This is a genomic window from Pseudomonas sp. GV071, from assembly GCF_003050835.1.
Lineage (GTDB): Bacteria > Pseudomonadota > Gammaproteobacteria > Pseudomonadales > Pseudomonadaceae > Aquipseudomonas.
This window is the reverse complement of the sequence record NZ_QAOJ01000020.1, coordinates 1-51702: the sequence shown is the minus strand read 5'-3', so window position 1 is coordinate 51702 and position 51702 is coordinate 1. Positions and strand designations below refer to the sequence as shown.

The following is a 51702-nucleotide window of genomic DNA, read 5'->3' as shown; positions in this document are numbered from 1 at the left end:
TCAAGATGAAGCTAGGCGGACTCAGCCCTGTCGCATACAGAGCCAAGTCCGCCATGGCTTAATCAATAGCCGTCCAACTTTTGGGGCGCACTTCAGTCCCCTGTGGGAGGGGCTTTAGCCGCGAGCTTTTGATCTGTAAGTCTCCCCGCAACAAATCCAGCACAGCGATACAAGTCATTCGCAACGCCGTCTTCCACTATCAGGTCCTACGCACCTGAGAGTGATTTGCCGATGGCCACTCCTATATCTCGCACCGCCTTCACGCCCAGTGACTGGGGCCTGCTGTGGCTGCGCCTGGCCGGCTCGCTGTTGCTGCTGCAGGTCCATGGCCTTCCCAAGCTGCTGCATTTCAGCGAACAACTCACGCTCATCGAAGACCCCTGGCACCTCGGCGCCATGCCGACCTTGTGCCTGGCGATCTTCGCCGAGGTGTTGTGCCCGCTGCCGATCATCCTCGGCCTGTTCACCCGCCTGGCCTGCCTGCCGATTCTCGCCGTGTTGCTGGTGGCTCTGGTTTTTGTCCATCCCGAATGGAGCATTGCCGAGGGCCAATTCGCCTGGCTGTTGGTGATTGTCTTCGGTGCCATTTTCATTTCCGGCCCCGGTGCCATCGCCGTGGCGCGGCGGCTTCCGGGCAAGGCGGCGGGGCTGGTCTATCTTCAGTGACGGCCTTGGTCGCTCATTTATTCAGTAAGGAAACAGCACGCCATGAGTAGTGTGGAATTGTTCGATGAAGTGGTGACCCTGCTGGTTCGCCACCGGGTGAAGGCGGGGCAGGACGCCGCTTACGAAGAATGGCTGCGGCGGATCATCGGCACCGCCCGCAGTTATGCCGGGCACCTGGGCATCGATGTGATGCGCGGCCATAGCCAGGGCCTGACCCTATTCACCTGCGTGCTGCGCTTTACCTCCACCGACCTGCTGCAAGCCTGGCTCGACTCCGATGATCGTCACCGTCTGGTGGCCGAGGTCGAGCCGCTGCTGGCCGACGGCGACCAGACGGAGATCAACGCCGACCGCGAGTTCTGGTTCACCCCCACGCCGCTGGAGAACGGCAGCGCCAAACCGCCCGCACGCTGGAAGCAGGCGTGCGTCACCTTCCTGGTGATTCTGCCGCTGAGCATGGGCGTGCCGCTGCTGTGGAAACCACTGTTCGCACAACTGCCATTTTTGTCGGGTTACCTGGCCAGTAGCGTGCTGATCACCCTGAGCATCGTGCTGCTGGTGGTGTACGTCTTTATGCCGCGGGTAACGCGTTTGTTCGCCCCCTGGCTCAACAAAGCATGAGGTCTGCCCATGACCGATAAAACTGATCCCAAGCGCCGCCAGTTTCTCGCCGCCAGTTCGGTGCTTGGCGCCGCTGGCGCGCTGTGGTCCGCCTTGCCTTTTTCCGCTTACGCCACCTCATCTGGAGCCCCGATGAACGCCGATCTGATCCTCTTCAATGGCCGTCTGCACACCGTCGACCGGGAAAAACCGACCGCCACCGCGGTGGCCATCAAGGACGGCAAATTTATTGCCGTCGGTAGCGATGCCGAAGCCATGGCCCTGCGCGGCAGCGCCACGCAAGTGGTCGACCTGCAAAAACGCACGGTGATTCCCGGCCTCAACGACTCGCACCTGCACCTGATCCGCGGCGGCCTGAACTACAACCTGGAACTGCGCTGGGAAGGCGTGCCGTCCCTGGTCGACGCCCTGCGCATGCTCAAGGACCAGGCTGACCGCACCCCAGCGCCGCAATGGGTGCGCGTGGTCGGTGGCTGGAACGAATTCCAGTTCGCGGAAAAACGCCTGCCGACCATCGAAGAACTTAACAAAGCCGCGCCCGACACCCCGGTGTTCGTGCTGCACCTGTACGACCGCGCTTTGCTTAACCGCGCCGCACTCAAGGTGGTCGGTTACACCCGCGACACACCAAACCCACCGGGCGGCGAGATCGTTAAAGACGCCAACGGCGAGCCCACCGGCATGCTGGTGGCGCGCCCCAACGCGATGATTCTGTACTCCACCCTGGCCAAAGGGCCGAAGTTGCCGCTGGAATACCAGGTCAACTCCACCCGCCAGTTCATGCGCGAGCTGAACCGCCTGGGGGTGACCAGTGCCATCGACGCCGGCGGCGGTTACCAGAACTACCCGGACGACTACCAGGTGATCCGCGAGCTGGCCGCCAACAACCAGCTCACCGTGCGCATCGCCTACAACCTGTTCACCCAGAAGCCCAAAGAAGAACTGGTGGACTTCAAGAACTGGACCCAGATCGTCAAACCGGGCGATGGCAACGACTTCTTCCGCCATAACGGTGCCGGCGAAATGTTGGTGTTCTCGGCGGCCGACTTCGAAGACTTCCTCGAACCGCGCCCCGACTTGCCGCAAACCATGGAGCAGGAGCTGGAGCCGGTGGTTCGCCACCTGGTGGAGCAGCGCTGGCCGTTCCGTCTGCACGCTACTTACGATGAATCGATCTCGCGCATGCTCGACGTGTTCGAGAAGGTCAACCGCGACATCCCGTTCAATGGCCTGCACTGGTTCTTCGACCACTGCGAAACCATCACACCGAAAAACATCGAGCGCGTGCGGGCGTTGGGCGGCGGTATTGCCGTGCAAGACCGCATGGCGTTCCAAGGCGAATACTTTGTCGACCGCTACGGCAAGAAGGCCGCCGAGGCCACACCGCCGATCAAACGCATGCTCAGCGAAGGCGTACCAGTAGGCGGCGGCACCGATGCCACGCGGGTGTCCAGCTACAACCCATGGACCTCGCTGTACTGGATGGTCAGCGGCAAAACCGTCGGCGGTATGGAGCTGTACCCCGAAGGCCTGCCACGGGAAACCGCGCTGCAACTGTTTACCCACGGCAGCGCCTGGTTCTCCACCGAACAGGGCAAAAAGGGCCAGATCAAGGTCGGCCAACTGGCGGACCTGGTGGCGCTGTCGGCGGACTTCTTCAGCGTCGAGGAAGAAGCGATCAAGTGGATTGAATCCGTGCTCACTGTGGTGGACGGCAAGATCGTCTACGGCACCGGTGACTTCGACAAGCTGGCCCCACCAGCCTTGCCGGTCACCCCGGACTGGTCGCCAGTGGTGAAAGTGCCTGGCCACTGGCGTCAGCAAACGGCATTGGCGGCTGCCGTGCATCAATGTTCCGGGCCGTGCGGTGTGCATTCCCATAGCCACGAAAAGGCGCGTCTGTCGTCGGCGCCGGTCAGCGATCACCAGGGCTTCTGGGGTGCGTTCGGCTGTTCCTGCTTCGCCTTCTGAATCCGGTTTTTAACCTTCGGGCCCGATCGCGGGCCCGGCATTTCAAGGAGTCATCATGAGCAAGAAATACAACCGCTTGGACAAAGACAACGCCGTGGTTCTGCTGGTCGACCACCAGGCCGGCCTGATCTCGCTGGTGCGTGATTTCACTCCGGACGAGTTCAAGAACAACGTGCTGGCGCTGGCCGATATCGCTGCGTTCTTCAAGCTGCCAACCATCCTCACCACCAGCTTCGAAAACGGTCCCAACGGGCCGATGGTGCCTGAGCTGAAAGCCAAGTTTCCGGATGCGCCGTACATCGCCCGCCCAGGGCAGATCAATGCCTGGGACAACCCCGATTTCGTCGCGGCGGTAAAGGCGACTGGCCGCAAGCAGATCATCATTGCCGGTGTGGTGACTGACGTGTGCGTGGCGTTCCCGACGCTGGCGGCGCTGGAGGAGGGCTTTGATGTGTTTGTGGTGACCGATGCGTCGGGCACCTTCAACCCGCTGGTGCGTGAGTCGGCCTTGAGCCGCATGGTGGAGGCCGGCGCGCAATTGATGAACTGGTTTGCGGTGGGCTGTGAGTTGCAGCGCGATTGGCGCAATGACATTGAAGGGTTTGGCGCGATTCTGGGCGGGCATCTGCCGGCGTATGCCAACTTGATGCAGAGCTATTCGCAGAAGAGCTGAGGGTTATCAGTGATCGGTAGTAGCGGACCGCCCTTCGGGGCGGTTCGCTTTTGTGGGCTGTGCTGCCAGCGACGTTGCGCATCGGCGGACCACTGATTTGCCCAGCGTCGGTCCGCCGCCTGTTCAAGTGCTACGCCCCCGATCAAGCCCAGGGCGCTGGCGCCCCAATCAAACGTCCCATGGCGCCCTTGATGCCCAGCTCCCTGAGCGCCAACAACTCGCCCTCGGTCTCCACCATCTCCGCGATCAATGGCAGATCAATGCTGTTGGTTGCCCGGAACATCGCCTCGATAAATATGCGCTTGTCGCTTTCCTGATCGATGGCGCGGATGTAGGTGCCATCCACCTTTAAGTACGCCAAGCCCAGGTGCGTCAGGTTGCCAATCAAACTGAAACGCCCACCAAAGTGCTGCAGCCCCAGGTTGAAACCGGCGGCATGTACGGCCTGACTCAGGCGCTCCAGTTCGGCCGGTGGCGGCAGGTGGCGCTCGTCCACTTCCAGGGTCATCAGCGCCGCTTGCGCCGGGTTTTCCCTGAGCAGGGCGATCAATTGCGCCTGCGCTTCGCTTTCGCGCAAGGTGGCCGCCGACAAGCTGAGGGCGATCGGTTGCTGATGCGCGGCCAGGTGGGCGAGGGCGTGTTTGAGCATCGCCAGGTCAAAGCGCGCGGCCCAACCCAGGCGTTCGATCCAGGGCAGGAAGCGGCCGGCGGCAATCGCTTCGCCTTGTGGGTCGATCAAGCGCGCCAGCACTTTGTGGTGCAGCACGGCACGGCTGTCGGCGCAGTCCACCACCGGTTGGAAATACAGCTCCAATTTGCCTTTGTTGAGGGCTTCGTCGATCCAGCTGCGCCAGTCGTTGAGGCTTTGGCTGGGGCCTGCGTTGAAGTCGTCGAGGCGCTCCCAGAACTTGGCGCTGTTGCTTTGCGCCTGGGCCAGGGCCTGGTCGCCACGGCTGATCACCGCCGGCACTTCTTCGCCGGGGCGGAATGCGGCAATGCCCAGGTGGGCGACCGGCGTGCAATCGCTGGCGCCGGTCTGGCGCAGGCTTTCCAGGCTGTCCATCAGTTGCAGGGCAAGGCGGTCTGCATCTTCACCAGACAAGCCGGGCGCCAGCAGGGTGAACTCACCGCCGCGGCTGCGCGAGGCCAGCCAGTCGCTGCGGTCAGGGTGATCAAGCAGACGTTTGAGCAGCTCGCCAATCGCACCAATCAGGGCATCGGTGCGTTGGCCGCCGAGGCGTTGGTTGAGGCCGCCGAGGTCGTTGACCCGCAGCATGATCAGGTAACCCTCGGTGTTCTGTTCCTGAGTGGTGAGCTGGTTGGCCAGGTTGATGTCGAACAGGCGGCGGTTGGCCAGGCCGGTGAGGGTGTCCTGGTAGGCTTCTTCGCGCAGTTTTTCGCTGCGTGCGGCTTCTTCGGCGAACAGGGTTTTGAGTTTTTCCACCATCTGATTCATCGCCAGCACCACCCGTTTCAATTCCGGGGTGCGTGGCACGCGAGGCAGGGTGAAGAACTCGCGGCGGCTGATGGCGTGGGCCTGCTGGACCATATTGTCGAGGGGTTTCAGTTGGGTGCGTAGCAACCAGCCACCGAGGATCGAACTGACCAGCCCGCAAAGCAGCAGCCAGGCCGCGCTGCCGACAGCGCTGTCCCACAGTTTGGCCAGGGCGAATTGTGGATGGCTGAGCACTTCCACGCGTGCGGCCTGGTCCCAGCCGCGCATGATCATGGCGTCGCCGCCTTCGGGCTGCAGGTTGATCAGCTTGACGAACCAGGCCGGCACGTTGTCGGTGGTGGTGGTTGTGCGTCGCTCCACCATCGTCTCGCCGTTGTCCACGCGCACGACACGGATGGTGGCGTAATAGCCGCTGTCGAACACCGAACTGACCATCAGCTCGATCATTGCCGGGTCGTCGATATGCGGGGTCATTGACAGCGCCAGCGCGGTGGCAGCGTCCTGGGCGTGGGAGCGCAACTGGCTGAGCAACTGCTCGCGCGAGCTCTCCACGCTGGCGATGAAACTGCCGGTAAAGGCCACCACCAGAAACAGGCAGATGGCGAGAAACAGCTGTTTGAGTAACGACATAAGGTTCTCCTAACCCTCACCAACGGCAAAGCCTTCGGCATTCATTTTTTTCAACAAGTCCTGCCAGCGCGAAAGCTTTTTGGTGTCACTACGTTTGCCAGTGGAACCCGGCAGGTACAGACCTTCGGCATTGAAGGAATACACCGGTAATAGATCTTTGCGTTGCGAGGCGGGGCGAATATCGCCGATCAGATTGTCCAGCACCAGCGGCTGCGCCGTGGGGCTGGAGTAGTAGGTCAGGACCATGTGCGCCTGGTTGTAGTTCAGCGCCTTAACGTACGTGATGCGCAGCTTTTCGCTGGGAATACCCAGGCGGCGCAGGGTGAAATATTTGGCGATGGAATAGTCCTCACAATCGCCGGCGCCTTTGACCAGCGCCTCCAGCGGCGTGGCCCAGTAGTCTTCCTGGCGCCAGTTGCGTGCATCGTCGACAAAGCGCAGTTCACGGTTGAAGAACTTGTTCACCACAGCGAGTTTTTCGTTTTCCGGCAGCTCGCCGCTGGCGTTGATCAAGTCGCTCCAGGCGACGATACGCTCCTTCGCGTCACCCAACTTGCCGTAGCGGCTCTCGGCCGTTTTGAGGATGACGGCGAAGTCCCAATTGGCATAGACACTGGCTACCCCCACCAACAGCGCCAGCAGCAACGACAGGCCGACGCGTGCCAGAGGCAGGCGCCCGAGTCGTCCTTGATTGCGCTGCCGAAGCTGCATGTCGCGTCTCCGCCGAAGATGGAGTGATTCTAGGCAGTTGACGGGGAATTTGCTGTAGCTGCGCTGGGAAAATTTCAGCGGCTTGCGGGGTTTTTTGTAGGGGCGGCTTCTGCCTTGATTCCTCCGTGCTCAGAAGCCCAAGCATCGCGGCTGAAGCCGCTCCTAAAAGGGGGGGGGGGAGCGCCTGATTCGCTGCGATGACCGTGCATCCCATTTGACTACCCGCTTCGGCAGACCACCGGCAATCTGCCGCCTTTACTTCGGGTTGGCTTCCTGGTGGTTGACCGCGACTCAGGAGTGGCCAATACTAAATTAACGCTTAACGTTAAGGATTAAAGCGTGATCCTGAACTTTGCTTGTAAGGACACTGAGCTGCTGTTTGCGACAGGCCGCTCCAGGCGCTGGGGCAATATCCTCAACGCCGCCACTCGCAAGCTCGTTATGTTGCATGCGGCTGTTGAGCTTCGCGACTTGAAGGCGCCGCCCGGCAATATGCTGGAGGCGCTGCAGGGCAATAGAGCGGGTCAACACAGCATCAGGATCAATGGTCAATTCCGCATCTGCTTTGTCTGGACGCAGGCGGGTTCCGAAAATGTTGAAATCGTCGATTATCACTGAGGAGGTCGACCATGCCTGTTAACGGGATGCGCGCTATTCACCCGGGCGAGGTTCTGCGCGAAGAGTTTCTCCAGCCGCTGGGTATCACCCCGACTGCGCTTGCGCGTGCCTTGCACGTCTCGACACCGACGATCAACGACATTGTCCGTGAGCGCCGTGGCGTGACGGCGGATGTAGCGATTCGACTGGGTCGCTACTTCGATACCACCGCGCAGTTCTGGATGAATCTGCAGAGTGAGTACGCGCTGTGCGTCGCCTTGGCGGCCAATGGTGAAGAGATCGAGCAAAACGTTGAGCCGTTGTTGGCGCAAGCGTAGTCCGCAGGGCGGCTGAGGATCAGCGCTGCAGGGTCTTCTGCCGCACGATATAAATCGTCACGCACACCGCGCTGGTAAGCATGAAGGTGCGAGCCCAGAACATCGGCACCAGGTAGCAGGAAAAACTGATGCTCAGCCACATCAGGCCAATGGCGTAGACCTTGCCCCTGAGTGGAATACCGTTGCCGTCGAGGTAGTCGCGAATCCACGGGCCGAGCTTGGGATGGTCGACCAGCCAGCGGTAGAACCGTTCGGAGCTGCGGGCAAAACAGGCAGCCGCCAGCAACAGGAACGGCGTGGTCGGCAGTACCGGCAGAAAAATTCCGACCACACCCAACACCACGCTCAGCCAACCAAGGGTCAGCAGGGCGTAGCGTACGGCGGGGTTGCGGTTTTCGTGGACTTGGCGCGTCACACTCGGCCCAGAATCAGTGGTGGCGAGGTTTGAGCAGCGCGGGTTTTTCGTCGGGGGCTTGGCAGAGCAGGAAGAGGGCGGTGAGGGCTTCGGGGATCTGCTCGACCATGTCGTCCATCAGGTCGGCGTCTTTGGCGATGTCGGCGAACTCGGCTTCTTCGTCGAACAGGCCGGAACCGACCATGATCGGCAGCAGCAGCTCGCTGACTTCTTCTTCGGCGGTTTCGAACCAGGCGGCTTCGCGCATGAACACGCCTTCCATGAAACCGATGCACCAGCCGCGGATATCCGAGTCGTCCGGCTCTTCGCCCAGATCCAGTTCGCACGGCAGCTCAAGGTCGTCGTCGGCGGCGAGCATGCGGCCGATGTGGGCTTTGAGTTGAATCAGGGTGGCTTCGATTTCGTCGCGCTCGGCGTCGTCACGGTAGTGCGGGGCTTCAGAGAACAGCGCGTCGATCCACTCGCGTTCGGGAACGTCCACGGTGCAGATCGACAACGCCGTCAGAAAACCGTGGGCAGCCACGTAGTCCAGGGCTTCCTCATGCAGCTCATCGGCGTCGAGAAAGGCTTGCAGGCGGGTCAATTGCGCGGCGAAGGACATTACGGCACTACCTAATAGGACTGAATGCGCAGGATTTTAGCCTGTATAGCCTGCTGGCGCGGCGCTCTTGGCAGATTTTTTTCGCGCGCTCTGCGGCTTTGCAAGATTTTTCCGCGGGCAATCACCGATGGGCGTCGTCCATTGCGGAGGGGCGCTGACGTATACTGCGGCGCTTTTCCGCCTGCACTTCTGCAACAGCTTGGGGTTTATATGCTCGAACCGGCTCTGCGCATCCTTAAAGACGTCTTTGGCTACGACAGCTTTCGTGGGCGTCAGGGTGCGATCATCGAGCGCGTAGCCAGCGGTGGCGACGCCCTGGTCCTGATGCCCACCGGTGGCGGCAAGTCGCTGTGCTTCCAGGTGCCGGCGCTGCTGCGTCCTGGTCTGGCGGTGGTGGTGTCGCCGCTGATTGCGCTGATGGAAGATCAGGTCGCCACCCTTGACGAGCTCGGTGTGGCGGCCGTGGCACTGAACTCAACCCTGAGCGCTGCCGAGCAACGGCAGATCGCCGACCGCATTCGCCGCAACGAAATCAAGCTGCTCTACGTGGCCCCGGAGCGCCTGGTGCAGCCACGCATGCTGGAGTTCCTGCAGGACCTGGACATCGCCCTGTTTGCCATCGACGAAGCGCACTGCGTGTCGCAATGGGGCCATGACTTCCGCCCCGAATACCTGCAACTGGGTCAGCTCGCCGCGCTGTTCCCCAATGTGCCGCGCATTGCCCTGACCGCTACGGCGGACATGCGTACCCGCGAAGAAATCGTCACCCGTTTGCACCTGCAAAACGCCGAGCGGTTTCTGTCGAGCTTTGACCGACCGAATATTTTCTACCGCATCGTGCCCAAGGAGCAGCCGCGCAAGCAGTTGCTGGCCTTCCTCAAGGAGCGCAAGGGCGATGCCGGTATCGTCTACTGCCTGTCGCGCAAGAAGGTCGAAGAAGTTGCCGCCTTCCTCAGCGCCGAAGGTTTCCCCGCGTTGCCTTACCACGCCGGGCTGCCCCACGAATTGCGCGCCTACCACCAGAAACGCTTCCTCAACGAGGAAGGCCTGATCATGGTGGCGACCATCGCTTTTGGCATGGGCATCGACAAACCCAACGTGCGGTTTGTCGCCCACCTCGACCTGCCGAAATCCCTTGAGGCCTATTACCAGGAAACCGGTCGCGCCGGCCGCGATGGGTTGCCGGCGGATGCCTGGATGGCCTACGGCCTGCAGGACGTGATCACCCTCAAGCAGATGCTGCAAAGCTCCGAGGGCGACGAGCGCCACAAGCGTCTGGAACAGCACAAGCTCGACGCCATGCTGGCGCTGTGTGAGCAGATTCGTTGCCGTCGTCAGGCGCTGCTGAAGTATTTCGATGAAGAGTTGCCGAACCCGTGCGGGCATTGCGACAACTGCATCGACAACGTGCAGACCTGGGACGCCACCGAGCCTGCGCGTCAGGCGCTGTCGGCGGTGTTCCGCAGTGGCCAGCGGTATGGCGTCGGCCACCTGGTGGACGTGCTGCTGGGCCGTGACAACGACAAAGTACGCAGCAGCGGCCACCAGCACCTGTCGGTGTTCGGCATGGGTAAAGCGCTGAGCGAAGGTGAGTGGCGTTCGCTGTTCCGCCAACTGGTGGCGCGCGGTCTGGCTGATGTCGACCTTGAGGGCTATGGCGGCCTGCGCCTGAGCGAAACCTGCCGGCCGTTGCTGCGCGGTGAAGTGAGCCTGGAGCTGCGCCGCGACCTGAAACCGCAACTGGCGGCCAAAGGCTCGTCGTCGGGCGGCAGCTCGGCCAGCCAACTGGTACGCGCGGACGAGCGCGAGCAGTGGGAAGCCTTGCGCGCCCTGCGGCGCAAGCTGGCCGAGGAACATGCGGTGCCACCGTATGTGATCTTCCCCGACTCGACGCTGCTGGAAATGCTCCGCAGCCAACCCGGCTCGCTGGCAGAAATGGCCGAGGTCAGTGGTGTGGGTGCGCGCAAGTTGGAGCGTTATGGCGCTGCCTTCCTCGAAGTGCTCAGCGGCGCAGCGGAAACGGCGCCGGTGGTGGTCGATATCCGTCACGAACTGGTCAGCCTGGCCCGCGCTGGTATGACCCCGCAGCAGATCGCCAGCCAGCTCAAGTGCACCGAGAAGAACGTCTACAGCCTGCTTGCCGAAGCCATCGGCCGCCAGCAGCTGTCACTTGAACAGGCGCTGGATCTGCCAACGGAGTTGCTCGGTGAAATTCAGGATGCGTTCCTCGATGCCGACGGCGAATTGCCTGCCGTAACGGCGATTGCCGAACAGTTCGCCGGGCGGGTGTCGGAAGGCGTGTTGTATTGCGTGCGCGCGGCGTTGCAGGCTGAGTTCGAGGTTTAAAAACATCGCTCTTCAGGCTGACAAAGTTATGGCGCCAACAAATCGCCAAGCTTGTTCCCTGAACTGACTGCGGCTATGGTGTCAAAAAGCCTCCCTACGAAGAGAAGAGGTAACGGGTGACGCTCCATCACGCCTGGCTGGACGATGTCCGCCCCAATCCTTATGCCGACCAGTTGTCCCTGGGCTTTCGCCTGTTGCGCTTCGTGCGTCCGCTGGAACTTGAATACCGCCAATACATGAGCGAAGACAGCTTCGACCTCAAGCGCATTGCCTTGAGTGTCGGCATGGTGCTGTGGCTGGCGTTCGCTGTTCTCGATTTTTCCCTGATCCAGGGCCCGCAACTGTGGTGGATGCAGGGCGTGCGTTTCAGTGTGCTGGCGATGCTGATTGTCTGTGGCTTTCTGGTGCTGCAACGCAAGCATGTGCACCTGTTGGTGCCGCTTAGCCTGACCTGTATCGGCGGCCTGGGCCTCGGTGCCGCGGCGGTGGTGGCGATTGCTCACACGGTCGACACCACTTACCCCTATGAAGGGTTGTTGCTGGTCTGTATGGCCGCTTACTTTCTGGTGGGCTTGCGGCTCTCCGAGGCGATTGCCACCTCGATGCTGGTGCTGCTGGCCTATGTGTTTCTCGAGTTGCTGGCCGGCTTGCCGATTCCGCGGCTGATCAACAACGCGCTGTTTCTGCTGTTCGGCAACCTGATGGGGGCGGTGGGCTGTTACCTGCTGGAGTTCAAATCCCGCGAGCACTTCCTGGTCAGCCGCCTGATGCGCGTGCTGGCCGATCACGACAGCCTCACCGGTTTGCACAACCGCCGCAGTTTCAACCGTCAGTTGGAACGCCTATGGCGCCAGGCGCAGCGTGAAAGCCAGTCGCTGGCGTTGCTGCTGTGCGACATCGACCACTTCAAAGCCTACAACGACTGCTACGGCCACCAGGCCGGCGACAACGTACTGCAGCGGGTCGGCGGGGTGCTCGCTGACGCGGCGCGGCGGCCGCTCGATATGTCGGTGCGTTTGGGCGGCGAGGAGTTCGCCGTGTTGCTTTACGACATCACCGACGCGCAGGCGCGCGAACGTGCTGAGGCCTTGCGGGCGGCGCTGGAAAAACTCGGCATTCGCCACGAGCGCTCGACCACCGCGCAGAGCGTGACCATGTCGGTGGGGGTGGCGTGTTTACTGCCGGCCGAGGAGGGCGATTTCAGTGTGCTGTACGAGCGCGCGGACCGGGCGCTGTATGAAGCCAAGGCGTTTGGGCGCAATCAAGTCGTTGCGTAGAGCTCTTGTAGGAGCGGCTTCAGCCGCGATTCCTGCATTCGCGGTCTCAAGAGCATCGCGGCTGAAGCCGCTCCTACGGGTCGCTGCCATCAATCCCCGCGGTATTCACATCCGCTGGTGCAGGTCTCGTGAATCCGTACCCGCGACAGCTCCGGCAGCAAGGGCTTGAGCTGTTGCCAGATCCATTTGCTGAGCACTTCGCTGGTGGGGTTTTCCAGGCCGGGAATGTCGTTCAGGTAGTTGTGGTCGAGCTGTTCGTACAGCGGCTTGAAGATCGCCTTGATCTCGGAAAAGTCGCGAATCCAGCCGGTGTACGGGTCCACGTCACCCTCGATATAGATCGCCACCCGGAACGAGTGACCATGCAGGCGCCCGCATTTGTGCCCGGCAGGCACGTGGGGCAGACGGTGTGCGGCTTCGAAGATGAATTCTTTAAACAGTTCCACGACGTAACGCTCTGAAAAGTGACTGGCCGAAAAATGACGGGCGAGTCTACCAGCTCAGGCCGGGCATTACCCGTGGCGCGCTTGTCTTCGCGGTCAGGAAGCGCCGAGCGGCATCAGGCTCTGAGGTTCAAGCGCTTGGCCAGGCGGCTGAGGTTGGCGCGGTCCAGGCCCAGTTCGCGGGCGGCGCTGGCCCAACTGCCTTGATGACGCTCCAGGCAGGCGCTGATCAGCAGGCGTTGGTAGTCATCCAGGTGTTGGCGAAGATCGCCAATGGCGCCTTCGACCTCGGGCAGGACGGGTGCGATTGGGCTGCTCTGGGTAGCGCTGTTCGGCAGAGCCAGGTCGGCGGCCTGCAGGCTGAGAATCCGCGGCCGTTCGCTGCAGGCGGCCAGGGCTTTGAGCGAGGCACGGCCGATCAGGTGTTCCAGTTCGCGCACATTGCCCGGCCAGTCGTAAGCCAGTAGCGCGGCCTGGGCATCGGCGGCCAGCCTCAGGCTGCGCAGGCCCAGGCGTGGGCGGTTGTCTTCAAGAAAATAGCCGGCCAGCAACAACACATCGCGGCCGCGTTCGCGCAGCGGAGGCACCCGCAGTGGGTACACGCTCAGGCGGTGGTAGAGGTCGGCTCGGAAGCGCCCGGCGCGCACTTCTTCGGCCAGATCGCGGTTGGTGGCAGCCAGCACACGCACGTTGACGTGGTGCTCCTTGTCCGAGCCCACCCGTTGCAACTGGCCGCTTTGCAGTACGCGCAGCAACTTGGCTTGCACCGGCAGCGGCAGCTCGCCCAATTCATCGAGAAACAGGGTGCCACCGTCGGCCAGTTCGAACTTGCCGCGGCGCTCGTTCACCGCCCCGGAAAACGCCCCGCGCACATGGCCGAACAGCTCGCTCTCCACCAGGGTTTCTGGCAGAGCGGCGCAGTTGAGGCTGATCATCGGCGCCTTGGCGCGCGGCGATTGCGCATGGATGGCCTGCGCCACCAGCTCTTTGCCGACCCCGGTTTCACCGCTGATCAACACGCTCAGTTCGCTGTTGCCGACCACCGCAATTTCTTCCACCAGGCGTTTGTGCGCAGGGCTCTGGCCGATCATTTCCTTGGCTTGTGCTTGCCCGGCCGCCTGTTTGTAGACCTCGGCCAGCTGGTGCTGGTCATGGGCATCGCGGGCCAGGCTGCTGATGCGCTCGCCAGCTTTGACGGTGGCCGCGGCCAGGCTGGAAAACGCCGCCAGGGTGCTGAGGTCAGCGGGGCTGAAACATTCAGCGTCCAGCGCATCGAGGGTCAGCACGCCCCAGGGGCGCTCGTCGAGGTACAGCGAGCAGCCCATGCAGTCGTGCACTTCCAGGTGGCCGTGAACGCCGTCGACCAGGCCGTCATAGGGGTCGGGCAGGTCGCTGTCGGCAGCGAAATGGGTGGGTAAACGATTTTCCAGTAAAGCCTTGAGTCGCGGGTGCTCAGCCACTTTGAAGCGGCGGCCGAGGGTGTCGACGCTCAGGCCGTGAACGGCCAGCGGCACCAGTTGATCGCCTTCCAGGCGCAGCAGCGCGGTGGCATCGCAGGGCAGCAGTTCGCGCAGGGCATCCAGCAGGCGTCGATAACGTTCGCCTTCGGGCAACTCGCGGGACAGGTCGGCGACCAGGGGAAGAAAGGCGCTGAGCAAGGAATTTGCAGTCATTTCGACCCTCTGTGAGTCATGGTGACTCGTGTCTATATGACTTATAAAAAACATAAGTCATTGAAAATAAAAGATTAAAAACTTGGCATGAATACTGGAATAAGCACTGGCAGAAACCCTACCACGATCCAGGAGAGAACACATGCTCAGTGCCCCGCAGACCGCGTTGATCAAAGCCACCGTGCCCTTGTTGGAGTCCGGCGGTGAAGCGCTGACCTCGCACTTTTACTCCACCATGCTGCGCGACTACCCCGAGGTACGCCCGCTGTTCAACCAGACCCACCAAGCCAGCGGCGCCCAAGCCCGCGCCCTGGCCAATGCGGTGCTGATGTACGCCAAGTTCATCGACCGGCTGGACGCACTCGGCCCCCTGGTAGGGCAGATCGTCAACAAACACGTGGCGTTGCAAATTCTGCCCGAGCACTACCCGATCGTTGGCAGCTGCCTGCTGCAGGCCATTCGCGAAGTGCTCGGCGCCGAGGTGGCTACCAATGAGGTGATAGACGCCTGGGGCGCCGCGTACCAGCAATTGGCCAACCTGCTGATGGGCATCGAAGAAACGATGTATAGCGAACGCGAGCAGGCCGACGGTGGCTGGCGCGGTGGTCGTCAGTTCCGCCTGGCGAGCAAGGTAGTGGAGAGCGAGGAAATCACCTCGTTCTACTTCGTGCCAGCCGATGGTGGCGCGCTGATGGATTTCGAGCCGGGTCAGTACATCGGTTTGCGCATCGAGATCGATGGCGACGATTTGCGCCGCAACTATTCCCTGTCGGCGGCGCCGAACCAACGTGAGTACCGCATCAGCGTCAAACGCGAAAAGGGTGGGCGGGTGTCGGGTTACCTGCATGAGCAGTTGCAGGTTGGCGACAGCCTGGAACTGTTCCCACCGGCGGGGGCCTTCACCTTACGTGCGTCCGAAAAACCATTGGCACTAATTACTGCGGGTGTCGGCATCACTCCGGCGCTGGCGATGTTGGAGCAGGCACTGGATACCGGTCGCGATATCCACTTTATCCACTGCGCCCGCCACGGCGGCGTACATGCTTTTCAGGAGTGGCTGGCGAGCAAGGCTGAGGCGCATCCGCAGCTCAAGCGCTTCTACTGCTACAGCGAACCGCGCGATGAAGACCTGCATGTGGACAGCGGTTTTCTCACCGAAGAACGGCTGGCGCGCTGGCTGCCGCAGGAGCTGGACCTGGATGCGTATTTCCTCGGGCCACAACCGTTTATGGCGCACGTGAACCGCAGTTTGCGCGGCCTGGGCGTGCCGGCGGAGCAGTGCTATTACGAGTTCTTTGGCCCGGCGGGGACGCTTGAGTAACGCGATACCTGCAACCCTCTCCCAGCCCTCTGCCGGCTTGCGGGAGAGGGCTGGGGAGAGGGTTTTGATTCAGGGCTGACGAATCCGTTGCAATTCCCCATTCAACCAATCCGCTGACGGTTGCTGCTGGCCATTGCAGTCCACGCTGTACGGCTTGCCACTGATGCTGCTGCCGGTGGCGGCGCGTTTGATGAAGTCTTCGCTGCTATCCACCAGGCCTTTGTTTTCCAGGTAGTCGAGCTTCTGTTGCAGGTGCATGCGCGCTTCCTTGCCGTCGTAGGCGCTGCCATTGCGGATAAAACTGCAGCCGCTGCTTTCCACGAAAACCAGCAGTTTGCCGACTTCTTCCTGGCTCTGCGGGTTGAGTGCAGCCTGGCTTTCAGTCGCTGCAAACAGGCAGCAGCTGATGCAGATAATCCGCCACATAGGTGTGAAAACCACCATCGTTCCAATACTCCATATGACTCAAGGGCGTGTGCCGTTTGTACCAGGGGCCGACGGCCATGGCGCGGTCCTCGCTAACCACCGCAGCATAGTTGGGCAGCGGCCGCAGCGGGTAACCGAGGGCGTCGGCCGGTGCGTAGAGGTTAAGCCAGCGTGCTTGCTCGCGCACGGTTGCGCTCAGGCAGTGGCCGGGAAAACGGATGGGCAGTACCGGGTTGTAGGCGAAGGTGAACAGCGGAATATTGCAGCCGAAGGTCACCAGCCCGGCCAGGGTTTCCAGGCCCAGAAAGGGGTCCAGCGCGCAGCTTGGTGTGCTGTTGAGCTGCTGCTGATCCCAGGCGTAGTTGGAAAAGATATGCCCGCCCAGCGAATGCGCTAATACCACCAGCGGCGTCTGCGCGCCGACCTTGGCGCGCAGCGCCTGCAGGCCCTGGCGCACGGTCTGATGCACTTCCTGGTAGGTGGTGTCGTAGGCCTCGCTGACCTTGCGGTAGCCGCTGGCATCGCCAAGAAACAGGGTGACGGCGCGGCGCAACCAGCGCCAGGTCACGGGCTCCTCCTTGAGTTTTTCCAGGTAGGCGAACTCGCGGTCATCGAGCACGTTGGCCCAGTACAGACTTTGAAACGCCACCTGATCCGCCTCGGCGCCCAGGCGCAGGCGCAGGGCGGCGATCAGTGGCTGGGCAAACAGGTGATGCCCTTCGGCATCGAGTTGCGCGGGTTGGGTGCCAATGCCATGGATGATGGCAACTGCAAGCTTCATGACCGTCCTTGGTGTAGTGCGTTTTTAAAGGGCTTGCAGGCGCTCGCCGAGTTTGTTGCTGTCGACCAGCTCAAGGAACTCGTCGCCCAGGCGCCGACTGGCGTCCATGGCGGCGCGCCAGTAGCGTTCGCGGCCGCTGTCATCGCCCAGGTAACGGCTGAAGTCCTTACGGTCGGGCAGCTTGCCGTGGGGCAACTTGGCCAGGTATTCCCGCGACGGCGCCAGCAGCAATACGTTCTGCAGGCGCCCGCTGTCGCCTTTGCGCCACGGCAGGCCCTTGTCGAACCAGCCGGGAATCACTTTGTCGGTGAAGTGTGGGTAGAGCACCAGGTCATCGCCGCTGTAGGGCAGGTCGAGGTGGTAATCGAGCAGGCCGCCATCGCGGTAAGTACCGGCGCCGGCGCCGGGAATATCACGCACGCCTTCCATCACCATCGGAATCGAACCGGAGGCCAGCAGCGCATGGCGCAGGTTGCCGGCATCCAGGTGCAGCAGGCGCGAGGGGAAGTCGCTCAAGGCATTGAGCGGCGGCAGGCTGCGGGCGTCATGCAGAATCACCCGCTCGAAATGCTTCGATAAGCGCGGGCGGCCAAGCAGGTTGTTGCCGATCACCGAGGACAAGCCCAGGCCCAGTGCGCCACGCCGATCATGGGCGAGCAGGCCGAGGCTTTTCACCACCATGATGTTCAGGCTGTAGTGCGGGTTGCTCAGCACGTGGGCGTCCTGGCCGTCGAGCAGGTCGTCGAGCATGCGCACGCAGCTTTGCGACACCTCGGCCATGGTCACGCCCTTGGCAAATCGCTGCTGGGTATACAGCTCGCCCAGGCGCTGGATGCCGGCAGCGGCATCGGGCAGGCAGGCACTGGCGAAACGCCAGGAGCCGATGGAGGCGCCGATCAACGAGCGTTGGCGCGGCGCACGCGGCAGCCAATCGCCGAACAACGCCAGGTCCAGGCCTTGAATACCGAGGGCTTTCGGGCCGCCTGCAGCGCCGGGCAGGATGCCGACATCAGCAGGCTGCAAACCGCGCTCGCGAATACGCGCCAGGGCTTTGCTGCCGGCTTTGAGGGTAAGGGCGGGGGACTTGATTTGGATCGCGCTCATGTAGGCCTCCATCACGCAAGGGGGCGATTATAGAGCGGCGGGCTGTAAGGCCAAGCGTCTTTTGTGGTGTGAATATGGGGCCAAAACTCAGCCCAAAAAAAACTCGCCCCCGTAGGAGGGCGAGTTCGGTCTACGAAAAACGAGTTAGAAGCGGTACGAAACCTGAGTACCGAAACCGTGTGCACTGTTTTCGTAGGTGGCGCTGTAGCTGCCTTTACCGGACTGTGCGTCGTCGATCTTGGTGTCTTCTTCCCACAGGTAGGAGTAGGCCAAATCAACGGTCAGGTCTTCAGTCGGGTTCCAGCCCACACCGAAGCTGACAGCGGTACGGTCGCCAGTCGGGATACGTGGCGAGCGGTTGGCGTTGTTGGTCGGGCTTTGGTCGAACGCCAGGCCAGCACGCAACGTCCACTGTTGGCTCAGTTTGTAGGCCGTACCCAGTGCGTAACCCCAGGTGTCATGCCAGTTCTGTTCTTCAGTGATGGTGGAGAAGGTGGTCGCGGTTGGGCCTTTGACGCCGTCGTTTTCAACGGTGATTTCTTTCAGGCGACTCCAACGGGTCCATGTGCTACCGGCGTAGACGGTCCAGGCATCGTCGATGTCATGGGTGATCGAGGCATCAACCGATTCCGGGGTGGTCAGGTCCAGCGACGCATCGTATTTACCGTAGGCGCCCAGCGATGTGTAGATGGGGTCATTACCGGAGATGGTGGTGTCACCCTCCAGTTTGTACTTGACCTTGGAGTGGTAGGTCACGCCAGCGCGGGTATGCGGGGTGAATTCGTACAGAGCGCCGATGTTGTAGCCGACGGCAGTGTCGTCGCCTTTGATTTTCACACGGCTGTCGCCCAGCGTCGGGTTCAGACTACCCAGAGCGCTTTCCAGCTTGCCGTCGATACGGTTGATGGTTGGACCACCACCAATGGACAGCTGATCGTTGACGCGAAAGCTCACAGTCGGCTGCACGGTAACCACTTTCACTTCGCTGTAGTCGCCGAATTTGCGGCCCTGGAAGCCCCCTTCATAGTCGGTGATCAGGCCAAACGGGGCGTACACGCCGACGCCGAAGGTCCACTGATCGTTAACTGGGTTGACGTAGTAGCCCATCGGCACGGCAGTGAAGGGAACCATGTCGCCATCGTTGCTGCCGGAGGTGGAGCCACTGGTGTGGCTGATATCGGTTTTCGCCATGATGGCGGCGGCGCCAACGCTGACTTCCTGACGCTTCAGGCGCGACATGCCAGCCGGGTTGCCAAACAGGGTGGTGGCATCGTCGGCCGAGGACGAACGCCCAGCGAAGGAAGAGCCCATGCCGCTGATGCTTTGTTCGTTGAGGGCAAAACCGCCAGCGAGGGAGTAGCTGGAGGCGGCAGAAATGGTCAGGGCTAGGGTGGTCTTGAACCAGGCGTGTTTCATCGGAAAGTCCTGTTGTATTTTTGTACGGGGGGCGGAAATTATCAGGATTTGAATTACCTGGCCAGTTGCTCAAGAACGCCACTTTGCGGCCAATTGTCGGACAATTTGAGGCAAAGTGATGGCAACGTCGGCAATCTTGTACGAGCGTACTTTTGCCGGATGGTTCCAGGAAGATTTCAGGCGGCTTGTTGCGCTTTTGCTACGTAGTGATGCCATGCCCGACTGAAATCGCGCAGCCGCCCCTGGGGCTGGAACACTTGTTGCCACACCTGGGCCATGCCCATTATGTCGTCAACCTCAGGCAGATTGGGGCTTTGCGCCTCGACCATGAGCCAGGCAATCGCCGTGGCGTAGCGCAGGTTGACCGTCAGTTCGAGGTGCGGTGCCGCCAGAAATGCATGTTGACTGGCCAGGCCGCGAACCCGGCTGGCCAGTTCCGGATCGAGCGCCAAGTGCTGATCCCAGAACATTTGGTGACGCAAATCGGCGATTCGGTACAGGCCGTGACCAGCTTGGTCATCCAGCGCCGAGCCAAGCGCGGACTGACAAGCGGCAGCGCAGAGCAGAAAGGATTCGGCGCACGGGCTGTGGCGATCCAGGTAGAGGAGGGTAGGGCGGATAACGTGTTGGCATAACTCACTGGCGGCGATGCCCATAGATACCTCTGAAAAGAAGTGACCGGTGGGACCTTGGCGCCTGGCAGCGGTGTTGAAACGAATTTTCGAAAAGGCCCCACCGGGAGCGGGGTTAGCCGCTCCTGTTGAAGCATAGTCAGACCATTGTGCTGTAAAGGGCTGTTTTTAAATCATTTGCGGCTTTGTTTATGGCTGTATATGCCTCGCCGTACTTAAAACGAGGTTTTAGAGCGATTTGCTGGTCTGTGTAGGAGCGGCAGGGTGGCATTCCGATTAGCCGCGATGCATTTGATTTTTCAAGAGCATCGCGGCTGAAGCCGCTCCCACGGGCCGTGCTCACTCGCCCGTAGCGATTGGACGATCGGGATCGGTGATCCACTCGCTCCACGAGCCGGCATACAGCGGCGCCAAGGGGTAGCCAGCCAGGCTCAGGGCGAACAGGTTGTGGCAGGCCGTCACGCCAGAGCCGCAGTAGGCCACCAGGCCGTCGACCGAGCGCTCACCCAGCAACGCGGCGAAGCGGGCGTGCAATTGCTCGGCGGGCAGAAAACGCCCATCGCTGCCCAGGTTGTCGGTGAATACGGCGCACTGCGCGCCGGGAATATGGCCGGCCACCGGGTCGATGGGTTCGATTTCACCTTTGAAACGCGGCAGGGCGCGGGCATCGATCAGGGTCAGTTCCGGGTCGCCGAGGAGGATTTCCAGCTGCTCGGCGCGGATCACCAGGCGGTCATCGGCTTGGCCGGCAAAGTCGCCAGCAGCGCGCTCGGGCAACGCTTGGTTCAGCGGCAGGCCGGCTTCTTTCCAGGCTTTCAAACCGCCATCCAGCAGGTAGACGTTGTCGCGCTTGCCCAACCACGCCAGCAACCACCAGGCGTGGGCGGCGAAGGCACCGGGGCCGTCGTCATACAGGATTACTTCGCTGGCGGTGTTCAGGCCCCAGGCACGAAGCTGTTGGCTGAGTGTTTGTGGGTTGGGCAGCGGGTGGCGGCCGGTGCGGCCTTTGACGATGGTGCCGGACAGGTGCTGTTCAAGGTCGGCGAATACGGCGCCGGGAATATGCCCCTCGGCATAACTGCGTTGGCCGTAGGCCAGGTCGTCGAGGGCAAAGCGGCAGTCGAGAATCAGGCGATCAGGGCCGGCCGGGCGGCTGGCCAGTTCGCTAGGGGTAATCAGTTGCGCGAGGGGCATGGTGGGCACCTGAGATAAATCGGGGCGCCCATCATAAACGCAGAAGTTGGCGCCTGACTCAGTCGATCTTCAGCTTGCCAATGCGGTCGTTGTCCAGGCTGCCGAAGTACAGGTAGCCGCCCACCGGTTTGACCGAGGTGACCATGCGCAAGTTGCTGCCGCTGGTGTCGTGCAGGCTACGGGTGATCTTGCCTTGTTCGTCGATGGCAATCGCCAGGCCGTATTTGGCCGGTTTCGGCCACAGGCTGCGCGGCAGTTTGGCCATTTGCGCTTTTAGCCAGGGCTGGCCCTGGAGGAAGTCGGCGTCGGCTTTACGTGGAGTGGGTAGGGCCACCCAGAAGGTGCCGGCACGGTCGCCTTGGAGGTTGTCGGGCATGCCCGGCAGGTTGTCGATAAAGATGTCATGGGTGCCGGTTTTCGGGCCTTTGAGCCACAGGCGGCTGATGCGGTAGCGGTAGGTTTCGTTGACCAGAACGAAATCTTCCTTGGCCGACAGGGCCACGCCGTTGGCGAAATACAGGTCCTTGAGCAGCACGTCGGTGGTCTTGCTCACCGGGTCGTAGCGCAGCAGGCGGCCATAGGGGCGGCCTTCGAGCAGGTCGAGCAGGTAGTCCGGCTGTTCGAATTTGCTCGACGCATCAGAGAAGTAGATGCGCCCGTCGCTGGCGATATCCAGGTCGTCGGTGAAGCGGAACGGCACGCCGCCGGCTTCGGTGCTGAGCACGCTGATCTGGCCTTGGGGGTCGATGCTCAGCAAGCCTTTATAGGAGTCGGCGACGATCAGGTTGCCCTTGGCGTCGAAGTCCATGCCCAGCGGGCGGCCTTTGGTGTCGGCGAAGGTTTCCACCGTGCCGTCGGTTTTCACTCGAATGATTTTGCCGTCATGGGTGCCGCCATAGACGCGACCCTCGGCGTCGACGGCGGTGTCTTCAGGGCCGTGTACCTGCCCTTTGGCCAGTAGCTCGGCCTTCATCAGCGCGTCGTTGGGCTCCAGCACACCGGTCATTGCCGGTTCGTGGGGCGGGGTCCAGGCCAGTGGGTCGATCGGGCTGGGTTTGGCCAGCACATAGACCACAGCAATGACCAATAGCAGGGCCACCAGGCCCAGAAGCTTTTTCATGACATATCCTTGTTCTGATTATTGTCGGACAAAACGACGGCAGCATAGGAGCGCCGATAACGCAGGGCAAGCCGTGAATCACCGGCCGAATCACCGGTCATAGCCAGGCTCGATATATACTGCGCGGCAACTTTAAGGAGAGGCATGTGGCCATCGACATCAATTGGATCCGCGATGACGCCAGCTTGGCGCACCTGTGCGCTGAATGGCGGCGTCTGCCGTACGTGGCCCTCGACACCGAATTCATGCGGGTCGACACCTTCTACCCCATCGCGGGCCTGCTGCAGGTGTGTGACGGCAGCCAGGTTTATCTGATCGATCCGCTGCTGATTCAGAGCTGGGACGCCTTCGCCGAGCTGCTGGCGGACCCGGCTGTGCTCAAGGTCCTGCATGCGTGCAGCGAAGACCTCGAAGTGTTTTCACGCCTCACCGGCACCTTGCCGTTACCGTTGTTCGATACCCAGATCGCCGCGGCCTACCTCAATATCGGTTTTTCCATGGGCTACTCGCGCCTGGTGCAGAGCGTGCTGGACATCGACCTGCCCAAGGGCGAAACCCGCTCCGACTGGCTGCAGCGGCCGCTGTCGGAAACCCAGGTCAGCTATGCCGCCGAAGACGTGCTGCATCTGGCCGAGGTCTATCAGGCCCTGCGCGCGCGCCTGGCGCCGGACAAGTTCAACTGGGTGCTGGAGGATGGCGAAGAAATGGTCGCCAACCTGCGCCGCGAGATCGACCCCAATGAGGTCTACCGCGACGCCAAGCTCGGTTGGAAACTGGCCCCGGCCAAACTCGCCGTGCTACGCGAACTCTATGCCTGGCGCGAGCAGCAGGCGCGCCTGCGCAACCAGCCGCGCAACCGGGTGATCCGCGAAAACTCGCTGTGGCCGATGGCCCGCACCCAACCGGACAACCTGGTCGCCCTGGCGCGCATCGAAGACATGCACCCGAAAACCGTGCGTCAGGACGGCGAGTTCCTCCTTGGCCTGATCAAGCAGGCGGCCGCCAAACCGGCCGAGGAGTGGCCCGAGCCCATCCCCGAGCCGCTACCGGTGGAAGCCGCAGCCTTGCTCAAGGTGCTGCGCGCCATTGGCCAGGCGGAGGCCGAGCGCCTGGATATCGCCCCGGAAATCATGCTGCGCAAGAAAGTGCTCGAAGCCCTGCTGAAAAGCGGCTACCCCAATGGTCCGTACCAACTGCCCGATTCCCTGCGCGGTTGGCGCCGTGAATTGATGGGCCAGGAGCTGCTCGACAGCCTGGCCGCGTACACCCAGGAACAACAGGCATGAAAAAGATTTGCTCGATTTACAGCAGCCCGAAAAAAAACGAGATGTACCTCTACGTGCTCAAGGCCGATGCCTTGAAAAAAGTGCCGGAGTCGTTGCTGGTGGCCTTCGGTGCGCCCCGGCATACGTTTGATCTGGTGCTGAGCCCGGAGCGTGCGTTGGCCAGGGAAGACATCACGGTCGTCCTCGCCAATCTGGAAAAGCAGGGCTATCACCTGCAGATGCCGCCGGCCGAAGACGAGTACATCCAGCATCTTCCCGAAGAGCTTCTGCGCCGCAACGATCCGGTGTAAAGCGACTTCCTGGGCCCTAGCCCAGTAAGTTGGAAGACGCGTTAAAGCAAAAAGAAAAGCCGGGCGGAGTCCCGGCAATCCCACCGTATTTTTCTGTCTTAAGGAGCTGCTACTCAGAGTGGCAGCGCCGTGTTTGAAGGTTTTCCTGCCCCATGCGCGTTTTACTTGCTGAACATGACCACGCTCTGTATGCCGACCTGCTGCGTGCCGCTCAACCCGATCTGGACCTGGTGATCAGCGACGATCCCAGTACATTGGCGCAGCTGGCGCCGGGCTGTGAGGTGTGGCTGGGTGAGCCGGGCCTGCTCGCCACTGTGTTGCGCAAGGGCCACCAACCGCAGTGGTTCCAGTCGACCTGGGCGGGTATCACGCCGTTGCTGCAAAAAGACCTGCCCACCGACTACCGCCTGACCCGCGCGGTAGGGATTTTTGGCCAGGTGATGTCCGAGTACCTGCTCACCTATATGCTCGCCCACGAGCGCGAAGTGCTGGCGCGCCTGGCCGCTCAGGTGGAGCGTCGCTGGGATAACCACGCCCCGCATAGCCTGGCCGGGCGGCGGGTGCTGATTGTCGGTACCGGTGAGATCGGCCTGAGCGTGGCGCAGTTTCTCGCCGCGTTTGGCGTGGAGCTGTACGGCGTGGCCAGCTCGGCCCGTGATCTGCCGCCGTTCAAGGAAGTCGCGGCGATGGACGAGTTGCCGCGTCTGGTGGGCCATGCTGACTACGTAATCAACCTGCTGCCGGATACGCCGAGCACCCACGATATCTACGATGCCGCGCTGTTTGCCCGTTTCCTGCCGACTGCGCTGTTCATCAACGCCGGGCGCGGTGTGGCGGTGGTCGATGCAGATCTGGTCGCGGCCTTGCGCGAAGGTCACTTGGCCGGCGCGATCATTGACGTCTGCCGTCAGGAGCCGTTGCCGGCGCGGCATCCGTTCTGGACCGCGTTTGGCCTGCTGCTCACCGGCCACAGCTCGGCGCCGACCTTGCCGCCTTTGATGGCACAGCTGTTTCTGGACAATCTGCAGCGCTATCAAAACGGCGAACCGTTGCGCGGCGAAGTGGACTTTTCCAAAGGCTATTGAGAGCAGAGAGGCAAGACTGGTTCGCAGGCCCGTCAAAGGGCCTGCAACCGTTTGGCAATGCGGCCTTGGCCGGTGCCCGGGCAGGCGCTAGACTGCCGCGCTTCAGCTCAGCCCATTTACGAATCCGTACCTTGCCATGGCCGCCATCGTCCAACCTTTCTGGAAACGCAAAACCCTCGACCAGCTCGATCAGGACGAGTGGGAATCGCTGTGCGACGGCTGCGGCCTGTGCTGCCTGCAAAAGCTCGAAGATGAAGACGACGGCAGCGTGTACTACACACGCATCGCCTGCAAACTGCTGGACCTGAAAACCTGCCAGTGCAGCAACTACGCCAACCGTCGCCAGTTCGTACCTGACTGCATCCAGCTCACTCCGGGGCAGGCCAGCGAATTCCAATGGCTGCCACCCACCTGCGGTTACCGCCTGGTGGCCGAAGGCAAAGACCTGGAAAGCTGGCACCCGCTGGTGTGCGGTGACCCGCAAATGGTCCACAACGCCGGCATTTCCCAGGTCGGCACTATGCTCAGTGAGACCGCCGTCGCTGAAGACGACTGGGAAGACTATATGATCTTCCGCTCCGGCTGAGGCTGTGCAGCGTTGGGCTTCGCTGCGCTCAACGGGCGAGAGCTCGGTGAATCAAACGAAATCAGGCCGGTCATAGGGAATTACCGCGCCGCGTTACAAGGACTTGTTTTTGATGCCCATCCGACTCCGTCTGCTCCTTTCTGTCGCACTGCTGGCCTGCAGCTCCCCGCTATTGGCGGTGGAAAAGGTCGACCTCGATTACACCGTGCGTTTCCTCCCCGACAGCGACCAGGCCGAAGTGCGCCTGACCCTGGAAGAGGGCGCCGCGGTGCGCAGCTTGAGCTTCAACCTGGGGAAAAAAGGCTACTACAGCGACTTCAAAACCGACGGCACCTGGCAGCTTGGCAACGCGCAAACCGGCGAAACGCAGCAGGGCGTGTGGCAGCCGGGCAAGGGCAAGACCAGCCTCACCTACCGCGTGCGCATCAGCCACCCAAGGCCGTCAGCCGACGGTAAAACCACCAGCTACGACGCGCGGATGACCGCCGACTGGGCGCTGTTGCGTGGCGATGACCTGGTGCCCAGCGCCAAGCTCGATCAGCACGACGGCACCGAGTTGGTGTCGCGCCTGCAATTCGAATTGCCCAAGGGCTGGAAGAGTGTCGAAACTGGCTGGCCGCGCATCGGCAAGAACCGCTTTCGCATCGACAACCCGTCGCGCCTGTTGGACCGTCCAACTGGTTGGATTCTCGCCGGCAAAATTGGCACCCGCCGCGCCAAGCTGGGCGAAACCGAAGTCACCGTGGCCGCGCCAGTGGGTGCTGGCATGCGCCGCATGGACGTGCTGACCATGCTCACCTTCGTCTGGCCGCAGGTGCAGAGCGTATTCCCCCGCGACCCGGCCAAGCTGCTGGTGGTCGGCGCCGGCAACCCGATGTGGCGCGGCGGCCTGTCGGCCTCCAACTCGTTGTTCATGCACGCCGACCGCCCATTGGTCAGCGAGAACGGCACCAGTTCCTTGGTGCACGAACTGGTGCATGTGTTCAGCCGTATCCGCGACACCGATAAAAGCGACTGGATCAGCGAAGGCCTGGCCGAGTACTACGCCATCGAGTTGGTGCACCGCGCAGGTGGCATGAGCGAGGAACGCTACAAGGCGGTGAACGCCAACCTCAAACAGTGGAGCCGCAAGGTCGACACGCTGCGCGGCAACAGCGTCAGCGGCCGCACCACGGCGCGGGCGGTGCTGTTGCTGCAAGACCTCGACCGCGAAATCCGCAAAGGCACCGACAACAAACGTTCGCTGGACGACGTCAGCCGCGGCTTGATGCGCATGGATGCGGTCAGCACCAAAGACTTCATCAGCTTGAGTGAAGAGGTGCTGGGCGGCAGCTCGAGTGTGCTGGATACGCCGTTGCTCAAAGCGTCTGAATAGCGGCGAACCTGTGAAGATGTCGGCTTGGCTATTTCAGGACTGAAACGACTTACCAAACAACGGCCCGGACTTGGTATTCAGGCCTTTCGCCAGGCGGTCGTACAGCACCACGTTAACGGTCGCCGCCAGGTTCATGCAGCCATTGGTGGGGATGTAGATCACCTCTTCACACCAGGCCAACACCTCTTTGCCCAGTGAGCCATCTTCGGGGCCGAAGATGTAGATGGCGCGGTCCGGGTGGGTGTATTCGGTCAGCGGCTTGGCGCCTTCCACCAGTTCCACTGCCACCGGCGTGCAGCCCAGGGGAATGATGCTTTGCAGGTCTTCGATGCCGATCAGCGGGATGTCCTGGTGGACCATCTTCGTGTCGGTGGCGAACTCCTGGGCGCGAGCGTAACGCTTGCCGGTGTAGAACACCGAGTTGACGCCGTAGCAGCCGGCGGCGCGCATCACGGCGCCGACGTTATCTGGGGACTTGGGGTTGAACAGGCCGATGCAACTGTAACGACGATTAGCCACGTATATCTCCAGGCCCCATGAAAACTACTGCGCTCGGTTAGGCTGCGTTGAAAACATTCTCAAAATGCTCATTGGCTACAGCCAACTCCGCTTTTTCACCTGTTTTCGCCTTGCCTACCCATCGCTCGCTACGTTTCAAGCGGCCTTATTCATGTAAGAGGGGCGGCTATTTACTCTTTGCTTTTCAGCAGCGCGGCCAGGTCGGCGAACGCCTTGTGCGTCACTTTCGGCCCGGTCGGGCTGGCCGTGGAGCCTTCGCTGAAGTACTGCTGGTCGGTGTAGCGCGAGTGTTCGTTGTCGTGACAGAACAGGCACAGCAGCTCCCAGTTGGAGCCGTCCTGCGGGTTGTTGTCGTGGTTGTGGTCGCGGTGGTGCACGGTCAGTTCGCTCAGGCGTTTGCCTTCGAACTCGCGCTGGCAGCGGCCACAGATGTGCGGGTACATCTTCAGTGCTTTGGCGCGGTAGCCTTCTTCGCGGCTACGTTGGGCTTCGGCGATCAGGCGGTCGGTCTTGAGGGTGGCCGCCGATTTTTCAGTGCTCATGGGAATACCTGTTCAGTCCAGGGTGTCGATATTGCCGCTATGGTGAGCCCGGCGCGCGGGCTTCTCAAGCGCCTGTCACGGTTAAGCGCGTTTTTCCGCGATCCAGATGGTGTGGCGGGTGCCTTTGTTGCCGTGGGCGTACACCTGCACCTCTTCAACCTTGAAGCCGGCCTTGGCCACCCGCTCGGAAAACTTGCGGTCGGCGCTGGCCGACCATACCGCCAGAATGCCTTTGGCGCGCAACGCGCGGTGGCAGTTCTGTAAACCGGCGGCGGAGTACAAACCGCTGTTACTTCTCTGCGTCAGGCCTTCGGGGCCGTTGTCGACGTCGAGCATGATGGCGTCAAAGCCCTGCGGTTCGCTTTGCAGCACGTTGGCCACGTCGGCGCAGCGGATTTCGCTGCGTGGGTCATCAATCGGCATACCAGCCTTGGCGCCCAGCGGGCCGCGGTTCCATTCGATAACTCCGGGTACCAGTTCGGCGACCACTACCTGGGCATTTTTACCCAGGTGTTTGAGCGCCGAGGCCAGGGTAAAGCCCATGCCCAGGCCGCCGATCAGCACGCGCGGGGCGGGGCGGTGGGTCACGCGCTTGCAGGGGATTTCCGCCAGGGCATCTTCGGAGCCGTGCATGCGTGTGTTCATCAGTTGGCCGCCGTCGCCGCCCTGAATCTTGATGACAAAATCCTCGCCATACTCGAATAGGCACAGGGCGCCACCGTTCTCGGGGATCGGGGCGGTGTCGAGCAGCACGAAACGTTTCATTGAGAGTGAGCCTAATACGGGGCGCGTAGTCTAACGTTCACGCCAGGGTAGAGGAGGTGCGTTATGCATATGTCCAGATCGATGGTGCTGTGGGCCGGCCTGTTGGGCTCGGCCATGGCAGTGGCGGCCACGCCCGGTTCACCGGGTACGGCCACGCCCAACCCGTACCAGACCATTCAACCGCGCAACGTGCCGATGCCGGCGCCGGCGGCGCGGCCGACCACGCCGGGCAGCTACGACTCGCGCAGCCTGCCGCCGGCCAATACGGTGAACCCTCGGGATAACGGCCTGCCGCAGATGCAGCAGACGCCGAGTACGCCGAAGGTGAAGCCGGCAGAGCCGGTGAAACCGAAGGTCGAGTAGGGGGGCTTTTTTGTGGGAGCGGCCGGTCCGGCGCTCCGGTCAGCCGCGATGCTTTTAAGGTAAAGAGCATCGCGGCTGAAGCCGCTCCTACGTAACGTCAGGGCAATAACCTCAACACCTTCAGCAGAAACGCATATTCCAACGCCACATCCTTGATGCCCTGGTAACGCCCACTCATCCCGCCATGCCCAGCACCGAGGTCGGTTTTCAGTAGCAGCAAATTGCCGTCGGTCTTGTGCGCGCGCAGCTTGGCCACCCATTTCGCTGCTTCCCAGTACTGCACGCGGCTGTCGTTGTAGCCGGCCACGGCGAGCAGCGCCGGGTAGGTCTGGGCGCTGACGTTTTCGTAAGGCGCGTATGCCTTGATGCGCGCGTACACCTCAGGGTCGTGCGGGTCGCCCCATTCGTCGTACTCGGTGACGGTCAGCGGCAGATCGGGGTTCTGCATGGTGTTGAGCACATCGACAAAGGGCACTTCGGCGATGGCAGCGGCAAACAGGTCGGGGCGCTGATTGAGCACTGCGCCGATCAGCAAACCGCCGGCACTGCCGCCGCTGATGGCCAGCTGTTGCGTGCTGGTATAGCCCTCGGCAATCACGTGTTCGGCACAGGCGATAAAGTCGCTGAAGGTGTTGGCCTTGTGTTCCAGCTTGCCGCCGCGGTACCAGGCTTCGCCCAGTTCACCGCCGCCACGCACATGGGCGATGGCAAACACAAAACCACGGTCCAACAGGCTCAAGCGGCCATGGGAAAACCAGGGGTCGAGGCTGGCGCCATAGGCCCCGTACCCATACAGGTAAAAGGGCGCCGGCTTGCCGAGGGTTTCGCGACGGGCCACCAGGCTGATGGGGATCTGTGTGCCATCGGCGGCGGTCGCCCACAGGCGCTGGCTGACATAGGCGTCGGCATCGAACACGCCTTCCACCGGGGTTTCTTTCAGTACCACTTGTTCGCCGCTGACCAAGTGCAGCTGGCGTACTTGCGCCGGCCGATTGAGCGCTTCGTAGCGCAGGCGGATCACCTCGCTGTCGAATTCCAGGCTGTCCTGCACATGCAGGCTGTAGGCAGCATCGGGCAGTTGCACCCGCGCTGGTGCCAGGCCCAGGCCGTGCACTTCGAGAATCGGCAAGCCGCCTTCACGCAGGCTGAGGATGATCGCGCCGGCATTCAGGGTGGTGTCTTCCAGCATCACCTCGGGGTTGTGGGCGATCAGCTCCTGCCAGTCGGCACGGCTTGGAACACCCGCTGTGGCGGCGTGGTAGAGGGCGAAGTTGATGCCGGTCTGGTTGCTGCGAATGATCCAGCCCCAACTGCCGGCAGCATCGCCATGCACCAGGCGGCCGTGGTCGACGAAGTACTCGTGGCCTTCGACCCGTGGCGCCAGGCAGGTGAACTCGCCGTTGGGCGTATCGGCGTCCAGAGCCCAGGTTTCGCAGGTGGTCTTGCTGTTGAGCAGGACAAACAGCTGGCGCTCGGAGCTTGCGCGGTAGCAGTTGAGAAAGAAGCGGCCATCGGGCTCTTCGAAGACCAACGCGGCGCCATTGCCGCCCAGGGTGTGGCGATAGAGTTTGTGCGGGCGGTGGGTGTCGTCCAGCTCGCCGAAGAACAGGGTCTGGCTGTCGTTGGCCCAGGTCATGCTGCCGTCGCAGTCGTCGAAGGGCAGGGCACTGATGGCATCCGTTGCCAGCTCTTTGACGAACAGCTGATAGATCTCGTCGCCGCTGGTGTCGAGGCTGTAGGCCAGGCGCGCGTGGTCGGGGCTGATGCTGAAGGCGCCGAGGGACAGAAAGCCGCCATTGGCCAGCTCGTTCGGGTCGAGCAGCAACTGCTCGCTGGCGGCGTCCACTGCATGGCTGCCGTCGGCCGGGCGTTGGCAGCGGTAGTGGCGCGGGTATTCGTCGCCGGCGGTGGTGCGGGTGTAGTACAGGTACGGGCCCCAGGGCGAGGGCAGCGACAGATCAGTCTCGCGGATCCGCCCTTTGATCTCCTCAAACAGCTGCTTGCGCAGCGTCGCTTGCTCGGCCAGTTGCTCGTCGAGGTAGGCGTTTTCGGCCTTGAGGTAATCGAGCACCTCCTCGCTGTCGCGGTTTTCCAGCCAGTGGTACGGGTCGTTGCCGTGTTCCAGGCGGGCGATGGGGGCGTTCGGCATACAGAAACTCCAGAGCGAAGGCGGCCGACGTCGAACGCGCCGGGCAGGAGAAAAGCCGCTATCATAAGCGCCCCTTCGCCAGCATCGCCACGAACCGCATGAACGAACACGATTACGTCCTCGTCTGGGGCCTGTATGCCATTGCCGCCCTGGGCTGTCTGCTGGTGAGCTTCCGTCTGACCGGCTGGATGTGGCGCTACCTGCGCGAGCCGCTGCGTCTGGTGGTGGCGGTGCTGCTGTTTACCCCAACCATCGTCGACCCAGGCAAAGACCTGTACGCTCCCGCCGTGGCAGTGACCGCGCTGGATTTGCTGTTCAAGGTCGGCAGCAATATGTGGACGGCGATTTCCGATCTGGCCATGTACGGCATGATCGCGGTTGTCGTGTACCTGGTGCTGGTGCTGATCCGTTGGCCCATCGAGCGCGCCTGGAACAAGCGCAAGGCCGCGAAGGCCGCGCCGGCGCCGATAGCCGAAGACGAACCCACCTTGCGCGAGTTGATGGAGCGCGAGCCACAGAGCCAGCCCTATATCAAGCCGCGTGCCGACCGTTCCGACAGCCACACCCAGCCCGCCAGTGGCAGCGGTGGTCGTCGTGAACGTATTGAACCCCGTCTTTAACCCGCTGCCGCCATTTCGCTGTTCGTCAGAGTGTTGAGCCATGTGTGAATTACTGGGCATGAGTGCCAATGTGCCGACCGACATCGTGTTCAGCTTCACCGGGCTGATGCAACGCGGTGGCGGCACCGGTCCGCACCGCGATGGCTGGGGCATTGCCTTCTACGAAGGGCGCGGCCTGCGCCTGTTCCAGGACCCGCAGGCGAGCGTCGACTCGGAAGTGGCCAAGCTGGTGCAGCGCTACCCGATCAAAAGCGAAACCGTGATTGGCCATATCCGTCAGGCCAACGTCGGCAAGGTCTGCCTGGCCAACACCCACCCCTTTGTTCGTGAGCTGTGGGGCCGCAACTGGTGTTTCGCCCACAACGGCCAACTGGCGGATTTCAACCCGGCGCCGAGCTTCTACTGGCCAGTGGGCGATACCGACAGCGAAGCAGCCTTCTGCGACCTGCTGAATCAGATTCGCAGCGCTTTTCCGCAGCCAGTGTCAGTGGAAATGCTCTTGCCGACCCTGGTGCGCGCCTGTGCGGCTTACCGCAGCAAGGGCGTGTTCAATTGTCTGTTGAGCGACGGCGACTGGTTGTTTGCCTACTGCTCCAGCAAGCTGGCGCAGATCACCCGGCGTTCGCCGTTCGGCCCGGCACGCCTGAAGGATGTCGACGTGATCGTCGACTTCCAGGCTGAAACCACGCCCAACGACGTGGTCACCGTGCTGGCCACCGAACCCTTGACCGAAAACGAAAGCTGGACCTTGTACCAACCCGGCGAATGGAGCCTGTGGCGGCGCGGCGAGTGCATCGCCAAGGGCCGCAGCTAAGCCGGGCAAAGCAGATAAGGAGTGGGCATGTTCCGAAGTTATCTACGTTTGGTGATGTTTGCCGTGGGGCTGTTGGTGGGGGTGCAAGTTCCCGGTTTCATCAATGACTACAGCCAGCGTATCGAAGCGCACTGGAAAGAATCCGAGCAGAGCCTGAGCGGCTTTCGCCAGACCGCCAACCAATTTTTCGCGGGCGACCTCGACAAACTCGTTGCCCACTACCGCGCCAGCAGCGACCCGGTATTTGCCAGCGACGCCAACAGCCTGACCACCTTGCTGGTGCGCTCGCGCCTGCTCGACGCCGAGTGGCAAGCCATGACCGGGCCCTGGTATATCCGCGTCTGGCACGTGGCGTTCAACGCCAATCCGGAACTGTGGCAGGAAACCTACGACGGTTACCGCTACCAGGTGCTCCTGGCGCCGGAAGCGATTGCCTGGGGCATTGCTTGCGCGCTGTTGCTGGCATTCGTGATTGAACTGCTTGTGCTGGGGGCAGGGTGGACGTTGGGGTTCAATCGCACGCACAAGGTGACCCAGCACGAGCAGCGGCCCTGGCGCTAAGCGTTCGGCCTAACGACATCCAGCGAAATAAACACGGGCCCCGCAGGGCCCGTGTTTATTTGGACAAAAACTTCATCCCATCTTCCAAGCCACGCAAGCTCAGTGGGTACATCTGGTCTTCCAGCAGGTCGCGAACGATGTTGGTCGAGGCCGTGTAGTTCCAGGTGTCCTTGGGGTAGGGGTTGATCCAGATAAGCTTTTTGTACTTCTCGCGAAAGCGCTGCATCCATACATAACCTGGCTCTTCATTCCAGTGCTCGACGCTGCCGCCGGCCTGGGTGATTTCGTAGGGGGCCATGGCGGCGTCGCCCACGAACACCACTTTGTAGTCAGCGCCGTATTTGTGCAGCAGGTCCTGGGTAGAGAAGCGCTCGGAGGTGCGGCGCAGGTTGTTCTTCCACACCGACTCGTAGACGAAGTTGTGGAAGTAGAAATACTCCAGGTGCTTGAACTCGGTTTTGCACGCCGAGAACAGCTCTTCGCAGACCTTCACGTGGGCGTCCATCGAGCCGCCGATGTCGAACAGAATCAGCAGCTTCACCGCATTGCGGCGTTCCGGGCGCATCTGGATATTCAACAGGCCGCCGTCACGGGCGGTGAAGTCGATAGTGCCGTCCAGATCCAGCTCGTCTTGTGCGCCCTGGCGGGCGAACTTGCGCAGGCGGCGCAGGGCCACCTTGATGTTGCGTGTGCCGAGTTCCACCTGGTCGTCGAGGTTCTTGTATTCACGCTGGTCCCAGACTTTTACTGCCTTACCCTGACGCTTGCCAGCGTCACCGACGCGAATACCTTCCGGGTTGAAACCGCCCGAGCCGAACGGACTGGTACCGCCGGTGCCAATCCACTTGTTGCCGCCTTCGTGGCGTTCCTTCTGCTCTTCGAGGCGTTTCTTGAACTCCTCGATCAGCTTGTCCAGGCCGCCGAGTGACTCGATCTTGGCCCGCTCCTCGTCGGTCAGCGAACGCTCGAATTCCTTGCGCAGCCACTCATCGGGGATCAATGCCTCAATGTGCTGGTTGAGGTTTTCCAGGCCCTTGAAATAGGCGCCGAAGGCACGGTCGAACTTGTCGAAATGGCGCTCGTCCTTGACCAGAATCGCCCGCGACAAGTAATAAAACTCGTCCATGTCGGCGAAAGTCACGTTGTGCTTCAACGCGTTGATCAGGTCCAGCAGCTCGCGAACCGAGACCGGAACCTTGGCGGCGCGCATTTCGTTGAATAGGTTGAGCAGCATGGCTGCGTCTCCATCGGAATTTCATTCCCTCTCGAATACAGCCGCAGAGGGGCGACCCAACATAAATCAGTCCCCTCGCCCCCTTGGGGGAGAGGGTTAGGGAGAGGGGGTAGGCAGGCGACTCGCAGGTGCCTGTTAGAACCCTCTCCCCCGGCCCCTCTCCCGCAAGCGGGCAGGGGAGGCGTATCAGCGACTGGCGCGGCGGCTCATAAAGGCCAGGCGCTCCAGCAACTGGACGTCTTGTTCGTTCTTCACCAAAGCGCCTGCCAACGGCGGAATCGCCTTGGTCGGATCACGCTCACGCAGCACCGCTTCGCCGATGTTGTCGGCCATCAGCAGCTTCAGCCAGTCGACCAGTTCGGAGGTGGAAGGCTTTTTCTTCAGGCCTGGCACTTTGCGCACGTCGAAGAACACGTCGAGGGCTTCGGCCACCAGGTCTTTCTTGATGTTGGGGTAGTGCACATCGACGATCTGCTGCAGCGTGGCGCGGTCCGGGAAGGCGATGTAGTGGAAGAAGCAGCGGCGCAGGAAGGCGTCCGGCAGCTCTTTTTCGTTGTTCGAGGTAATGATGATGATCGGGCGTTTTTTTGCCTTGATGGTCTCGTTGGTCTCGTAAACGTAGAACTCCATCTTGTCGAGTTCTTGCAGCAGGTCGTTGGGGAACTCGATGTCGGCCTTGTCGATTTCGTCGATCAGCAGAATCACGCGCTCATCGCTCTCGAAGGCTTCCCAGAGCTTGCCCTTCTTGATGTAGTTGCGCACGTCGTGGACTTTGTCGCTGTCCAGCTGCGAGTCGCGCAGGCGGCTGACCGCATCGTACTCGTACAGGCCCTGGTGGGCCTTGGTGGTGGATTTCACGTGCCAGGTAATCAGCTTGGCGCCGAAGGACTCGGCCAGTTGCTCGGCCAGCATGGTTTTGCCGGTGCCCGGCTCACCCTTGACCAGCAGCGGGCGCTCCAGGGTGATGGCAGCGTTGACTGCCAGTTTGAGGTCGTCGGTGGCGACGTAAGCCTGGGTGCCTTCGAACTTCATCGGAAAATCCTCGAACGGATAGCAGCAGGTTCGTATTGAACCCGGCGGTTTTTGTAAATGTAGGCGGCGACTATAACGCGCGTGTCGCCCGACTGTGAACGCAGACGCGCCATTCAGTCACTGAATGGGCAGTCAGCAAACGACAAGTTGCCGGAAACCGCCCATTGGTTGGGGCAGGGCTTAGTCTTCCGTGGGCTTGGCCCGTTCATAACGCGCGTTGAACGCCTGGATAAAGCCATTGCGCAGAATCGCCAGAAACGCCTGGAAGGCGCTGATGTTCTGCTGATGCACGTTGCCACTGAGTTCGACGCGGGTGGCGAATTGGTCTTTTTGCTGGTTCTTCAGCACCGTTTCGCTACCGCCCACCAAGGCTTCCCAAATCGAGCGGAAAATCCCTTTGTCTTTTTCCTCAACGTCTTGCTGCCAATTGAACACGTCGACGTCGCGCAGCAGCGGCTTGATATAGCCGCTGAGCTGGGCTTTTTTCGCGTCAGCCTCGATCACCAGGTCGCCATGGCCGGCGTTGAAATCGAACTTGGCGTAGGCGGCGGAAAAGTCGTTGAGCGTGCGCAGTTCGATATCCCGGGCGCGCAGGCGGAATTTGAAGTCTTCGAAGTTCTCGTAGGGGTCGAACACGATGGTGCATTCCAGCGGCGCATGGCCGAGCAGCAGCGCCTTGCCCTCGAAGTGCGCCAACCGCTCGCCGTTCTTGTCGGCGACATTGGTCAGGTTGTACAGGCTGGCATTCACCTCGGTGGCCTGCATGTTTACCTGGGGGGTGGAGGTGTAGTTGTGGAAGCCCAGCTTGCCGTCGACCACCCGCACTTCGTCGAGGGTGATGGGCAGCAGCTTGTTCAACTGCTCGCGCCAGTCAACGCCCTTACCGGTCTGAGAAGCGTCTTTATCTTTGCCGCCATCGACGAAGTTGAGCGTGGGTTGGCTGAACAGTACCTTGGCCACTACGGCGTGGTCGTACCAGAGCGAATGCCAGCTGACGGCGATATCAATGTGCGGGGCATCCAGCAGCGGCACTGGCACCTTGCCGTCCTCCTTGCGGATGTTCAGGCCGTTGATCTGGTAGGCGCCGCGCCACCAGGCGAGGTCGACGTCGGTGATTTCGCCTTTGTACTCGCCCATGTCGGCGAGTTTGCCGTTGAGGTAGTCGCGCACCACGTAGGGCAGGGTGATATGCAGAACCAGGACCAGGACGATGAGTCCAACTAACGTCCAGAGTGGCCAACTGTAGCGTCGTTTCATCGCAGCGGTACCTGGGCAGTTCGCCTATTAAGTAGAAGCTAGACCGCTTGCGAGCCGCTACGGTTCGAGTTTTTTCAGGCTGGACGCTGCCCCTTGGCGGGCATAGGCTGTCGGCCTTTGCGAATAGACCAAGGGACACCGGATATGAGCCGCATCTACGCAGACAACGCCCAATCCATCGGCAATACGCCGCTGGTATTCATCAATCGCCTGGGCCCCAAGGGCGTGACCATCCTGGCCAAGATCGAAGGGCGTAATCCGGCCTATTCGGTGAAGTGCCGGATCGGCGCCAATATGGTCTGGGATGCCGAGGACCGTGGTGTGCTCAAACCGGGCATGACCATCGTCGAGCCTACCTCCGGCAACACTGGTATCGGCCTGGCCTTCGTGGCCGCCGCCCGTGGCTACAAACTGCTGCTGACCATGCCGGCCTCCATGAGCCTGGAGCGCCGCAAAGTGCTCAAGGCCCTGGGCGCCGAGCTGGTGCTCACCGAGCCGGCCAAGGGCATGAAAGGCGCCATCGAAAAGGCCGCCGAAATCGCCGCCTCCGACAGCAGCAAGTACTTCCTGCCGCAGCAGTTCGAGAATCCGGCCAACCCGGCCATTCACGAAAAAACCACCGGCCCGGAAATCTGGAACGACACCGAAGGCGCCATCGATGTGCTGGTGGCCGGCGTCGGCACCGGCGGCACCATCACTGGCGTGTCGCGCTATATCAAGAACACCTGTGGCAAACCGATCATCTCCGTAGCCGTTGAGCCCAGCGGTTCGCCGGTGATCAGCCAGGCGCTGGCCGGTGACGAGATCAAGCCCAGCCCGCACAAGATTCAAGGCATCGGTGCCGGCTTTGTGCCGAAGAATCTCGATTTGAGCATCGTCGACCGCGTAGAACTGGTGGACGATGAAGAAGCCAAAGCCATGGCCCTGCGTTTGATGCGTGAAGAGGGGATTCTCTGTGGTATCTCCTGCGGCGCTGCGATGGCCGTTGCCGTGCGCCTGGCCGAACGCCCCGAAATGCAGAACAAGACCATCGTGGTGATCCTCCCCGACTCCGGCGAGCGTTACCTCACCAGCATGTTGTTCAGCGATATGTTCAGTGAGCAGGAGCTGGTTCAGTAAGCCGGTTAAAACATTGAGGCTGAAGCTTCCCACAGGTGGTCCCGTTTCCATGTGGGAGAGGCTTCAGCCTCGATAATTTTCCCCGCCAACCCATTTCTCCAATGAGTGCCACAGACCTACACTGACCGGGGCTTACCCCGTACAAGGTGTTGCCCATGTTGCAGTCCGTCTCGCCCAAGAACGACCTGTCCCCTGAAGCCGGCGCCACGCCGGAGTCGCCCAAGCCCAACCCGCCGGGCATCTTCTCGCCCTTCGCGGTGCGCGCCTTTCGCATCATCTGGATCGCCAATCTGTTCGCCAACCTCGGTACCTGGGCGCAGTCGGTAGCGGCTGCCTGGGTGGTCACCGAGGCCCATGCCAGCGCGCCGATGATCGCCATGATTCAGGTGGCCTCGGCCTTGCCGCTGGTGGTGTTGTCGATCGTCTCCGGGGTGCTGGCGGACAACCATGATCGGCGCAAGATCATGCTCATCGGCCTGACCTTCGAACTCAGCGGCGCGACCTTTCTCACCGTGATTGCCTTTGCCGGACTGCTCGATCCGCTGCTGTTGATCGTCTCGATCCTGTGGATCAGCCTCGGTGGCGCCATCACCATTCCGGCCTGGCAGGCGGCAGTGAACGAGCAGGTACCGCCCGCGATGGTCGGCAATGCGGTGCTGCTCAACAGCGTCAATTACAACGTTGCCCGTGCAGTGGGCCCGGCGCTTGGCGGTTTGCTGCTGAGCGTCACCGGCTCGGCCTGGGTGTTTCTGTTTAACTGCCTGTGCTACCTGGGTCTGATCGCGGCGATCTGGCAGTGGCGGCGCGAACTGCCGGTGCGGCAGTTTCCACCGGAGCACATCGGTGAAGGGGTGATCGCCGCGCTGCGCTTCACCCAGCATTCCAGCGTGACCCGGTTAGTCATGCTGCGCTCGTTCAGCTTCGGCGTGTCGGCCAGTTCGATTTGGGCCTTGCTGCCCATCCTGGCGCACCGCAACCCCGAGGGCGACGCCTCGGTGTACGGCTATATGCTTGGCGCCCTGGGGATCGGCGCCATCGTGGGCAGCACCCTGGTGAACCGCGCGAGGCAGTTTGTCGGCAGCAGCCGGCTGATCAGCTTTGCGGGTTTGCTGCTGGCGGTGATCGTGCTGCTGTTGGGCAGCGTCGACAGCCTGTGGGTGCTTTACCCGGCGCTGCTGGTGGGCGGCGCCTGCTGGATTGCGGCGGTGGCCACCTACAATTCGGCGGTGCAGATTCTGGTGCCCGATTGGGTCAAGGCGCGCGCTCTGGCGCTGTACCAGACGGCGCTGTATGGCGGCCTGGCACTGGGTTCGTTTCTGTGGGGGCACCTGGCTGAAACCATGGGCGTGCAGGGCGCCTTGCTGGCGGCGGGTTCATTGATGTTTGTTTGTGCGCTGTTGCTGTACCAGTCGCGGCTGCCGGAGCTGGACGCCACCAACATCGCACACGCGCCAGCTACCTTGCCGGGGCAGCCGACCTTCGTGTTCAACCCGGAGCGCGGCTCGGTGCTGGTGACCATCGAATACCGCATAACCAGCGAGCGTACCCGCGAGTTCGTCAAAGCGGTGCAGGGCCTGCGCCGTCTGCGCTTGCGCAATGGTGCCGAGCGCTGGGCGATGTACCGCGACGTCAGTGATCAAGAGTTGTGGCAGGAAGTGCTGGTGGTCGATAACTGGCTGCAGCACTTGCGCATGCTCGACCGCCTGACCCTGTTCGATAAGACTCTGATCGACAACGTCGTGTTGCTGCATAGCGGCGATGATCCGCCGCGGGTGCGCCACGGCGTGAGTTTTGAGTCGGGCAACTATGAGGCTGAGGGCAGCGGGTTATGAGGCTTGCACTGCCTTCGCCGGCGCTGTCGGCTTGACCACCAGCCACAGCGCCAGGCCGATCAGCACGCCGCCGTACAGGTAGGCCCAGGAAAGCGGTTCGCCGAGCAGCAGGACGCCCCAGAGCACGCCGAAGGGCGGCACGGCGAAGGTCACGGTGGAGGCTTTGATCGGGCCGATATCGGTGATCAGGCGGAAGTACAGGACATAGGCAAACGCCGTGCATACCAGGCCCAGCCCGGCCAGCGACAGCCACACGGTCATCCCGCCCCAACTGGCCGGGGGCTGTTCCACCAGGGCATAGCCGAACAGCGGCAACAGAAACAGGGTGGCGCCAAACATGCTGCCGCAGGCGGTCACCCGGTTGTCCAGCGGTACACCGCCCAGCCACTTGCGGGTTAGGAAACCGGCAAAGCCATAGCAGGTGGTCGCCACCAGGCAGGCGAGGGCGCCCCACAGCAATTGAGCATCGAAAGCCACCGGCCCGGTGCGGGTCAGTAGGCCAACGCCAAACAGGCCCAGCACCACGCCCAGGGTTTTGCTCGGGGTGGGTGGCTCGGCAAAAAACAGCATGCCTATCAGCACGCCCATCAGCGGCGTGGTGGCATTGAAAATCGAGGAATAACCCGCGGGCAACACCATGGCCGCCAGGCAGTACATGGTCGCTGGCAGGCCGGAGTTGATCACCCCCAGCGCCAGACAGTGGCGCAACTTGCCGTGGAAATTCCACTGCACGCGCATGACCCAGAGAATCACGATCAGGCCGACTGCGGCCAGGGCTACGCGAAAAAATGCGCTGGGCAGAGGGCCCAGAACCGGCACGATCACTCGCATGAACAGAAAGCTGGCGCCCCAGATGGCAGCCAGGCTCAGCAGGCGAACGTAGTCGGCAAGTCTCACGGCAATCTCCAGCCCTGGATAAAGAGGCGAGAGTGTTGCCGCTGTGGACAGGATTGGCAATCCGGATGTTGCGGTTGAATTGGATGGAAGTTATGCGCAGGACAATGCCTACGGCTCACCCATGAAGGTTGCCGCTCGAACGTGAGAGACGGTTTTCAGCCGTGTAGGGGGCGGCCGAATTCAGTCGACGAATAGATCTTCAGCTGCGTCGGACGGCAGCATGAGCATCAGTTGATGCATGTCCACCATCACATAGCGGCCAATCTGCCTGGCAGGGAGAACCCCCTGATCCATAAGGGTTTTAATGTGGTCCTGACGGTCTTCCAAGCCAGCGGCATGGCAAAAACTTTCGGCGGATAAGTAGCGCGGACATTGGCCAAACCACGCTGGGGTGAGTTCTATTCGTTTCATTTTGCTTGCTGCACCATCGCGGCCTGTCACGGCAATGACAGGTTGGAACTCCCTAATATCATTACCGTAGCTTCCTTACTAATTGTTAGTTGATCAACTAAAATCTACTAACTGGTAGTAAAAATCGGAAATACGGTTAGCGCTACAAAAGGATGTGCAGATGAACAATCAACGTTTTCTCTACACCGCTGGCCAGCGCCTCAGAGGCTTGCGTGAACTCATGGGGATCAAGCGCCCAGCGTTCGCAGAATTGACCGGGATCGACAAGAAGCGCCTGGAAAATATCGAAAACGGCCTGCAACGCATGCACGACATGGATTTCGAAAAAGTCTGCAGCCTGTACCCGGAGTTCGCTCGTTGGATTACCTACGGCGGTCCGGTGGATGGCGACCTGATGAACCTCAAGGTGGCCGACTCGGCGCAGATGCACGCGGTGTATCTGGTGCATTGCAACCCGATGCTGCTTGACCACATAGGCCTGTCACCGCAGGACTGGCGGGCGCGCCATCAGCCGCAGTTGCAGCTGCTGGCAGAAAGCGAAGCCTTGCATCAACGCCAGCTGGAGTTTGAGGTCGAGCAGGATTTCATTGAGGGCGAAGCGCAGGTGCTTGAGGGGGACGAGGAGGAGCCGGCCTGAGGCTCAGGACTTGATAGTGGTCGCCAGTTGGCACAGGTAAGCCACAACGTCCGGCGCTCCTGCCAGACGCAGCCCTTCACCAAGGGCGGTGGCTTCGGGCGAATGTTTGGGCAGTAACAGAAACTCCGGCGCACCAGGGGTTCTTAACATGGCCAGGCGTGCATAGGGCAGGCCTTTATCCAGGAGCAGACCCATGAATTGAGGGTCGCTCCAGGCTTGCACCGGCATCGCCAGCATGTGATAGCTGCTCTGCAAGGCTTGCAGGCCGGCTACGTTCAGGCGATAGCGGGTGAGTTCGGCAGGCAGGCTGACATCCAGGCCGCGCAGGCGCGCATAGGCAATGGCGCTGGCAAAGGCTTCGTGGTGATGTTCACCGGCCCAGTACACGCGGTTGCCCACCCAATCGGCTTGTCGCAGCACAATCCGCTCACCGGCGAGAAAGCGCGGTAGGGCGGTGCTGATAACTTTGACGAAATCCTTGTAGCTGATGATGCGAATGGAGCGGCAGGCTTCGCTGCTGGCGTATTCCTCGAAACTGGCGAAGGGCTTGGCGCGCAGGTCGCTGCCGCAGAGGCCGTCTATCAGGCGCAGGTCGAAGGAGTTGAGCTGCTGGGTGTCGTGCTCGACCACCTTGATCAACATCGAGTGGGCTTCGGCTTTGTCTTCTTGCACCGGGCCGGAGAGGGCATTGCGTGGCAGGTCTACCAGGCGCTGCAGTGGCGCGCCGTTTTGCCACCAGATCTGCTCGCTTGGCTGCGGCAAAACCTGGAACGGCAGGCGCAGGCTGCTAGCACGCTGCAGGATTTGCCGTGGCCCACGGCTACTCAGGCCCAGACGCTGCGCCAGCGCTGAGATACGTTCGGTGAGGGTGTGAGGGTGTTCGCTCGAACTCATGGCCAAATGCTACATCCCGGGTCATCCCAGCCAGTGTGGCAGACGATCTGCAATGTTGCCGTCGCAATTGTCAAACAGCTAAGCACCGCCCACCGGCAGCCTTGCGCCTGCGACCGAGCGGCCGTGTGTGGCAGTATTGCGGGAATCATTTGCGAGGTAGCCTCCATGCCAAGCCTGGAGTTGGATATTGCCCTATCTGCCGAACGTTTGCGCGCGGTCTATCAAGGGCAGGCCAACCGAATCCTGTTACGCAGCCGCGACGGTCGGCGGGTCAGCCTGCCGGCCCATCACCTGCGGCCTTTTCTGACCCACGATGGCGTCTACGGTTCCTTCGAGCTGGAGTTTAACAGCGCCGGCGAACTTCTGACCCTGCGGCGTCTCGGATCGCGTTAAGCGCCTCGCCGTCAGGGGGCCAGCGCGGCTATAATCGCCGACCTCTTTTTCTCGAGCAAAGCCTGCCCATGTATACCCTGGCCCGCGAGCTGCTTTTCAAACTCTCCGCAGAAACCTCCCACGAGCTGTCGATCGACCTGATCGGCGCTGGCGGCCGCCTCGGCGTGAATGGCCTGCTGTGCAAGCAGCCAGCGCGTTTGCCGGTGCGGGTGATGGGCCTGGACTTCCCTAACCCGGTGGGTCTGGCAGCCGGCCTGGACAAGAATGGCGATGCCATCGACGGCTTTGCGCAGCTGGGTTTCGGCTTTGTCGAAATCGGCACCGTCACCCCGCGTCCACAGCCGGGTAACCCCAAGCCACGCTTGTTCCGCCTGCCGCAGGCCGAGGCGATCATCAACCGTATGGGTTTCAATAACCACGGCGTCGATCACCTGTTGGCGCGGGTACACGCGGCTAAATACAAGGGCGTGCTGGGCATCAATATCGGCAAGAACTTCGACACCCCGGTGGAGCGCGCGGTCGATGACTACCTGCTGTGCCTGGACAAGGTCTACGCCCATGCCAGCTACGTGACCGTCAACGTCAGCTCGCCGAACACCCCGGGCCTGCGCAGCCTGCAGTTTGGTGATTCACTCAAGCAGTTGCTCGAAGCCCTGCGCCAACGTCAGGAAGATCTGGCGCAACAATATGGCAAACGTGTGCCGCTGGCGATCAAGATTGCTCCGGACATGAGCGACGAAGAAATCATCGAAGTGGCCCGCGCGCTCGTCGAGGCCGGTATGGATGCGGTGATCGCCACCAACACTACCCTCGGCCGTGACGGCGTGCAGGGCCTCGTGCATGGTGACGAGGCGGGCGGTTTGTCCGGTGCGCCGGTGCGCGATAAGAGCACCCACACGGTGCGTGCGCTGGCCGCTGAGCTGGGCGGGCGGTTGCCAATCATTGCTGCGGGTGGCATTACCGAAGGCAAGCACGCGGCTGAGAAGATCGCCGCCGGTGCTAGCCTGGTGCAGATCTATTCCGGCTTCATTTATAAGGGCCCGGCGCTGATCCGTGAGGCGGTGGATGCGATTGGGGCGATGCCTAAGGCCTGATGACCCCGACGTAAATCGCGGGCAATAAAAAGGGCTCCTTAAAAGGAGCCCCTGGGCTCTCGCCCGCCGTCCGGATGGGACGTGCATGGTAAAGCGGGAGTAAGTAGTCGGAGTTTCCCTGTTTAACCGACTGCGTTCAGTTCGTTAAGCCTATGGATACCGGCGGTGCCGATCATTCCGTCCCAGTTGTCACCACGACCCTCTCGCCAGCCGTTGATCCAGGCTTGGCGTACGGAAGGAAGGGTAAATGGACACAGTTCACGAGATTTGCCATGGACGCCAAATTGATAGCCGCGCAAAAAAGCTCTTTCTAAAGGATCACGCTTAAGTCTTCTCATAGGGTGTTGCCCTCACTTGTTGACTGTTATGTCCTATTTGCCTCTTTCGAGGCCTGGCAGAAATCCTCTACCAGTGGAGCCCGCTGCCGGCGTTACGGGTCTCCCCCCGGCGTCGTTGCGACGTGGGGCTGAGTTGATTTCTAACGAATGCCAGAGGTGCTGGGAATGATCGTTTTGTCATAAGCACGTAACGTTTGTAGTGGTGAGGCCATAAGGGAAATGCTGCTTTGCCACTCACGCCAGCAGGGCCGGGGGTGTGGCCTCTGGTAACGGCGAATGGCCAGTGCGAGCTTTTCGCACTTGCATGGTTCGGGTATTCCGACGAAGGGTTGAAAACCCGCTGTCGATGACATTTTTCGGTGACCGCATCCCGTTTGCGGTCACTCGCTAGGCCTGGCGACAGGCACGGCGCAGGGCTTGCGACTAGGCTCCTGTGCAGTGCGGCTGTCCGGTCTGGCAGCGTCGAGCCAATAACGGCTCACACAGCGCTCCACTTGGGAGTGCGGGATCGTCGGGTAGAACCGAGGTCTTCAACCGGGCATGCAGACCAACTGCACGCCACAACGCTTAGGCACTGGAATACACATGTCGGATCGTTTTGAACTGTTTCTTACCTGCCCTAAAGGCCTGGAAGGTTTGCTCGCCGAGGAAGCCACCGCACTGGGGTTGGAAGAAACCCGTGAACACACCTCGACGATCCGTGGCTTTGCCCAGATGGAAACGGCTTACCGCCTGTGCCTCTGGTCCCGCCTGGCCAACCGCGTGTTGCTGGTGCTCAAGCGCTTTCCCATGGCCAACGCTGATGACCTCTACGACGGTGTGTTGTCGGTCGACTGGGCCGAACACCTGGACGCCGCCGGTAGCCTGGCGGTTGAGTTCAGCGGTAACGGCTCGGGTATCGATAACACCCATTTCGGTGCCTTGAAGGTCAAGGACGCCATCGTCGACAAGCTGCGTACCAGCACTGGCGAACGCCCCTCCATCGACAAGCTCAATCCGGACCTGCGCATTCATCTGCGCCTGGACCGTGGCGAAGCCATTTTGTCTCTCGATCTCTCCGGCCACAGCCTGCACCAGCGCGGTTACCGCCTGCAGCAGGGCGCTGCGCCGCTGAAGGAAAACCTCGCTGCAGCGGTGTTGATCCGTGCCGGCTGGCCACGCATCGCCGCTGCTGGCGGCGCCCTGGCTGACCCGATGTGTGGCGTGGGTACCTTCCTGGTGGAAGCGGCGATGATCGCCGCCGATATCGCGCCGAACCTGCGCCGTGAGCGCTGGGGTTTTACCTCCTGGCTCGGCCACGTGCCGGCGCTGTGGAAGAAGCTGCATGCTGAAGCGCAGGAACGGGCTGATGCGGGGCTGGCCAAGCAGCCGTCGTGGATTCGCGGTTATGAAGCCGACCCACGGCTGATCCAGCCGGCGCGCAACAACATCGAGCGTGCCGGCCTGTCGAACTGGATCAAGGTCTACCAGGGCGAAGTGGCGACCTTTGAGCCGCGTCCGGACCATAACCAGACTGGTCTGGTGGTGTGCAACCCGCCCTATGGCGAACGCCTGGGCGATGAAGCCAGCCTGCTGTACCTCTATCAGAACCTCGGCGAGCGTCTGCGTCAGGCCTGCATGAACTGGGAGGCTGCGGTTTTCACTGGCGCGCCGGATCTGGGCAAGCGCATGGGCATTCGCAGCCACAAGCAATACGCCTTCTGGAACGGCGCGCTGCCGTGCAAGCTGCTGCTGATCAAGGTGCAGCCCGAGCAGTTCGTTACTGGCGAACGTCGCACGCCGGAGCAGCGTGAGCGCGAGCGTGAGCAAGTGGCCCTCGGCAATACGCCGGAAACTGCCGCCGCCGACGCTCCGCTAGAACAGGCACGGCTGAGTGAAGGCGGGCAGATGTTCGCCAACCGCCTGCAGAAAAACCTCAAGGCTCTTGGTAAGTGGGCGCGCCGAGAAGGCGTAGATTGCTACCGTGTGTATGACGCCGACATGCCGGAGTACGCCCTGGCCATCGACCTCTACCACGACTGGGTGCATGTGCAGGAGTACGCGCCACCGCGCACGATCGATGCCGACAAGGCTCAGGGTCGCCTGTTCGACGCCCTGGCTGCGATTCCGCAAGCCTTGGGCGTCGACAAGTCCAAGGTGGTGATCAAGCGTCGTGAACGCCAGAGCGGTACCAAACAGTACGAGCGTCAGGCCACCCAAGGCACCTTCACCGAGGTTAGCGAGGGCGGGGTGAAGCTGCTGGTCAACCTCACCGACTACCTCGACACCGGTCTGTTCCTCGACCACCGCCCACTGCGCCTGCGCATTCAGCGCGAGGCGGCCGGTAAGCGTTTCCTCAACCTGTATTGCTACACCGCCACGGCGACCGTGCATGCGGCGAAGGGTGGGGCACGCACCACCACCAGCGTCGACCTGTCGAAAACCTATCTGGATTGGGCGCGCCGCAACCTGTCGCTGAACGGCTTCTCGGACAAGAATCGTTTGGAGCAGGGCGATGTTATGAATTGGCTGGCGGCAGACCGGGAAGAATACGACCTGATCTTCATCGACCCGCCGACCTTTTCCAATTCCAAGCGCATGGAAGGCGTGTTCGACGTGCAGCGCGACCATGTGCAGTTGCTGGACCTGGCGATGGCGCGCCTGGCGTCAGGCGGGGTGCTGTATTTCTCCAACAACTTCCGCAAATTCCAGCTCGATGAAGGGCTGGCGGCGCGTTATCAGGTTGAAGAAATTACCGCCAGCACGCTGGACCCGGATTTCGCGCGCAATACCAAGATTCACCGCGCGTGGAAGTTGATGGCGAAATAAAGATTGCGGGCCAGACACCGTCATTCCTGCGCAGGCAGGAATCCAGGTGCGGTACTTCTGAAGGAGTTCGACTTCAGATTCTGGGTCCCAGCCTGCGCTGGGACGACGGTGATGTCTGAGATGTCTCAGTTAGCCTTGCGGTACAGATCCAGCAGCACCTGATCCAGAATCGACGACGCACCCCACGGGCGTGGGTCGTTGAGGATGGCGACTACAGCCCAGGTGTCTCCCTGGGCATCGCGGCTGAAGCCGGCGATGGCGCGCACGGTGTTGAGGGTGCCAGTCTTGATGTGCGCCTGGCCATTTAATGGCGAGTTTTTCAGGCGTTTGCGCATGGTGCCGTCCATGCCCACGATCGGCAGGGAGCTGATGAATTCGGCGGCGTAAGGACCCTTCCAGGCGGTTTGCAGAATCGCCGCCATCTCCCGCGCACTTACGCGTTCAGCCCGCGACAAGCCCGAGCCGTTTTCCATCACCAGGTGGGTGGCGGTAATGCCTTTTTTCGCCAGCCATTGGCGGATCACCCGCTGTGCAGCTTTGGCATCGTCGCCGTCGGCGCTGTTGCGAAACTCCGCGCCCAGGCTCAGAAACAACTGGCGGGCCATGGTGTTGTTACTGAACTTGTTGATGTCGCGGATGATCTCGGCCAGGTCCGGCGAGAAGGCGCGGGCCAGCAAGGTGCCGTCTTTGGGTACGACATCGATACGGTCCTTGCCGAGGATGGTGCCACCCAACTCTTGCCAGATGGCCCGCACAGCGCCTGCCGCGTAGCCGGCGTGGTCGAGCAGGGACAGGTAGGACTGGGTGTTGCAGCCCTCATTGAGCTGGCCGGTGACCACCAAGGTAGTGCCGTCGAATTCGGTGACCGGATTGAAGCGCACATCGCCGACGCATTTGCCTTTACCCAGGTATTTCACCCGGTTGTCGATGCGCACGTTAGTCAGCGGCGGCTCCATCATTACGCTGACCTTGCCGCTGTCGGCGCGGGTGATCATGCGCACGGCCTTGAGGTTGATCAGCAGCGAGTCAGGGGTTACCAGAAAGGGTTTGTTGTCGTCTTTGCCGTCGTCATCAAACACCGGCAGTTGCGGCTGGATAAAGTGAGTGCGGTCCAGCACCAAGTCGCCGGTCACCTGCTGGACGCCATTGGCGCGCAGGTCGCGCATCAGCAGCCAGAGTTTTTCCATGTTCAGTTTCGGGTCGCCGCCACCTTTGAGGTAGAGGTTGCCGTGTAGCACGCCGTCTTTCAGCGGGCCGTCGCTGTAGAACTCGGTTTTCCACTGGTGGGTGGGGCCGAGCAATTCCAGGGCAGCGTAGGTGGTGATCAGCTTCATGGTCGAAGCCGGGTTCACGGAGACGTCGGCATTGATGATGGTCGGCGTGCCAGAGCCGGTCATGGGCAGGGTGACTACCGATAGCGAGTCATTGCCTATCTTGCCGGCCTTCATGGCTTTTTGTACGGAGGCGGGCAGGGTGGTGTTCAGTGGGGCGGAAAACGCCGGCAGGGCGGCGGGTAACAATAAGCTGACGATGACGAGGTGGCGAAGCGATTTGATCATTGGCAGAAACCCTTCAGGCAAGGGCCAAAAAAGAAAGATGGCGTAAAGAAGAAAGCGCTTGGGGCCACAGGTTCCCAATTGCGCGGAGAAAGTGCCGGCATTATGCCCGAAGCGTTCTACAGTTGGCGGGGTAGTGCGGGTTTTTTGTCTGCCGCTTTCAGGTCGCCTGGCAGAGAGTCGGGCAAGCCGCCGCCATTGCTGGTAAAGTGCCGCGCGATATCACTTTTGAGGATTGTTCCATGGCTACTAATCGTTCCCGCCGTCTGCGCAAAAAACTCTGCGTGGATGAATTCCAGGAGCTCGGTTTCGAGCTGAACCTGAACCTCAAGGCGGACCTGAGCGAAGCGGACATCGACGCTTTCCTCGACGCGTTCCTGCGTGAAGCGATGAAAGACAATGGCCTGGGCTATGTTGGCGGTGAAGACTACGGTCTGGTTTGCCTGGCCAAGCGTGGTTCGGTCAGCGAAGAGCAGCGTGCTGCTGTTGAAGCTTGGCTGAAGGCGCGCAGTGAAGTCACCGACTACACCGCCAGTCCGCTGATCGACGTTTGGTACCCGGAAAACGAGATCAACGCTGAGCACGCATAAGCCTTCGGGTTGTGCAAAACAAAGGGGCCTTCGGGCCCCTTTGTCGTTTCTGTCGGGCGTGTATCTGTGCAACTGCCAGGTAATAAAAAAGGCTCCCGAAGGAGCCTCTTTTTATTACCCAAGCATTTACATGTTGGGGTAGTTCGGGCCGCCAGCGCCTTCCGGAGCCACCCAGTTGATGTTCTGGGCCGGGTCTTTGATATCGCAGGTTTTGCAGTGCACGCAGTTCTGCGCGTTGATCTGGAACTTCTTCTCACCGCTTTCCTGGGTGACGATCTCGTACACGCCAGCTGGGCAGTAACGCTGCGCAGGCTCGTCGTAGAGCGGCAGGTTTTTCAGCAGCGGAATGCTCGGGTCGATCAGCTTCAGGTGGCAGGGTTGTTCCTCTTCATGGTTGGTGTTGGAGAGGAATACCGAGCTCAGTTTGTCGAAGCTGAGTTTGCCGTCCGGTTTCGGGTAGGCGATCTTTTTCGCTTCTGCGGCCGGCTTCAAGCAGGCGTAATCCGGCTTGGTGTCGTGCAGAGTGAACGGGATCTTGCCACCGAAAATGTTCTGGTCGACGAAGTTAAACGCGCCACCCAGCAGTGGGCCGAACTTGTGCAGCGCCGGGCCGAAGTTACGGCTGCGGAACAGCTCGTCGTACAGCCAGCTGGCCTTGAACGACTCGACGTAACCGTTGAGCAGGTCACCGCCTTCGCTACCGGCGAACAGCGCGTCGGCCACGGCGTCAGCGGCGAGCATGCCGGACTTCATGGCGGTGTGGCTGCCTTTGATCTTCGCGAAGTTCAGGGTGCCGAGGTCGCAACCGATCAGCGCGCCGCCGTTGAAGACCATCTTCGGCAGCGAGTTCAGGCCGCCTTTACAGATGGCGCGAGCGCCGTAGGAAACGCGCTTGCCGCCTTCCAGGTACTGCTTGATCACTGGGTGGTGTTTGTAGCGCTGGAACTCATCGAACGGCGACAGGTGCGGGTTGGCGTACGACAGATCAACGATCAGGCCGACAACGACTTGATTGTTTTCCAGGTGATAGAGGAACGAACCCCCCGTGTTTTCGGTGCCGACGATGTCCAGCGGCCAGCCGGCGGTGTGCACCACCAGGCCTTGCTCGTGCTTGGACGGGTCGATGTCCCAAATTTCCTTGATGCCGATGCCGTAATGCTGGGCGTCGGCGTCGCTGTCCAGGTTGTACTTCTTGATCAGTTGTTTACCGATGTGGCCACGGCAGCCTTCGGCGAACAGGGTGTACTTGCCGCGCAGCTCCATGCCCGGCGTGTACACGCCTTCTTTCGGATGGCCTTCACGGTCTACGCCGAGGTCGCCAGTCAGAATGCCGGTGACGACGCCATTCTCGTTGATCAGCGCTTCCTGAGCGGCAAAGCCTGGGTAGACCTCTACGCCGAGGTTCTCGGCCTGTTGGGCCAGCCAGCGGCACAGGTTGCCGAGGGAGATAATGTAGTTGCCTTCGTTGTGCATGGTTTTCGGCACAAACAGGTCAGGCACTTTCGAGGCGCTGGTCTCGTTCTTAAGGACATAAATGTCGTCACGCTTGACCGGGGTGTTCAGCGGCGCGCCGAGCTCTTTCCAGTCCGGGAACAGTTCGTTCAGGGCGCGGGGTTCGAACACGGCACCGGAGAGGATGTGGGCACCGACTTCGGAGCCTTTCTCGACTACGCAGACGCTGATCTCTTTGCCCGCTTCGGCGGCTTTTTGCTTCAGTCGGCAGGCCGCGGACAGGCCAGCTGGGCCGGCGCCAACGATGACGACGTCGAACTCCATAAATTCGCGTTCCACAGGCTATCTCCTACTCAGGCTCTATCTATGTTTTATTTGAGGTACGGGCTCGTTCCGTGAGCTGTGTCGGCGCATTATATCCACGGACCTTCACGGGTCCAATACAAACGTTTGTTTGAATTTTCAAATAGCCTGCTAGAATCGGCTTTACACGGCTTAAAGTGGCCATTTTGTCGTATTGACCCGTTTGGGCGATGCGGTCAAGATACGGGCGGTTTTGCGCTAGCCGTGCTGTAGGCTGACCGTCGGTTCCGGCCGACGAGCATCACCCGCCATTGTCTATTGGCGACTTCTTATTCACCGGAGAGTAACGAGGAATCCATGAAGGTTCTTGTAGCTGTCAAACGAGTGGTTGACTACAACGTCAAGGTTCGCGTCAAAGCGGACAACTCCGGCGTTGATCTCGCCAACGTCAAAATGTCGATGAATCCCTTCTGCGAAATCGCCGTAGA

51 protein-coding genes and 1 pseudogene are annotated in these 51702 nt (G+C 61.4%); 26 read left to right on the top strand and 26 right to left on the bottom strand.

The window, feature by feature from the left end:
• Positions 1-231 precede the first annotated feature (231 nt).
• The 4 genes from C8K61_RS26240 to ycaC all read left to right on the top strand — a co-directional run bounded on the left by C8K61_RS26240 (position 232) and on the right by ycaC (position 3931).
• On the top strand, positions 232-666 hold the full coding sequence (locus tag C8K61_RS26240; RefSeq protein WP_108099942.1) for a DoxX family protein: 435 nt from the start codon (positions 232-234) through the stop codon (positions 664-666).
• Positions 667-708: 42 nt separating this feature from the next.
• Positions 709-1287 carry an antibiotic biosynthesis monooxygenase gene (locus tag C8K61_RS26235; protein WP_108099940.1) on the top strand — a complete coding sequence of 193 codons (579 nt, stop codon included), beginning with the start codon at positions 709-711 and terminating at the stop codon, positions 1285-1287.
• 132 nt (positions 1288-1419) lie between these two features.
• Positions 1420-3258: an amidohydrolase gene (locus C8K61_RS26230; protein ID WP_108099947.1), complete on the top strand. Its 1839-nt coding sequence runs from the start codon at positions 1420-1422 to the stop codon at positions 3256-3258.
• Positions 3259-3313: 55 nt separating this feature from the next.
• Positions 3314-3931 (top strand): isochorismate family cysteine hydrolase YcaC, encoded by a 618-nt coding sequence (ycaC, locus tag C8K61_RS26225; RefSeq protein WP_108099938.1) that lies wholly within the window; start codon positions 3314-3316, stop codon positions 3929-3931.
• A 142-nt stretch (positions 3932-4073) separates the two neighbouring features.
• On the opposite strand, the gene lapD is transcribed toward ycaC, so the two are convergent.
• On the bottom strand, positions 4074-6017 hold the full coding sequence (gene lapD / locus C8K61_RS26220; RefSeq protein WP_108099936.1) for a cyclic di-GMP receptor LapD: 1944 nt from the start codon (positions 6015-6017) through the stop codon (positions 4074-4076).
• 9 nt (positions 6018-6026) lie between these two features.
• Positions 6027-6728 (bottom strand): cysteine protease LapG, encoded by a 702-nt coding sequence (lapG, locus tag C8K61_RS26215; RefSeq protein ID WP_108099934.1) that lies wholly within the window; start codon positions 6726-6728, stop codon positions 6027-6029.
• 339 nt (positions 6729-7067) lie between these two features.
• On the opposite strand from lapG, the gene C8K61_RS26210 reads away from it, so the two are divergent.
• Entirely contained in the window at positions 7068-7346 is a 279-nt protein-coding gene (locus tag C8K61_RS26210) for a type II toxin-antitoxin system RelE/ParE family toxin (protein WP_108099932.1), read from the top strand.
• A gap of 11 nt (positions 7347-7357) precedes the next feature.
• Positions 7358-7663 (top strand): HigA family addiction module antitoxin, encoded by a 306-nt coding sequence (locus C8K61_RS26205; protein ID WP_108099930.1) that lies wholly within the window; start codon positions 7358-7360, stop codon positions 7661-7663.
• Positions 7664-7682: 19 nt separating this feature from the next.
• On the opposite strand, the gene C8K61_RS26200 is transcribed toward C8K61_RS26205, so the two are convergent.
• Together C8K61_RS26200 and C8K61_RS26195 are read right to left on the bottom strand one after the other, a co-directional pair.
• Positions 7683-8078 carry a YbaN family protein gene (locus C8K61_RS26200; protein ID WP_108099928.1) on the bottom strand — a complete coding sequence of 132 codons (396 nt, stop codon included), beginning with the start codon at positions 8076-8078 and terminating at the stop codon, positions 7683-7685.
• A 13-nt stretch (positions 8079-8091) separates the two neighbouring features.
• The gene (locus C8K61_RS26195; RefSeq protein WP_108099926.1) at positions 8092-8679 is read right to left on the bottom strand and encodes a YecA family protein; all 588 of its coding nucleotides are present in this window, start codon (positions 8677-8679) and stop codon (positions 8092-8094) included.
• 210 nt (positions 8680-8889) lie between these two features.
• Here C8K61_RS26195 and recQ point away from each other — a divergent pair, with 210 nt between their 5' ends.
• Entirely contained in the window at positions 8890-11025 is a 2136-nt protein-coding gene (recQ, locus tag C8K61_RS26190; protein ID WP_108099924.1) for a DNA helicase RecQ, read from the top strand.
• A gap of 116 nt (positions 11026-11141) precedes the next feature.
• A complete protein-coding gene (locus C8K61_RS26185; protein WP_108099922.1) occupies positions 11142-12302 on the top strand; it encodes a diguanylate cyclase in 1161 nt (386 codons plus the stop codon).
• An 89-nt stretch (positions 12303-12391) separates the two neighbouring features.
• Here the strand turns inward: C8K61_RS26185 and queD are convergent, their stop codons facing one another.
• Both queD and norR read right to left on the bottom strand, forming a co-directional pair.
• The gene (queD, locus tag C8K61_RS26180; protein WP_108099920.1) at positions 12392-12748 is read right to left on the bottom strand and encodes a 6-carboxytetrahydropterin synthase QueD; all 357 of its coding nucleotides are present in this window, start codon (positions 12746-12748) and stop codon (positions 12392-12394) included.
• A 113-nt stretch (positions 12749-12861) separates the two neighbouring features.
• Positions 12862-14418: a nitric oxide reductase transcriptional regulator NorR gene (norR, locus tag C8K61_RS26175; protein WP_108099918.1), complete on the bottom strand. Its 1557-nt coding sequence runs from the start codon at positions 14416-14418 to the stop codon at positions 12862-12864.
• 142 nt (positions 14419-14560) lie between these two features.
• Between norR and hmpA the strand changes: the two genes are divergently transcribed.
• Complete coding sequence (gene hmpA, locus C8K61_RS26170) at positions 14561-15739, top strand: NO-inducible flavohemoprotein (RefSeq protein ID WP_108099916.1); 1179 nt, start codon at positions 14561-14563, stop codon at positions 15737-15739.
• A 69-nt stretch (positions 15740-15808) separates the two neighbouring features.
• On the opposite strand, the gene C8K61_RS26165 is transcribed toward hmpA, so the two are convergent.
• From C8K61_RS26165 to C8K61_RS26135, 7 genes are all read right to left on the bottom strand, one after another.
• Entirely contained in the window at positions 15809-16165 is a 357-nt protein-coding gene (locus tag C8K61_RS26165; protein ID WP_178086511.1) for a DUF5329 domain-containing protein, read from the bottom strand.
• Complete coding sequence (locus C8K61_RS26160; protein ID WP_108099914.1) at positions 16119-16946, bottom strand: hypothetical protein; 828 nt, start codon at positions 16944-16946, stop codon at positions 16119-16121. The genes C8K61_RS26165 and C8K61_RS26160 overlap by 47 nt, the downstream gene beginning before the upstream one ends.
• Positions 16947-16970: 24 nt before the next feature.
• Positions 16971-18050 (bottom strand): hypothetical protein, encoded by a 1080-nt coding sequence (locus C8K61_RS26155; RefSeq protein ID WP_108099912.1) that lies wholly within the window; start codon positions 18048-18050, stop codon positions 16971-16973.
• A 144-nt stretch (positions 18051-18194) separates the two neighbouring features.
• Positions 18195-19466, bottom strand: a complete 1272-nt coding sequence (locus C8K61_RS26150) for an OmpP1/FadL family transporter (RefSeq protein ID WP_108099909.1) — start codon at positions 19464-19466, stop codon at positions 18195-18197.
• 176 nt (positions 19467-19642) lie between these two features.
• Positions 19643-20122 (bottom strand): hypothetical protein, encoded by a 480-nt coding sequence (locus C8K61_RS26145; protein WP_108099907.1) that lies wholly within the window; start codon positions 20120-20122, stop codon positions 19643-19645.
• 315 nt (positions 20123-20437) lie between these two features.
• On the bottom strand, positions 20438-21292 hold the full coding sequence (locus C8K61_RS26140) for a sulfurtransferase (protein ID WP_108099905.1): 855 nt from the start codon (positions 21290-21292) through the stop codon (positions 20438-20440).
• Positions 21293-21350: 58 nt separating this feature from the next.
• Positions 21351-22412: an SMP-30/gluconolactonase/LRE family protein gene (locus tag C8K61_RS26135; RefSeq protein ID WP_108099903.1), complete on the bottom strand. Its 1062-nt coding sequence runs from the start codon at positions 22410-22412 to the stop codon at positions 21351-21353.
• Positions 22413-22558: 146 nt separating this feature from the next.
• Between C8K61_RS26135 and rnd the strand changes: the two genes are divergently transcribed.
• The 5 genes from rnd to C8K61_RS26110 all read left to right on the top strand — a co-directional run bounded on the left by rnd (position 22559) and on the right by C8K61_RS26110 (position 27034).
• Positions 22559-23698, top strand: coding sequence for a ribonuclease D (rnd, locus tag C8K61_RS26130; RefSeq protein ID WP_108099901.1), 1140 nt, complete (start codon positions 22559-22561; stop codon positions 23696-23698).
• Positions 23695-23988 (top strand): YcgL domain-containing protein, encoded by a 294-nt coding sequence (locus tag C8K61_RS26125; RefSeq protein WP_108099899.1) that lies wholly within the window; start codon positions 23695-23697, stop codon positions 23986-23988. Before rnd ends, C8K61_RS26125 begins: the two co-directional genes overlap by 4 nt.
• Before the next feature lie 152 nt (positions 23989-24140).
• On the top strand, positions 24141-25073 hold the full coding sequence (locus tag C8K61_RS26120) for a D-2-hydroxyacid dehydrogenase (protein WP_108099897.1): 933 nt from the start codon (positions 24141-24143) through the stop codon (positions 25071-25073).
• A 136-nt stretch (positions 25074-25209) separates the two neighbouring features.
• Positions 25210-25659, top strand: coding sequence for a YcgN family cysteine cluster protein (locus tag C8K61_RS26115; protein WP_108099895.1), 450 nt, complete (start codon positions 25210-25212; stop codon positions 25657-25659).
• 112 nt (positions 25660-25771) lie between these two features.
• The gene (locus C8K61_RS26110) at positions 25772-27034 is read left to right on the top strand and encodes a hypothetical protein (RefSeq protein ID WP_256589563.1); all 1263 of its coding nucleotides are present in this window, start codon (positions 25772-25774) and stop codon (positions 27032-27034) included.
• Between the two features lie 33 nt (positions 27035-27067).
• Here the strand turns inward: C8K61_RS26110 and C8K61_RS26105 are convergent, their stop codons facing one another.
• The 3 genes from C8K61_RS26105 to C8K61_RS26095 form a co-directional block, all read right to left on the bottom strand.
• The gene (locus tag C8K61_RS26105) at positions 27068-27553 is read right to left on the bottom strand and encodes an RNA methyltransferase (protein ID WP_108099893.1); all 486 of its coding nucleotides are present in this window, start codon (positions 27551-27553) and stop codon (positions 27068-27070) included.
• Between the two features lie 170 nt (positions 27554-27723).
• On the bottom strand, positions 27724-28095 hold the full coding sequence (locus C8K61_RS26100) for a YajD family HNH nuclease (protein WP_108099891.1): 372 nt from the start codon (positions 28093-28095) through the stop codon (positions 27724-27726).
• A gap of 81 nt (positions 28096-28176) precedes the next feature.
• Positions 28177-28860 (bottom strand): spermidine synthase, encoded by a 684-nt coding sequence (locus tag C8K61_RS26095; protein ID WP_108099890.1) that lies wholly within the window; start codon positions 28858-28860, stop codon positions 28177-28179.
• Positions 28861-28923: 63 nt separating this feature from the next.
• Here C8K61_RS26095 and C8K61_RS26090 point away from each other — a divergent pair, with 63 nt between their 5' ends.
• A complete protein-coding gene (locus C8K61_RS26090; protein ID WP_146174340.1) occupies positions 28924-29223 on the top strand; it encodes a hypothetical protein in 300 nt (99 codons plus the stop codon).
• A 97-nt stretch (positions 29224-29320) separates the two neighbouring features.
• Here C8K61_RS26090 and C8K61_RS26085 read toward each other — a convergent pair whose 3' ends face one another.
• Positions 29321-31372, bottom strand: a complete 2052-nt coding sequence (locus C8K61_RS26085) for a S9 family peptidase (RefSeq protein ID WP_108099887.1) — start codon at positions 31370-31372, stop codon at positions 29321-29323.
• Positions 31373-31470: 98 nt separating this feature from the next.
• On the opposite strand from C8K61_RS26085, the gene C8K61_RS26080 reads away from it, so the two are divergent.
• Genes C8K61_RS26080 through C8K61_RS26070 form a run of 3 tightly spaced genes read left to right on the top strand, consistent with a single transcriptional unit; the run spans position 31471 to position 33367 of the window.
• A complete protein-coding gene (locus tag C8K61_RS26080; RefSeq protein ID WP_108099886.1) occupies positions 31471-31992 on the top strand; it encodes an MFS transporter in 522 nt (173 codons plus the stop codon).
• Positions 31993-32032: 40 nt separating this feature from the next.
• A complete protein-coding gene (locus C8K61_RS26075; protein ID WP_108099884.1) occupies positions 32033-32806 on the top strand; it encodes a class II glutamine amidotransferase in 774 nt (257 codons plus the stop codon).
• A gap of 27 nt (positions 32807-32833) precedes the next feature.
• The gene (locus C8K61_RS26070) at positions 32834-33367 is read left to right on the top strand and encodes a DUF2937 family protein (protein WP_108099882.1); all 534 of its coding nucleotides are present in this window, start codon (positions 32834-32836) and stop codon (positions 33365-33367) included.
• A 55-nt stretch (positions 33368-33422) separates the two neighbouring features.
• Here the strand turns inward: C8K61_RS26070 and C8K61_RS26065 are convergent, their stop codons facing one another.
• The 3 genes from C8K61_RS26065 to C8K61_RS26055 form a co-directional block, all read right to left on the bottom strand.
• The gene (locus C8K61_RS26065; protein ID WP_108099880.1) at positions 33423-34601 is read right to left on the bottom strand and encodes a VWA domain-containing protein; all 1179 of its coding nucleotides are present in this window, start codon (positions 34599-34601) and stop codon (positions 33423-33425) included.
• 186 nt (positions 34602-34787) lie between these two features.
• Positions 34788-35633 (bottom strand): MoxR family ATPase, encoded by an 846-nt coding sequence (locus C8K61_RS26060; RefSeq protein WP_108099878.1) that lies wholly within the window; start codon positions 35631-35633, stop codon positions 34788-34790.
• A 180-nt stretch (positions 35634-35813) separates the two neighbouring features.
• Complete coding sequence (locus C8K61_RS26055; RefSeq protein WP_108099876.1) at positions 35814-36890, bottom strand: DUF748 domain-containing protein; 1077 nt, start codon at positions 36888-36890, stop codon at positions 35814-35816.
• A 144-nt stretch (positions 36891-37034) separates the two neighbouring features.
• On the opposite strand from C8K61_RS26055, the gene cysK reads away from it, so the two are divergent.
• Positions 37035-38009: a cysteine synthase A gene (gene cysK, locus C8K61_RS26050; protein ID WP_108099874.1), complete on the top strand. Its 975-nt coding sequence runs from the start codon at positions 37035-37037 to the stop codon at positions 38007-38009.
• A 155-nt stretch (positions 38010-38164) separates the two neighbouring features.
• Positions 38165-39841, top strand: coding sequence for an MFS transporter (locus C8K61_RS26045; protein ID WP_108099872.1), 1677 nt, complete (start codon positions 38165-38167; stop codon positions 39839-39841).
• On the opposite strand, the gene C8K61_RS26040 is transcribed toward C8K61_RS26045, so the two are convergent.
• Together C8K61_RS26040 and C8K61_RS26035 are read right to left on the bottom strand one after the other, a co-directional pair.
• Entirely contained in the window at positions 39836-40738 is a 903-nt protein-coding gene (locus tag C8K61_RS26040; protein WP_108099870.1) for a DMT family transporter, read from the bottom strand. The genes C8K61_RS26045 and C8K61_RS26040 overlap by 6 nt on opposite strands.
• Before the next feature lie 180 nt (positions 40739-40918).
• Positions 40919-41149: a hypothetical protein gene (locus C8K61_RS26035; RefSeq protein WP_108099868.1), complete on the bottom strand. Its 231-nt coding sequence runs from the start codon at positions 41147-41149 to the stop codon at positions 40919-40921.
• Positions 41150-41309: 160 nt separating this feature from the next.
• On the opposite strand from C8K61_RS26035, the gene C8K61_RS26030 reads away from it, so the two are divergent.
• The gene (locus tag C8K61_RS26030) at positions 41310-41786 is read left to right on the top strand and encodes a helix-turn-helix transcriptional regulator (protein WP_108099866.1); all 477 of its coding nucleotides are present in this window, start codon (positions 41310-41312) and stop codon (positions 41784-41786) included.
• A 3-nt stretch (positions 41787-41789) separates the two neighbouring features.
• Here C8K61_RS26030 and C8K61_RS26025 read toward each other — a convergent pair whose 3' ends face one another.
• Positions 41790-42680, bottom strand: coding sequence for a DUF6685 family protein (locus C8K61_RS26025; RefSeq protein ID WP_108099864.1), 891 nt, complete (start codon positions 42678-42680; stop codon positions 41790-41792).
• A 165-nt stretch (positions 42681-42845) separates the two neighbouring features.
• On the opposite strand from C8K61_RS26025, the gene C8K61_RS26020 reads away from it, so the two are divergent.
• Together C8K61_RS26020 and C8K61_RS26015 are read left to right on the top strand one after the other, a co-directional pair.
• Positions 42846-43073, top strand: a complete 228-nt coding sequence (locus C8K61_RS26020; protein WP_108099862.1) for a DUF2835 domain-containing protein — start codon at positions 42846-42848, stop codon at positions 43071-43073.
• Positions 43074-43141: 68 nt separating this feature from the next.
• Positions 43142-44167: a quinone-dependent dihydroorotate dehydrogenase gene (locus tag C8K61_RS26015; RefSeq protein WP_108099860.1), complete on the top strand. Its 1026-nt coding sequence runs from the start codon at positions 43142-43144 to the stop codon at positions 44165-44167.
• Positions 44168-44289: 122 nt separating this feature from the next.
• Here the strand turns inward: C8K61_RS26015 and rmf are convergent, their stop codons facing one another.
• Positions 44290-44505 (bottom strand): ribosome modulation factor, encoded by a 216-nt coding sequence (gene rmf / locus C8K61_RS26010; protein ID WP_108099858.1) that lies wholly within the window; start codon positions 44503-44505, stop codon positions 44290-44292.
• 585 nt (positions 44506-45090) lie between these two features.
• Here rmf and rlmKL point away from each other — a divergent pair.
• Positions 45091-47313: a bifunctional 23S rRNA (guanine(2069)-N(7))-methyltransferase RlmK/23S rRNA (guanine(2445)-N(2))-methyltransferase RlmL gene (rlmKL, locus tag C8K61_RS26005; RefSeq protein WP_108099855.1), complete on the top strand. Its 2223-nt coding sequence runs from the start codon at positions 45091-45093 to the stop codon at positions 47311-47313.
• A 125-nt stretch (positions 47314-47438) separates the two neighbouring features.
• Here rlmKL and dacB read toward each other — a convergent pair whose 3' ends face one another.
• Positions 47439-48872, bottom strand: a complete 1434-nt coding sequence (gene dacB / locus C8K61_RS26000; RefSeq protein WP_108099853.1) for a D-alanyl-D-alanine carboxypeptidase/D-alanyl-D-alanine-endopeptidase — start codon at positions 48870-48872, stop codon at positions 47439-47441.
• A 239-nt stretch (positions 48873-49111) separates the two neighbouring features.
• Here dacB and C8K61_RS25995 point away from each other — a divergent pair, with 239 nt between their 5' ends.
• Positions 49112-49459, top strand: coding sequence for a YggL family protein (locus C8K61_RS25995; protein WP_108099851.1), 348 nt, complete (start codon positions 49112-49114; stop codon positions 49457-49459).
• Between the two features lie 126 nt (positions 49460-49585).
• Here the strand turns inward: C8K61_RS25995 and C8K61_RS25990 are convergent, their stop codons facing one another.
• Positions 49586-51250 carry an electron transfer flavoprotein-ubiquinone oxidoreductase gene (locus C8K61_RS25990; protein WP_108099849.1) on the bottom strand — a complete coding sequence of 555 codons (1665 nt, stop codon included), beginning with the start codon at positions 51248-51250 and terminating at the stop codon, positions 49586-49588.
• Between the two features lie 321 nt (positions 51251-51571).
• Here C8K61_RS25990 and C8K61_RS25985 point away from each other — a divergent pair.
• A pseudogene (locus tag C8K61_RS25985) lies at positions 51572-51702 on the top strand (electron transfer flavoprotein subunit beta/FixA family protein); the annotation flags it as partial.

Coding starts and splice junctions, on each gene's coding strand:
- C8K61_RS26145 (WP_108099907.1), bottom strand. CDS start 20,122: ATGGGCATCGCCGCCAGTGAGTTATGCCAACACGTTATCCGCCCTACC.
- C8K61_RS26015 (WP_108099860.1), top strand. CDS start 43,142: ATGTATACCCTGGCCCGCGAGCTGCTTTTCAAACTCTCCGCAGAAACC.
- C8K61_RS26160 (WP_108099914.1), bottom strand. CDS start 16,946: ATGAAGCTTGCAGTTGCCATCATCCATGGCATTGGCACCCAACCCGCG.
- C8K61_RS26060 (WP_108099878.1), bottom strand. CDS start 35,633: ATGAAGTTCGAAGGCACCCAGGCTTACGTCGCCACCGACGACCTCAAA.
- dacB (WP_108099853.1), bottom strand. CDS start 48,872: ATGATCAAATCGCTTCGCCACCTCGTCATCGTCAGCTTATTGTTACCC.
- ycaC (WP_108099938.1), top strand. CDS start 3,314: ATGAGCAAGAAATACAACCGCTTGGACAAAGACAACGCCGTGGTTCTG.
- rmf (WP_108099858.1), bottom strand. CDS start 44,505: ATGAGAAGACTTAAGCGTGATCCTTTAGAAAGAGCTTTTTTGCGCGGC.
- C8K61_RS26150 (WP_108099909.1), bottom strand. CDS start 19,466: ATGAAACACGCCTGGTTCAAGACCACCCTAGCCCTGACCATTTCTGCC.
- C8K61_RS26025 (WP_108099864.1), bottom strand. CDS start 42,680: ATGAGTTCGAGCGAACACCCTCACACCCTCACCGAACGTATCTCAGCG.
- C8K61_RS26075 (WP_108099884.1), top strand. CDS start 32,033: ATGTGTGAATTACTGGGCATGAGTGCCAATGTGCCGACCGACATCGTG.
- C8K61_RS26055 (WP_108099876.1), bottom strand. CDS start 36,890: ATGAAACGACGCTACAGTTGGCCACTCTGGACGTTAGTTGGACTCATC.
- C8K61_RS26070 (WP_108099882.1), top strand. CDS start 32,834: ATGTTCCGAAGTTATCTACGTTTGGTGATGTTTGCCGTGGGGCTGTTG.
- C8K61_RS26125 (WP_108099899.1), top strand. CDS start 23,695: ATGAAAAAGATTTGCTCGATTTACAGCAGCCCGAAAAAAAACGAGATG.
- recQ (WP_108099924.1), top strand. CDS start 8,890: ATGCTCGAACCGGCTCTGCGCATCCTTAAAGACGTCTTTGGCTACGAC.
- C8K61_RS26035 (WP_108099868.1), bottom strand. CDS start 41,149: ATGAAACGAATAGAACTCACCCCAGCGTGGTTTGGCCAATGTCCGCGC.
- C8K61_RS26065 (WP_108099880.1), bottom strand. CDS start 34,601: ATGCTGCTCAACCTATTCAACGAAATGCGCGCCGCCAAGGTTCCGGTC.
- C8K61_RS26165 (WP_178086511.1), bottom strand. CDS start 16,165: ATGTGGCGGATTATCTGCATCAGCTGCTGCCTGTTTGCAGCGACTGAA.
- C8K61_RS26205 (WP_108099930.1), top strand. CDS start 7,358: ATGCCTGTTAACGGGATGCGCGCTATTCACCCGGGCGAGGTTCTGCGC.
- lapG (WP_108099934.1), bottom strand. CDS start 6,728: ATGCAGCTTCGGCAGCGCAATCAAGGACGACTCGGGCGCCTGCCTCTG.
- C8K61_RS26155 (WP_108099912.1), bottom strand. CDS start 18,050: ATGAGCGCGATCCAAATCAAGTCCCCCGCCCTTACCCTCAAAGCCGGC.
- C8K61_RS26240 (WP_108099942.1), top strand. CDS start 232: ATGGCCACTCCTATATCTCGCACCGCCTTCACGCCCAGTGACTGGGGC.
- norR (WP_108099918.1), bottom strand. CDS start 14,418: ATGACTGCAAATTCCTTGCTCAGCGCCTTTCTTCCCCTGGTCGCCGAC.
- C8K61_RS26090 (WP_146174340.1), top strand. CDS start 28,924: ATGCATATGTCCAGATCGATGGTGCTGTGGGCCGGCCTGTTGGGCTCG.
- C8K61_RS26080 (WP_108099886.1), top strand. CDS start 31,471: ATGAACGAACACGATTACGTCCTCGTCTGGGGCCTGTATGCCATTGCC.
- C8K61_RS26100 (WP_108099891.1), bottom strand. CDS start 28,095: ATGAGCACTGAAAAATCGGCGGCCACCCTCAAGACCGACCGCCTGATC.
- C8K61_RS26030 (WP_108099866.1), top strand. CDS start 41,310: ATGAACAATCAACGTTTTCTCTACACCGCTGGCCAGCGCCTCAGAGGC.
- C8K61_RS26135 (WP_108099903.1), bottom strand. CDS start 22,412: ATGAAAAAGCTTCTGGGCCTGGTGGCCCTGCTATTGGTCATTGCTGTG.
- C8K61_RS26195 (WP_108099926.1), bottom strand. CDS start 8,679: ATGTCCTTCGCCGCGCAATTGACCCGCCTGCAAGCCTTTCTCGACGCC.
- hmpA (WP_108099916.1), top strand. CDS start 14,561: ATGCTCAGTGCCCCGCAGACCGCGTTGATCAAAGCCACCGTGCCCTTG.
- C8K61_RS26095 (WP_108099890.1), bottom strand. CDS start 28,860: ATGAAACGTTTCGTGCTGCTCGACACCGCCCCGATCCCCGAGAACGGT.
- lapD (WP_108099936.1), bottom strand. CDS start 6,017: ATGTCGTTACTCAAACAGCTGTTTCTCGCCATCTGCCTGTTTCTGGTG.
- C8K61_RS26140 (WP_108099905.1), bottom strand. CDS start 21,292: ATGCCCCTCGCGCAACTGATTACCCCTAGCGAACTGGCCAGCCGCCCG.
- C8K61_RS26115 (WP_108099895.1), top strand. CDS start 25,210: ATGGCCGCCATCGTCCAACCTTTCTGGAAACGCAAAACCCTCGACCAG.
- C8K61_RS26235 (WP_108099940.1), top strand. CDS start 709: ATGAGTAGTGTGGAATTGTTCGATGAAGTGGTGACCCTGCTGGTTCGC.
- rlmKL (WP_108099855.1), top strand. CDS start 45,091: ATGTCGGATCGTTTTGAACTGTTTCTTACCTGCCCTAAAGGCCTGGAA.
- C8K61_RS26230 (WP_108099947.1), top strand. CDS start 1,420: ATGAACGCCGATCTGATCCTCTTCAATGGCCGTCTGCACACCGTCGAC.
- C8K61_RS26120 (WP_108099897.1), top strand. CDS start 24,141: ATGCGCGTTTTACTTGCTGAACATGACCACGCTCTGTATGCCGACCTG.
- cysK (WP_108099874.1), top strand. CDS start 37,035: ATGAGCCGCATCTACGCAGACAACGCCCAATCCATCGGCAATACGCCG.
- C8K61_RS25995 (WP_108099851.1), top strand. CDS start 49,112: ATGGCTACTAATCGTTCCCGCCGTCTGCGCAAAAAACTCTGCGTGGAT.
- C8K61_RS26110 (WP_256589563.1), top strand. CDS start 25,772: ATGCCCATCCGACTCCGTCTGCTCCTTTCTGTCGCACTGCTGGCCTGC.
- C8K61_RS26020 (WP_108099862.1), top strand. CDS start 42,846: ATGCCAAGCCTGGAGTTGGATATTGCCCTATCTGCCGAACGTTTGCGC.
- C8K61_RS26085 (WP_108099887.1), bottom strand. CDS start 31,372: ATGCCGAACGCCCCCATCGCCCGCCTGGAACACGGCAACGACCCGTAC.
- C8K61_RS26045 (WP_108099872.1), top strand. CDS start 38,165: ATGTTGCAGTCCGTCTCGCCCAAGAACGACCTGTCCCCTGAAGCCGGC.